A 54131-nucleotide genomic window follows, 5' to 3' on the forward strand; every position below is an offset into this window, starting at 1 on the left:
CGCGCGATGCGGGCCGATGGTCCCCAACCGGACCTGTCGCCGGAGTGGCTGATCGGCGACGGCCTCGCGCTGACCATGATCGACACGGCGCCCCCGGCCGGCCATCTCGCGGATGCCATGGTCGCACTCAACGACGACGCCGGCTTCGACCTCACGGTCGGCACCGCCGAGTTCGGCAACGGCACCAGCACCGTGCACCGGCAGATCGCGGCGACAACGCTTGCGACCACCGTCGACCGGATTCGCCTGCGCCAGTCCGACACCGCCCACGGTGGCCACGATACCGGCGCCTATGGCAGCGCCGGCATGTTCGTCGCCGGCAAGGCGACGCATGCGGCAGCCATGCAGCTTGCGACCGAGCTGAAGACGGCCGCCGCCGGCGCATGGCTCTGCGACGTCGGGAGCTGTACGCTCGAAAGCGAGGCCGTTGTCAGTGGCGTGCGGCGCATGGCCTTTGTGGAATTGGCAAAGCTCGCGCGCGAACGCGGCCAGCCTTTCGCCGGCACCGGCAATTCCAGCGGCACGCCGCGTTCGGTCGGCTTCAACGTGCAGGGCTTTCGCGTCGCCGTGAACAAGGGCACCGGCGAGCTCAAAATTCTCAGGAGCGTGCATGCGGCTGATGCCGGTGTCGTCGCCAATCCCATGCAGTGCCGCGGTCAGGTCGAAGGCGGGGTCGCGCAGGCGCTCGGTGCCGCGCTCTACGAGGAGATGGTGATCGACGCGGACGGCCGCGTCACCAACCCGAAATTCCGCGACTACCACCTGCCCTCCTTTGCCGACGTGCCGCGCACCGAGGTTTTCTTCGCCGAAACATCCGACATGGTCGGACCGTTGGGGGCGAAGTCGATGAGCGAGAGCCCGTACAATCCGGTCGCCGCCGCGCTCGGCAACGCGATTGCCGATGCCACCGGCATCCGCTTCACCGCGCCGCCCTTCAAGCCGGACCGGCTGTTTCCGGCGCTGCGCGAGAAGTTCGGTAATTAGCTGCCGCGATAGGTCGAATAGCTCCACGGCGTGACCAATAGCGGCACGTGATAGTGCCCCTCCGGCTCGCTGATCGCGAAGCGCAGCGGGATCTCGTCGAGGAACGGCGGATCGGCGAGCTGCACGTTGCGCTCGGCGTAATATTTGGCCACGCTGCATCGGAGTTCATAGCGGCCGATCGGCAACGGACGACCGCCGATCAGCGGCTGCTCGGTGCGGCCGTCCGCATTGGTGACGGTGCGCGCGATCACGCGGCTCTCGCCGAGCGCGGAGAGTTCAACGAGCTCCACCGGGATGCCCGGCGCGGGCTTGCCGACGTGATTGTCCAACACATGGGTCGACAGCAGGCCATGGACCCTGAGCTTGTCATTGGCTGCGACGAGTTGATCGAGCCGCAACGCCGAGATACGGCCAATCTCCTCGATCGCACGTCGCGTCTCGGTCTTGGCGATATTGCGCAACCGCGTCTCGAAGTCGGCCAGCACGGAATCTTTGGTGTGACGACGCACGCAGACGATATAGGGAATGCCGAACTTGTCACGATAGGCGTTGTTGACACGCTTGAACGCTGTGTATTCGGCCTCTGACAGCCGGTCGAGCCCGGCGCTGTTCTGCTCGTCGGTCGATTCCTCCGTGAGCCCCGCCGCGCGCTGGGTCTTGTTGGCGAGGTCCGGATGCGCCCGGATCAGCGCCAATTGCACGTCGGGCTCGGCACTCTGGATCGCCGCCATCAGCGCGGCGTGCAATTGGTTGATGCCGGCGAACGGCCGCTTCGCGGCGAGTTGCCCGGCGATCCACGGCGAATATTCGACGACGTTGGCAAGCGCGGCAACGAAACTGGCTTCATCGGCCGCATTGAGATCAGACAGCGAGATCTGCGACATCGCCCCCCTCACCCGATCTCAAATGCGTCGGCCGCAAGATGCGCGTGCTTGTCGTGCCAATGCTGTGCGATCTGCAACCGCGTCGGCACCCAGACGCGCTCGTGCCTGCCGATGTAGTCGAGGAAGCGGATCAGCCCCGCGGCGCGGCCGGGTCGGCCGGCGAGTCGACAGTGCAGGCCGACCGACATCATCTTCGGCGCGCTCTCGCCTTCGGCATAAAGTACGTCGAAGGCATCCTTCAGATAGGTGAAGAACTGCTCGGCTTCGGCAAAGCCCTGCGGGTTGATGAACCGCATATCGTTGGCGTCAAGCGTATAGGGGATGACGAGCTGCTTGCCGCTCGCGCCCTTGACCCAATAGGGCAGATCGTCGGCGTAGGAGTCGCAGAGATAGAGGAAGCCGCCCTCCTCCATCAACAGACGGTTGGTGTTGTTCGAGGAGCGCCCGGTGTACCAGCCGAGCGGCCGCGATCCAGTCGCCTCGGTGTGGACGCGGATCGCTTCCGCAATCTCCGCGCGCTCCTGCGCCTCGGTCATGTCCTTGTGCTCGATCCATTTCAGGCTGTGGCTGGCGATGTCCCAGCCCGCCTCCTTCATGGCAGCCACGATTTCCGGATTGCGCTTCAGCGCGGTAGCGACACCGAACACGGTGGTCGGCCATTTGCGCTCATTGAACATTCGCCACAGCCGCCAGAAGCCGGCGCGCGAGCCATACTCGAACATCGATTCGATATTGGCGTGGCGCTGGCCGGGCCAAGGCTGCGCGCCGAGCACGTCGGACAAAAACGCTTCCGAGGCGCGATCGCCGTGCAGAATGCTGTTCTCGCCGCCCTCCTCGAAATTGACGACGAACTGCACCGCGACCCGCGCATCACCGGGCCATTGCGGGTGCGGCGGGTTGCGGCCGTAACCGCGGAGATCGCGCGGGTAGCGGGCGTCAGTCACTCAGACTTCCTCGAAGCGGATCGGCAGAGCGCCCTTCCACAGCACGCTCTTGCCGAGCGTTGCCAGGTTCTCCAGGCCAGAGGTCAGCGTGATGAAATGATTGCCGGCGAGCTGGCCCATCTTGCTTGCGAAGCTCACGCCGCCATAGGCCATCAGGATCTCGGTCTCGCTGATGCCGCCGGGATAGAGGATGATCTGGCCGGGCGCGGGATAGCTGGTGTGGTTCTCGTAGCCGACCCCGAAATCGAGGTCGCCGAGCGGCATCCACACGCCCTCGCCGCTCCAGCGCACATGGATGATGTGGCTTTCGAACGGCAGCGCCTTGCGGAACGCGGCGACAGTTTTGGGCGCCAGCTGCTCCTCGAAACGGGCATCGAAGGTGAAGTCGCCGGCGCGGATAACGAGTTTGCTCATCTCATCTCTCTGGATCGGGGCGGTGGCCTCCCGGGATACTCTCACCGGAAACTCTTGGGCAAAAAGCATTCCATCGAGCTTCGCGCAAGGGGCGAGGCCGCATCACCTGCGGTCGTAGGACCAGCCGAAAACGCCGCTCCGCCGCGCCCCCAGCTCCGGCTCGGCGGCAGGCTGCGGCGCCTCCCTCAGTTCCGCCTGCGGTGGCGGGGGCGGCACCGGCAGATTCTCGCATTTCATCGAGTAGACCAGTTTGCCGTCCGCGGTACGCCCGATCGGCACGCAGGGGTCCGGATGCGCCGCCGAGGTTTTTGGGGTCAGCTTGACCTGCGCCACGGCCGGCGAGGCGAACAGGAGAAGGACCAGCAGATATCTCGACATCATTGTCGCCTAAAAACCCAATTGGCCGCATTGAACCGGATTGCTGCGGGCAAGTCCATCGGCGCCGCGAGCACGATTGCCGAATATTTAGCCGGGACCCGGTGCTCACTCTCATGTCCCGGACAAGCTGCAACGCCCGTTAGCGTTGCGGCGCGGAGCCGGGACCCAGAAGCTGCGAATTCTCTGCAGCATGGGCCCCGGCTCTGCAGCGCACCGCAAGGCGCTGCGCTGCGTCCGGGGCACGAGAGCGAAGTGTGGTGCACACTCTCTCAAGTCGTCTTTGCGAGCGCAGCGAAGCAATCCAGAGTCCCTCCGCGGTAAGACTCTGGATTGCTTCGCTGCGCTCGCAATGACGAAGTATGAGGCGGCAGCGCCACTCTTCCAGCTCGCATCCACTTCAATTGCAGACACACCTTCGCATCCTCGCGGCGCATTTCGCCCGAGCTTTGCTTGGTCGATCCACCCTCTTGTCCAGGAGGGCGCAGGGAAGGCCGGGTGCCGGCTGGCACCCGCGGTCCGCTGCGCGAAAGTGTAGCGCAAGGAAACCGCACAGCAGCATACAGGTGTAGCCAAATCACTCGGCCTTCCCTGCGCAGTGGCTTTACGGCGTATGCCGTGCTCTCCCGGGAGCCGAGTTCCTGTTGGCCTCCCTCGCCTTCACGAAAGTCGCGGACACCGCGCCGGTTGACGCAAGTGCCGCATCCGCAAAGGCTTGACCGTAGCAACGACGGCCAGGACCACACGGTTTTGCCGTACGCACGGCTCGCCATTTCGCCACAGGGTCCGACGGCGTTGTGCACGTTGCCATCGAAATACTGGCGAGACGAACCTGACAGCGCCGCTCGTCGACACGAAGCCTCGGGCTCACGGAGAGCAATCCGCCCTGCCCACGCCTCTCGCACCCGACGCTGTCGCGTCCACCGCAAGCCCGGCTCTACGACCACCACGACACATGGTCGCCCCTCAAGGGTGAGTCGGGATGGGCGACACATACGTCAAAACCGAATTTCGGTAAAGCGGAATCTTTTTCCCGGAGAGGATTGACGCCCCCGCGACACAGGTCGCGCAATGAGAGGCCTCGCGCAGAAGCAACAAGGGGCGGTGCAAAACACCGCCCCTTGGCGCGATAGAGATTGCGGCGAGGACAGGCGCCTAATACGGCTGATAATAGCCGCGCGGACCATAGTAGGGACCGCCGCCGTAATAGCCCTGGCCTCCGTAGTAAGGACCGGGGCCGTAATTATAGCGGTCCTCGTAGTACTCCTGGCGCCTGCTCTCTGCGATCGCGCCGCCGATCAGACCTGCCGCCACGCCCATGAAGGCGAGGCCTGCAGCGTTCGGGCCTCGACGATAATAGCGGTGGCGGCGAGCAGCGCTGAAATCGGTGGCAGCCGGAGCGGCCGGGCCCGCTGCAGCGGCCTTGGGCGCGGGCGAGGTGGCAGCCGAAGGCGTGATAGAGGCTGTAATCAGAACAAGACTTGCGAAAGCTGCCAACACAAGGTTGCGGCCGGCTGCAGAAATCATCGGTCCCTTATTCATCTTGACCTTCCTCTGTTCTCGCTCAAAGCGACATAATCAAACGAGATATAATGCGCAAACCACTGAAATGGTTTCCTGATCGCGGCAATCTGTCACGCTTTGAACGATTGTAAACCGACGACCAAATCCAGCTTGAACCATCCAACATGAGCGGATAATGAACAGCCGCGCCGTTTTTTTCGGTCGCCGTAAGCGTTTTACGTGAACCAACGCATCAACCGACGTCGTCGGGATCGATGCCATTTTCAGGTTCACCGTGACTGACCCGTCCTATTCCAAAGAGAAATCAGATGATTGCGGTTCGCAAACTGCCGGCGCGCTATGCGCCGATCGTGATGCCATTCGTGCTGTCCATCCTCATGACAGCCGTGGTGTCGGTCATTTCCACGCTTCGGAGCCTCGGCGCAACGGCGGCGTTCCACGCGACGTGGCCGGGCGCCTGGGGGCTGTCATGGCTCGTCGCCTTTCCGACGCTGCTGATGGTGCTGCCACTGGTCCGCCGGATCGTGGCTAGCGTCGTCGCGGCTCCCTCCCAACCGGGCCGATAGAAGGCGCGGACGGCGGCGCATGACGCACGCCGTCCCGCTTTCGCGTGTCCTTACGATAGCGCGCCGAGCACGCCGCGCGTCGCCTTGTCGATCTCCTCGACATAGCGGCGTCGGACGAACGTCTCGGTGAGGAAGCCGACCACCTTGCGGCTGTCGGTGGAATCGACCACCGCGAGCATCTCGGCTTCCGCTTCGTCGAACACCGCCATCGCCGACTTCACGTTCATTTCCGGGATCAGCACGATCTCGGTCAGGCGGGCGAGCTCGATCACCTGGATCTCGTCGGCGATGGTGTCGAGGTCGCCGGAGAACAAATCGGGCAGCAGGACGAGCCCGACATATTCGTCCGCATTGTTGACGATGACGATACCCGGACGCGATCCCAGCGGGAATTCGCCGCGGACCGCCGCGATGGTCGTAGTCGACGGCACCTTGCCGACGTCGGAGCGCATCAGCCGCTCGACGGTGAGGTTGCGCAGCCAGCCGACATCGTTGGCGCTGCGGATGGTCTCGCCACGCAGATGCAGGCGCCAGGTCGAGAAGGAGTGTCCGAACATGAAGCGGACGCAGATCGAGGTGACGATGCAGCCGGCGAGCACTACGGCGGTGACGTCGACGTTGCGGGTCATCTCGAGCACGAGGAACGACATGGTCAAGGGACCGCCGACGATGGCGACGCCGAGCGTCGCCATGCCCGTCAGCATCGCGACCAGCGGGTCGATCACGAAGTTCGGGCTGATCAGCAACAGCACCGCGGAAAAGAACTTTCCGATCAGGCTGCCGACAAACAGCGAGGCAAAGAACAGCCCACCGCGGAAGCCCGAGGCGAGCGAGATCAGGCAGGCCGTCACCTTCAAGGCGATGATCAGCGCGATCAGGCCGATCGTCATGTCGTGAAAGAGATCGAGCACCATGGCGCCGTGGCCGGCCGCCAGCACCTGCGGTGTTACGATCGCAAAGCCGCCGACGATGAGGCCGCCGATCACCGGGCGCAGCCAGATCGGCATCCATTTGAACAGGCGCTCGAACATCGAGGACGAGCGCATCACGGCGATGCCGACGCCGCTGGTGACGAGTGCAAGCCCGATCAACGCGATATATTGCTCGACGCCGACAGCGCTGACCTTCGGTATTTCGAGCGAGTACGGTGCGCCGCCGAGCCATTGCGCGGTCAAGGCGCCGGCGAGCGAGGCCGCCAGGATCGGGGCGGCGCTGCCGACCGAATAGACGCCGACAATCAGCTCGCAGGCGTAGAAGGCCCCGGTGATCGGTGCACCGAACGCCGCCGCGATCGCAGCGGCAGCGCCGCACCCGACGATCAGGCGCAGATCGTTGCGGCGCAGATTAAAGAACTTGCCGAACAGCGAGGCGATACCCGAGCCGATCTGGGTATAGCCGGCCTCGAGACCGACGGATGCGCCGCAGCCGTTCGAGATCAGCGTCTGGCTCGACACCACCAGGCTGTCGCGCATCGACAGATTGCCGCCGCGTAGCGCGTTCGCCTCGATCGGGTCGACCGCGTTGGAGATCTTCCACCGCCGCCGCCACCACTCCATGATACCGAGCGCCAGCCCGCCCAGCGCAGGCGCGATCAGCGCGGCCCAGGGGCTGACGCGCGCGTTGGCGGAAAGGCGGACGTCGATGGGAATGCCGTAGATCACCATATGAGCAATCTGCGCAATCTCGGCCATCAGCGTCACGACGGCGCCGGCAAGCGTGCCGATCACGAGGGCGAGCGGGATCAGATAGAATTCGTTGCTGCGCAGCAGCGCCCGCAGCCGAACCATGACGCGGTTCGTCCCCTTGCGATCGGTGAGATGTCTGATCCGAAGGAACACTCTCTCCCGCCCTACTCTTCCGACATGCCGTAACCGGACATGCGCTGGCGGACCCGCTCGATCTCGGCGCTCGAAAGCAGCGGCGGCTCTCCGATCTGGAGGCAGCCGTGATATTGCCGCGCCAGTGTCTCGACCTCGACCGCGAGCCACATCGCCTTGTCCAGCGACTTGCCGACCGCGATCATGCCGTGATGGTCGAGCAGGCAGGCGAGCCGGTCCTCCAGCGCCCGCACCGCATGTTCCGACAGCTCGACCGTTCCGAAGGTGGCATAGGGCGCGCAGCGGATGCTGTCTCCGCCGGCGGCTGCGATCATGTAGTGCACGGGCGGGATCTCCATGCCCATGATCGCGAGGATGGTGCAATAGGTCGGATGAGCGTGGACGATGGCGTTGACGTCCTGCCGGGCCTTCAGGATGTCGAGGTGGAAGCGCCACTCGCTGGACGGCTTCTGACTGGGCGCATGTGAGCCGTCCATCCCCATGAAGACGATCTGGTCCGGCGTCATGGCGTCATAGGGCACGCTGGTCGGTGTGATCAGAAGCCCGTCCACATGTCGGACGCTGATATTGCCCGAGGTGCCCTGGTTGATGCCGAGCGCATTCATGCGGCGGCAGGCGCCGATGATGGCCTGTCTCTTGTCGAGCTCGTCCGCTGTCATCGAGATATCGAATTCCTGACGATGGGCGCTTGTTAGACGGGGAGTACGTCAAAGCAATGTGGCAGCGCAAGAGAAAGCAGACCGGATCGCCCGCGATCGCGCCGGCGCTCTCGCCGCATCGTGAAATAATCATGAAAATCAACGCATTAACAGATTGTCGCAGCCCTACGGCAAGCTCGCCCGGACGGCGGCGATCCCGTTGATCACGAACTGCACCGAATAGGCCGCGAGCAGCATGCCGAGCACCCGCGAAAGCACGGCGTTGCCGGTGCGCCCAAGGGTGCGCGCGATCATGTTCGCGGAGGCAAAGCAGAGCATGCAGATGAGGCAGACGCAGAGCACGACCGCGATGATGATCGCGAGCCTCGCCCCGTAGCCGGCATCGCCCGAAAGCAGCAGCGTGGTCGCGATCGCGCCCGGACCGGCCATCATCGGGATCGCCAGCGGGAATACCGCGACGTCGAAGGCATGCTCTGACGTCGCCTTGTCGGCCTCGCGGGCCTCGCGATGCGGACGGTCGCCGAAGATCATCTGGTAGGACACGCCGAACAGCAGCAGCCCGCCGGCGATCTGGAAGGCGGGGATGCCGATCCCGAGCTGGCGCAGGAGCCAGTTTCCGATCAGCGCGATCACCACCAGGATCGACGCCGCAATCAGCGGCGCGCGCAGCGCGATGGTGCGTTTGGTCTTGTCGGGCATGCCTCCGGTCGCGGCGAGGAAAGCCGGCGCAAGGCCCACGGGATCGACCACGAGCAACAGCGTCACGAAGGCCGACAGGGTGAAGTCGATCATGTCTCGGTGGGCTCCCTGGACGCAGGAACGATGGCTGGCGGACTGACTTAGCCCGGCAGAACAGCTTTGAAAATCACCGGAGATGCACAATGAGTGACAGTGGAATTGGAATGTTGCTGGGCCACCTCTCGGCCAATTTGCTCTGGCTCTGGTTCATCGGAGCCTTCCTGCTCGGTGCGGTTCTCGTCTATGGCGTGTCGAAATCGGGACGCCTGCGGCGCAGCGAGCGCGCACAGCTCGACCGCAACACCGAGACGCGGCAGCGGCAGGAAGATCCTCATAAGCGCCCGACCTGAACGATCGCCGTGAGCGCAGGTTGCAGTTTGGAACTTTCGTTCTCGCAAAGGTTTTGATCGCCTGAGGATCGAGGAAGGCGATGCCTTCCCGTGTCACCTCAAGAGGAGGATCTATGGCCAAACGAGCAAAGAAACGTACAACCAAGAAGACCGCGGCGCGGCGCCCGCGTCAGGCACCGAAGATGTTGAGCGATCTGTTTCTGGAGACGCTGAAGGACATCTATTTCGCCGAGAACAAGATCATCAAGACCTTGCCCAAGATGGCCAAGGCCGCAAACTCGAAGCAGCTCGCGGCGGCCTTCAACAAGCATCTGCGCGAGACGCAGGGCCAGGTCAAACGTCTGGACCAGATCTTCAAGATGCTGGGCAAGCCGGCCCGCGGCAAGCCTTGCGAAGCGATCAACGGCATTACCGACGAAGGCGCCGAGATCATGAAGGAGTTCAAGAACGCACCTGCGCTCGACGCCGGCCTGCTCGCAGCGGCGCAGGCGGTCGAGCACTATGAAATCTCCCGCTACGGCACCTTGCGCACCTGGGCCGAGGAGCTCGGCATGCAGGACGCAGCAAGATTGCTGCAGGCGACGCTGGAGGAGGAAGAGGCGACCGACCACGCCTTGACCGAGCTCGCCACTTCCGTGATCAACCTCGAAGCGGAAGAGGAATACCGCAAAGCGGCCTGAGCCGCTCACGCCTGACAACGCAACGCCGCGGCCCGGAAGGCCGCGGCGCTTGTCTTTTCGGATCGCACGATCCGCATGGCACGTCCGCGCCGCCGGGCTGGAATTCCCGGGAACCAGCCCCATATGCAGCATTCCCCACCGCCGAGCCTGCATCATGCAACCCAAAAATCCCCTCGACTGGATGCTGTCCGAAGCCCTGGACCAGCTGACCCGCGCCGAACGGCTGCGTCAGCAGTTCGGCCGCCAGGAGGCCTGCTGGGAGCCGCCGATCGACGTGCTCGAAACCGAGCATGAGCTGCTGATCCTGGTCGCGCTTCCCGGCGTCAATCCCGACAATGTCGAGACTGTCATCCATGACGGCGTGCTCGTCATCTCCGGCCAGCGCACCCTTCCGCCGGAGCTTCGCAACGCCCGCATCCACCGGCTCGAGCTGCCGCAGGGCCGCTTCGAGCGGCGCATCGTGCTTCCCGTTGGCCGCTACGCCATCAGCCGCTTCGTGATGGACGGCTGCGTCGCATTGCGCCTCGCCAAATCCTGAGGTCGATCATGGCCACCGAGCAAATGAATACCGCACAGACCAATCCGCAAAACACTTCCGACGTGAAGATTCCCGAAGACGCGCTGATCATCATCGCCGTGCGCGACATGGTGCTGTTTCCCGGCGCCATCGGGCCGATCGCGATCGCGCGGCCGAAGTCGATCGCCGCCGCACAGCAGGCGCTGCGCGAGCAGCGGCCGATCGGCATCGTCCTGCAGCGCAGCCCCGAGACCGACGAGCCCGGGCCGGACGACCTCTACCGGGTCGCGACCATCGCCAACATCGTGCGCTACATCACCGCGCCCGACGGCACCCATCACATCGTCTGCCAGGGCGTGCAGCGCGCGCGCATCCTCGACTTCCTGCCGGGGACGCCGTTCCCGGCCGCGCGGATCCAGCAGATTCCGGAGCCGACTGCGAACTCGCCCGAGATCGAGGCGCGCGCGCTGAACCTGCAGCGCCTGGCCATCGAGGCCATCGAACTGCTGCCGCAGGCGCCGCCGGAGCTGGTCGCGATGTTCCAGAGCACCACCGCGCCCGGCGCGCTGGCCGACCTGGCGACCTCGTTCATGGACATCAAGGCGCAGGACAAGCAGGAGGTTTTGGAGACCATCGACCTCGCTTTGCGTGTCGAGAAGGTGTCAAAGCATCTGGCCGAACGGCTGGAGGTGCTACGCATCAGCAATGAAATCGGCCAGCAGACCCGCGCCAGCTTCGACGAACGGCAGCGCGAGGCGATCCTGCGCGAGCAGATGGCGACCATCCAGCGCCAGCTCGGCGAAGGCGACGGCAAGGCGGCCGAGGTCGCCGAGCTGACCGCTGCCATCGCCAAGGCCAACATGCCGCCCGAAGCGGATGCTCATGCGAAGAAGGAGCTGCGGCGCTACGAGCGCATGCCGGAGGCCGCCGGCGAAGCCGGCATGATCCGTACCTATTTGGACTGGCTGATCGAGCTGCCCTGGGCGCTGCCCGCGGAGAAGCCGATCGACATCAAGGAAGCGCGCCGCATCCTCGACGCTGATCACTTTGGCCTGGAGAAGATCAAGACCCGGATCATCGAATATCTGGCGGTGCGCAAGCTCGCGCCGCAAGGCAAGGCGCCGATCCTGTGCTTCGTCGGGCCGCCCGGCGTCGGCAAGACCTCGCTCGGCCAATCCATCGCACGCGCGATGGATCGCCCCTTCGTGCGCGTCAGCCTCGGCGGCGTGCATGACGAGGCCGAGATCCGCGGCCACCGGCGCACCTATATCGGCGCGCTGCCCGGCAACATCATCCAGGGCATCAAGAAGGCCGGCACGCGGAACTGCGTCATGATGCTGGACGAGATCGACAAGATGGGCCGCGGCGTGCAGGGCGATCCTTCGGCTGCGATGCTGGAGGTGCTCGACCCCGAGCAGAACGGGACGTTCCGGGACAATTACCTGGGCGTGCCCTTCGACCTGTCGCGCGTGGTCTTCATCGCGACCGCCAACATGCTGGACCAGATCCCGAGTCCGCTGCTGGACCGCATGGAGCTGATCAGCCTCGCCGGCTACACCCAGGAAGAGAAGCTGGAAATCGCACGGCGCTATCTGGTGCGGCGGCAGCTCGAGGCGAACGGCCTGACCGCCGCGCAGGCCGAGATCGAGCCGGAGGCGCTGAAGCTGGTGGTCAAGGGCTACACCCGCGAGGCCGGCGTGCGTAATCTCGAGCGCGAGATCGGCAAACTGTTTCGGCACGCCGCGGTGCAGGTCGCCGAGGGCACGGCTGTAAAGGTCGTCGTGACGCCGAAGGACATCGGCACCGTGCTCGGCCAGCCGCGCTTCGAGGGCGAGATCGCGCAGCGCACCAGCATTCCAGGTGTGGCCACCGGCCTTGCCTGGACGCCAGTCGGCGGCGACATCCTGTTCATCGAGGCCTCGCGTGTATCGGGCCGGGGCGGGATGATCCTGACCGGCCAGCTCGGCGAGGTCATGCGCGAGAGCGTGCAGGCCGCGATGACGCTGGTGAAGAGCAAAGCCTCGCAGCTCGGCATCGATCCGCAGCTGTTCGAGAAGAGCGATATCCACGTTCACGTGCCCGCAGGCGCGACCCCGAAGGACGGGCCGAGCGCGGGCGTTGCGATGTTCACGGCGCTGACGTCACTGCTCACCAATCGCACGGTGCGCAGCGACACCGCCATGACCGGCGAAATCTCGCTGCGCGGCCTGGTGCTGCCGGTCGGCGGCATCAAGGAGAAAGTGGTGGCAGCCGCGGCTGCGGGTCTGAAGCGGGTGATGCTGCCGGCGCGCAATAAGCGGGACTACGACGACATCCCGCAGAGCGCGCGGGACAACCTCGAATTCATCTGGCTGGAGCGCGTCGACGAGGCCATCGCCGCGGCGCTCGAACCCGCGGACGCCAAGGTCGAAGCGGCGGAGTGAATGCGATGAAGAAACTGCTGGAACGAGCAAAGCGATCGCGGAAGACGCAGCGGCTGCGCCAGTTGCTCGATCGCGCCATCGACGGGGTTCGCGATGCGCTGGCGACGCCAGGACCGCGGCTTCAGCCGGTCCCGGTCCGGGTGAAGCGCCGCAAGGGTTGAGCCCTCCGTCTCAAGTCCTCGCGGCAGCCCCAAACAAAAGGCCCCCTCGCTCAAGGGGGCCTTTGCGCTATTAGCCCACGGCGTCCTTGGCCGCCTTGACCGGGCGGGCGCGAACGATCTTCCGGGCCGGCTTGGCCTTGAACATCATCTCTTCACCCGTGAACGGGTTGGTGCCCTTGCGCGCCTTGGTGGCGGGCTTCTTGATGACCACGAATTTGGCGAAGCCCGGCACCAGGAACAGGCCGTTCTTCTTGAGCTCCTTGTGGCCGACTTCCGTCAGCGTCTCCATGACGCTCTTGACGTCGCGCTTGGAAAGCTCGGTGGTGGTCGCAATCTTTTCGATCAGCTGCGATTTGGACATTTGGGTTGGCATCGTGTCTCCTCTGATTCGTTGGCGGCTGCATATTAGACCAACCGGCGAAGGCCTATAGCCTTCTGCACAGTTTTGTCGCGGTTTTACGGGCTTTTTTGGCCCTCTGTGGCAAAAAACCCTGCATTTTAGCCACTTCCAGTGCGGAAGGAGCCTCGGGCAGCGGATTCTACCTTGTTTCAAAGGCCCGCACGCAGCCTTGCTAAAGCTGATTCGATGCTTTCGACAAGCGACGACCGGCCTCTTTGTGGAAGGCCGGTCGCGATTCACCCTAGAAAATAAGGCTAGACGCGCTCGATGATGACGGCCGGGGCCATGCCGCCGGCCGCGCACATGGTGACGAGACCGCGCTTGAGGCCGCGCCGTTCGAGTTCGTCCAGCACGGTGCCGATCAGGATCGAGCCCGTGGCGCCGATGGGATGGCCGAGTGCGATCGAGCCGCCATTGACGTTCACTTTGGCACGGTCGAGCTTGAGGTCACGGATGTATTTTTCCGCAACCACGGCAAAGGCCTCGTTGATCTCGAACAGGTCGATGTCGTCGATGGTCAGTCCCGCCTTCGCCAGCACCTTGCGCGTCGCCGGCACCGGCGCGTTCAGCATCAGGGTCGGCGAGTCCCCCATGTTGGCCATCGCAACCACACGGGCGCGCGGCTTGAGCCCATGCGCCTTCGCGTAAGCAGGCGACGCGAGAAGGATTGCGGCCGCGCCATCGACGACGCCGGACGAGTTGCCGGCATGGTGCATGAAGTCGATCTCGAGGTCGGGGTACTTCTGCAGGATGAGACCGCGATACGTCATGCCCTTGTCGTCGATCGCATAGTCAGCAATGGCGGGGAATGCCGGCTTGAGCGCGCTCAACCCTTCCATCGTGGTCTGCGGCCGCGGATATTCTTCATGGTCGAGCGCGAGGCTGCCGTCCTCACGATGCACCGGAACGAGGCTCTTCCTGAAGTGGCCGTTCGCCATCGCATGTGCTGCGCGCTTCTGGCTTTCGAGCCCGAGTGCGTCGACGTCCCTCCGCGTGATGCCTTCCATGGTCGCGATCGCGTCGGCGCAGACGCCCTGATGCGACTGCGGATGCCGCGCACGCAGGCGCAGATTGCCGCTATCCATCATCATCGGACCGCCGCCGCGACGTCCTTCCATCGACATCATCTCGCAACCGCCGGCAATGACGAGGTCTTCCGCACCCGCCATGATCGAGCTTGCGGCCATGTTGACGCTGGTGATGCCGGAGCCGCAGAAGCGGTCGAGCGTCACGGCGCTCGCGCGCACGTCGTAGCCGGCATCCAGCGCCGACATGCGGCCGAGATCGCCGCCTTGCGTTGCGACCTGCGCGCTGCAGCCCCAGATGATGTCGTCGACATCGGCGGTGTCGATCCCGGTGCGCTCGGCGAGCGCGCGCAGCACAGTTGCACCCAGCTGCTGCGGATGGATGCCCGAGAGCGCCCCCTTGCCGGCCTTGCCGACGCCGCGCGGGGTCCGGCAGGCATCGATGATGAGTGCGTCGGTCATTGGCGTTATCCTCTTTTTGAATGGTTAGAGGCGTTTTGAATCAGGGGGCGAAGCGAGTCAATGCGCGCTGGCGGAACCCCTCACCCGCCCCCCGTCAGCGCCAGCCAGGCTCGTCGCGCCCCCGCAAGAACCGGGCAAGGGAGAGCAATCACGCCCCCGCCGCGTTCTTCGCGATAACGTTGCGATAGAAACTGGCGCTGAGTTTCGGCGTACGGACCTGCGTGTCGAAATTGACGTGGTAGAGCCCAAAGCGCTTGTTGAGCCCGAACACCCATTCAAAGTTGTCCATCAGGCTCCAGAGGAAGTAGCCGCGCACCGGTACGCCTTCTGCGGTGGCGCGCTGAAGCTGGGCGAGATAGTTGCGCAAAAACATGATGCGGTCGGTGTCGTAGATCTTGCCGTCGGGCGTCACGACGTCTTCGCCGGAGGTGCCGTTCTCGCTGATATAGATCGCATCGGTCTTCCAGATTTTTGCAGCGAGCTTCGGCACCCAGTAGAGCGTCTCCGGGCCGACGCGCAGCCAGTCCGAATTCATGTGCGGGAACGATTTCGGGATCGGCAGTGGCATGAAGCCCGCGCCCTGGTCGGAGGCCACCACATAGTTCTGCGGCGCGTAGATGTTGAGGCCGAGGAAATCGACCGGCGAAGAGATGATCTTCAGCTCGGCATCGGTGTATTTCGGCGCGTCGCGCCCGGCGAACTTCAGGAAGGCGTCGGTGTACTGGCCCGTCATGATGACGTTGAGATAGCCGGCGTTCATCTCGCGCAGCGCGATCTCGGCGGCGCGGACGTTCTCGGGCGTGTCGATCGCAGGCGCGCAGGCATCGATGTTCTCGGCCGGCCCGACCCGGGTGCCGCGGCGGCCATAGGCGCGTACCGCCTGCACCGCGAGCCCATGCGCGAGCGCACTGTTGTGCCTGATCTGGTTGACCTCGGCTTGCGGCAGCGTCAGGCCCGGCGCATCGATGCCGATGCCGTATCCGAAATAGACGAAGCGGCCGCTCTCGTTCAGCGTGAACACGTTCTTGACGCGATCGGTGAGATGCTCGGCGACATAGGCCGCGTAATCACCGAAGATCTTGCAGGTCTCCGTCGAGCGCCAGCCGCCGAAACGATCCTGAAGCGATTGCGGCAGGTCCCAATGATAGAGCGTCAGCCACGGCTCGATGCCGTTTTTGAGAAGCTCATCGACCAGGCGATTGTAGAAGTCGAGCCCCTTCGGATTCGGCTGGCCGTCGCCGTCCGGAAACACCCGCGGCCAGGCCACCGAGAAGCGATAGGCCTTGCAGCCAAGCTCCTTGATGAGCGCGATGTCCTCCTTGTACCGGTGATAATGCTCGTTGGCGCGGTCGCCGGTAGAGCCGTCCTCGATCTTGCCGGGGATGCGGACGAACTTGTCCCAGATCGAGGGACCCCGCCCGTCCTCGTTGACCGCACCCTCGACCTGGTAGGACGAGGTCGCCGTGCCCCAGAGGAAGCCCGCGGGAAAGCCGTCCATGCCTCGCGGCGCCGGTGCCCGCTTGATCTCGGCGGCCTCCAGGGGATTTGCCAGCCCGGCTGCGGACAATCCCGCGATTTTCGCGAACTGGCGACGCGAGACCTTGTCCGACATTGATGTTGCTCCGGGGTGATGCTCTTGCCGCAGCACCATGGCGAATCGCGGGTCGTTCGAGAAGCGGGCGGGCCGAGGGCTGAGGATGCAGAATTGCCGGATGCGACAACGCGGTCTGAAAGACCACCGCGATCGTCGGCCGACCTACTGAGGCCTGACGAGCGCCCCCAAGTCCATCCACTCCTCATCCGTGTACCGGAACGGGTAGGAGATGGCTGACGCCGAAACAGGGAAAACGGGCCAGGCGGTCGAGGTCAATTCGACCTCGGACAAACTTTCGACGACCAGGCTGTCTGTACTGCCCGTGAAGTTGGCCGTGGCGACAGAATTGCCGAAAACATCCTGTGCCCATGTTAATTCGCCAAGCGGCGTGAGGTGAATGACATTGGAAAGAAGCCTGAGATCGCGACTTTCGCGAGGGCGCAGCAAAAATCGATGGTGGTTCAGGCTGACTTGGCCTCCAAACCGGTACACGGTCTTGTGTGCCTTATGCCCAGAACCATCAAACCGCTCCCGCGCCGCCCATGTACGAACCCAGATGCCTGGACTGGCCTGCGGGTTAGCTCAGAGTTCCCAGCCCAATCCGGAAAGGAAGGGTCAGTTCCCTGTCAGGCGCGGGCCGTATGCTTGCAGAATGCCATAACCCCCTCAGAATTTACGACCAAAGTTGCCAAATGTGATGTATGGTGGAGCCATCGCCGCTCCGCTCCAGGCAATTGGCGGCGACTGAGAGTGCTTGCACTCCCGCCTTTTTGGGGAGGGCTGCTGTGGACCAGCTAGTGGGTGAGTCAGTTCGCAGTTTGAGGCCGCAGCGTCGGAGCAAACCAATCTAGAGAGCCTGATCAACTGCCTGCACGAGTCAAAGAGGAGAACGACCGGCTCACGGCGCGGATAAACGCTGGAGACTGTGGTAACCCCTTCCGCTTGACTAAGCGCCTGTCCTGACAGGACACGACGACTGCCCCCACGTGAGAGCAACTGTGAATTCCGAGGTAGATATATGTCGTATGCCTACAAGCTAAATGAAGACGTTCGCCATCAGCCCCAAGGTCCACAAGGACGTGCCGCAACTGATGAGCCGATGATTTACACCATCGTCCAGCATATGCCCATCGAGGCCGATGGACGTCTCCGATACCGCATCAAGTGCAAGTCGGAGAAAATTGAGCGAGTCGTTACGGAAGATCAGCTTTCATATTCGCAGTGATCTGCCGATGACGGAGTGCGTCGGACAAAATCGCAGGACTGGCCCTGAGTATCGGGAACGCGTCAGACAGCCTGCTGAGTGACCTGCTCTTGCAGTCGCCGAGCATGGTGGAGGGCGATCGTGTCTTCCGGAAAGTCGATCAAGAAAGCGGAGAGTTGAAACGAGGCGCTTTCGATAGCTTTCTGCTCTATTGATCGAAAAACGTCTTCCCAGCGCCGGCACATCGCGATCTCCTCCGGAAGAGTGTCCGGAAGTTCCGCGCGAAGTTCGCTGATGTCTACGGCGTCCGCGAAGCCTTTCGGGCTAATACGGTCGACGCTGCGAAACAGGAAGCGATCGGCGACACGCGCGCGGACGGCGGAGCTCACCAGGATTTGCGTGCCATAGTTCTTGTTGAGACCTTCCAGCCGCGAGCCAAGATTCACGGTCGCGCCGAGCGCGGTATAGTTCATTCGATCGTTGGAGCCGATATTTCCTACCACGGCGTCGCCGACGTGAAGGCCAAAGCGGGTATGGTAGGGCGGCCACCCCTCTGCTGCGAACGCCCTGTTCAGCTCCTGATTGGCCTGGATGCAGGCCAACACGGCGCGGCAGGCGCCTGCCGTATGATCCGGATCCTCTGCCGGCGCGTTCCAGAATCCCATCAGGCCGTCACCGATGAACTTGTCGATGGTGCCGCGGTGACGCATGATCTCCTCGGAAAGGGCGGCGAAATAGCGCGACGTGTAAATCATCACTTGAGACGGGTCGGCCATCTCGGTTTTGGCCGTGAAGTCGGCCACGTCAGTGAACAGCACCGTAATTTCGCGCCGCGATCCGCCTAGTTCGAGCGAGGCCTCGGTCTCGACCAGTTGTCGCACGATCTGCTTCGGGACGTAGCTCGAAAAGCTCCGGACGACGCTGCGCATGGTGAAAACCGAGCGGCCGAGCTCGTCGATCTCAACGATGCTGGAGCGAACGCGCGGACGATCGGCGATCTTGAATCGCTGGATCTCGTCGGTCTGGTCGGCGAGCTTGCGCAAGGGGCGCGCGATCAGAGAGCCGAGCCAGAACGCAAACGGCAAGGTCGCACCGACGAAAGCGAGCGCCAGCGCAAACAGAGAGCGTCGCTCGGAGAGAATCTGGCCGTAGAACTCGTCGGGAGGCGCGACCTCCGCCAGCCTGACGTCGGCGTCTCCCGTCGACTGCACGCGATGGAAACCGGCCAGGTAGGTTCGCCCGGCCTTGTCGACGAAGATCTGCTGTGAGGGACCTCCTCGACGCCAGGCCTCGATTGCGGGCATCAGGCCGGGCACGTCCAGCGCTGCAAAAGTCGGAAGCTCCTGGCTCGCGCCCATCAGGCGCCTCATCTCCGGATGTCCGACGACCCGATTGGAATCATCGAACAGGAACGCAAGACCGGACTTGCCCAGCTTCTGTTGCGCCAGCATGTCCTCGAACGTGTTGAGAAGAATGTCGCCGGCGACGGCTCCGGAACGCCCTGCCCCGAGAGGCACCCGCAGCGTGTAACCGGGCTCGCCGGTCGCAAAGAACACGTAGGGGCCGGTCAGAAGCGTCTTGTCCACCTTGAACGCCTCGACGTACCACGGGCGCTGTCTGGGGTCGTAGTCGGTTGGCTCAGTCCTGGTGCTCACCGCATCCAGCGTCTCGGACAAATAGATCGTCGAAAAATTGATCCGACCGCTGCGCTGTATCACCACCAGGCGGAAGGCGGCCTCGTCCGCGACTTTCAAGCCCGCCCTGAAGGCCGGCGAGGCGCGATCGATGACGTCCATTTCGAGGAACGATCCGTCATCATAGCCGACATAGAGATTGAATAGCTGCGGATTGTTGCGCAGCATGGAGGCCAGCACGGCATAAAGGCGCGGGTTGTCGACGATGTCCGCCGAACGGATCGACGGAAGTCCAGTGAGTATCCTCAGATTGTCACGCACGTTGGTGAACTGCTCGTCGACGTGATCGGCGCCGAGCTGGGCGACCTTCTCGATGAAGCCAGTCGCGGCGTTGTAAGTGATCCTCGTCACCCGTTCGAAGCTGAGCCAGACAAGAGATAGTCCGACTGCGAGCACGACTCCGACGAATACGGCAATAATCGAGGTCCGGAAGCCGACCCGGAAGCGACGGGCGTTAGGCGGTTTTTCGCCTGCCATCGGAGCTACCTTCGCTCTCAATATTGAGGGCCAGAGGCTTCGCCGAAGCGGAGGGTGCCTCCGGAGCGATCGAGAAGGTCGCCCAGATGCTCCACCCTTGCGGGCGATTCTCGGTCTCGATATCCTCGTAAGCCTTGAGATCGCGCCGCTTCCATTTTCTGCCCGCTTCTATTTCTCGTTGTATTTCAACGATAAGGTAAAATCGCCCTCCTGTGACGTCCAGTTTGTGCCAAATGTTCGAAAAGCAGCGATTGCTGGAAAACGCGGAAAATTTTTGGCGATGTTGATCCAAATCAAACTGCGGCGCGACGCATCGCCGCGCCGTTCGAAACATGCCCGAGTTGCAAAGCGTGCCTCAATAGCGACGCCGGATAATGCAATATAGTCGCCGACGGCGCGGTTTGAATCGAGCGGAATCTGACAATGGCAGGATTTGCCTTGCTGCAGACGCATGAGATCAAAGGGTTCGAGGAATTCAGAGAAGTCGTTGCTGGCGCGCCTCGCGAGGTGGTCCAGATTCAAAAAGGAATGCTCTCCGGCCGCCTCTCGCACGCATTGATCGACGGTCTGTGCATTGACACCGCCAGCTTCAATCTTGGTCTCAGAACGAAGGGTGTTTCCGGCGCGGATGGCGTCGTCATCGGCATGCTCGCGGACAGCACCGATCGCGTGACGCGCTTCTCTTACGAATCCTGCCCGGGAGACGTTTTGGTCACGCCGCCCGGTACTGAGCATGAGAACCGTTATTATGGCGGCAGCAAAGTCATCATTGCCTCGATACGATCCGAAGACATCAGTTCGTCGTTTGCCTGCGAAGGTGAGCTGAGCGATCCCGCGGCGTGGCGAAGAAGCCATTACAAGGGAAATGCCCACACGGTTCAGAGTGTTGTCCCTCGCCTGCAGTCCCTGGTGGCAAGGCTCGGCAACGCGTCACTGACGGCCGAATCCGCCGATTTCTGGAAGCGCGCGGTCATCGAAGCGATGAGTGCCAACATCGTCCAAGGCCGGTCGTCGGAACGTGACGGTCCGCGGCCGTCTGCGTTGAAGATCGTACGGCAGGTCGAGGAGTATCTCGACGAGGCCGGCCCGGGGCCGGTTCATATCTCCAAAATTTGCAGCTACATGCATCTGCCGCGGCGTACGCTGCATCGCGCCTTTCAGGAGGCACTCGGTATCGGCCCGATCGCCTTTCTCAAGCACCGGCGGCTTTGTTCGGCCCACACGGCTCTCCGCCTGCCAAAGGATAGCAGGACGATCTCGGACATTGCCCTGCACTATGGCTTCCAGAGTCTCGGCCGATTTTCCGGCTACTATTATCGAATGTTCGGCGAATATCCCTCCGAGACGAGGCGTGCGCGTCGAACCCCACATCAAAACGGCAGCCCCCGAATAGAAAGCCCGCAGCCTTAGCGGGCTGGGGCTCCCTGCGATCAGCGCGAACGCTTCGGCAACTTCGGGAGCTTGTCGGGATTGAACGCCGGTGCTTGCCCGGTTCGTTCACGTGCGGGCGGCTGCTGTTCCGTAAGAATGAGCGTGCCCTGGAGGATCATTCCCGGCACCTGTGCTGCCGTCGCCGTGTAGGTCCCGACCTTGCCGGGGCAGTTTCCTTCGATGTCCAGCGTGAGCTCATCGTCGACGCCGAAGACCGTTGCACGTCCGTCGGTATGGCGCTTCGTCGACACCGTGGCGGTGAAGCGATCTCCATCGACCTTGCAGGAGCCGTGATATGTCATCAGGCTGTCGCAGCCCCAGATTTGTCCGTCTGCGACATGAACGATCCCCGTCCCCTGGTCGAGCGGCGTCTTGTACCACGCCGAATAGGTGCCGTCCTTCAGCATGGGAGCAGTCTCCCTTGGCAGTTTCCCTTGGCAGTCCCTCCTGAATAATCCGCATGATTAGCGCTAACAAAGCGTTAATCGCGCGGCCCGTGCCAATCCGGGGTGTCCCTGCGCAGCTCTGCTTCCAGATCTTCGATGATGCTGTGAAGCAGGCAGGCGGCAAGCGGATCGGTCACTTCGCGCTCCAAACGCCTGTAACGCGCGATCTGGAATTCCAGCTCTCTCAACTGGTACTCTGTCATCGGACGGGCCCTCCGACAAATCGACTCAGAGACAGCCGAACAGTTTCGTTAAAGTTTTCCGATCATTTGCCATGGTTTCCGAGCGGTTAAGGGCGAGGCCGCGCCGACTTTGGCTTGGAAAAGTGGAGTTGGCCGCCGTCTCAGACGTCACGGCACGTCGCCGCTGCGACTTCCACCGATGCTGTGTGGCTTGTTGAGGAAGAACTCCCGGTTACCGAGAGCGGCTTCCGCATACTGATCGATCGCGACCTGGATGGCCTCGATGTGCATGCGGCACCAGCCTTCGAAGCAAGACAGGCGGCGCGCCTGATCGAGAGCCTTCAGGAACTCCGGCGGCTCCTGCATGTCGGAGAAGTAGCTCGGCCTCTGTCCTTTCATGCCCGTGCCGCCTCGCGCGGCGGACCGAGACGACGCCTCTCAAGACGAAGGCGCAGCGCCATCGGCCGTCGGCGGGGAATGAAGAGGCTGGCGACGACGATCGGGTCGGTGTCACCGAGAGCGGCCCGCTCCTGGACCAGCTCGCTCATCACCGTGCGCATCTTCATGACTTCTCCGGCGACGAAGGCGCAATCTTCGTCCCTGTTGATTTGCTCGTGCATGATGGCTTCAGCCTCACGCATGCTGACACGTAATGCCCTGATTATTCTGCGGATTTCATTGATGCGGTTGTCCATGGCTCGCTCCCTTGGCTGGACGACCAGCATAAGAACAAAACATGAACATTGAGTCAATCGGCCTGAGGTAGAACAGAACCGGGGTGACACGCGCTCGGGGCGGCAAAAACCCCGGCCTCCTCGTCACCCATAAGCCCCTGGGCGTCCTGCCAGGATCAGAACGTCACCCGCATCCCCGCATAGAACGCACGCGGCCGTGCCGGGCTGAGCGAGCGCGGGTCAGTGAACTCGGCGCCGCCATTGGTGAAGTTGGGCAGCGCTTCCCTGTCGAAGAAGGTGCCGAGCGTCGAGTAGCGATTGTCGAAAATGTTGGCTACGCGACCATAGATCTGGAGGTTCTTGGTAACTTGGTAGGAGGTGTTGAGATTGAACACGGCGTAAGACGGCAGCTTCGGAAACTGGTTGGACTCGTCGCCGACGAAATACTGGCTCGAGACGAAGAGCGCGTCACCCCCGACCTTCCAGACATCGGTCACGGAATATTCGACGCTGGCCTTAAGGAGATGGCGCGGCAAGCGCGGAATCTGGTTACCCGGCAGGACCTGGATGTTGCCGTCGCCGTCGGCAAACGGGCTCTCCGAGCCAAGCTGCAGCGCATCGAGAAAGCGTGCATCGAGGAACGCATAGCTCGCCTGGAACTGAAGCACGTTCGACTTCAGGCTCACCTCGGCTTCGATACCCTGCCTGCGTGTCCGGCCGACGTTCTGGAAGAAGCCAAAGCCCGTCAACCCCGGAACTGGGGTCGCAAGGATGTCGTCGTAGTTGGTCGCGCGGTAGGCACCGATTTTCCAACCGAGCGATCCGATGTTCAATTCCTTTGTGCCGCGGAAACCCGCTTCGAACGTCTTGGATACGACTTGCTGAAGTGGGGGATCAGCGATCAGGAACTGCCCGATGATGCACGGCCTTGCCGGATCGGCGCAGCCGAGTTCGAGTGGCGTCGGCACCCGGTTGGCTTCGGAATAGCCTGCATAGGCGGTCAATTCGGACGTGATCTTGTAGGTGCCGCCGATGATCGGATTGAACCGATCATAGTTGTGATCGCCATTGAGCGCGGTGCCAAGCTGGTCCATCAGCGAGATATGGGCCGCATTGAACCGACCGCCTGCCGTGACCGCAAACCGATCGTCCACATTGAAGGTGTCGAGCGCATAGAGCCCCTGGTATTGGTTGACGGTGCGAAGCGACACGGGGCCGACCGATGTCGGGGCGCCGGACGGACCCAGGAATATCCCGCTGCCGGTGACGACATAGTTCGTGCCTGTCGTTCCCAAGTCGGCGCTACCGGTGAAGCGCGTGCTGCTGACATCATAACTTGCGCCGATCACGAGGCGGTTCTCATGACCGAACAGCTGATCGCTGTTAGTCGCCTGCCCGGATACGCCAAATGTGGTCGATCTCGTGCTGGTGCGATCGACCTCGCTGAGTACGGCGCCCGGCGCAAAGGGATTGGCGAGCTGAACGCCATTCAGGCCAAAAGCCGGGACCGTATCATCGCCAAAGCACAGGAGGGTTGGATCAGCACAAGGCTGGGCGTCGGTGGGGTTTCCGTCCACAGTGTTCTGTTTGAAGCCCCGCAAATGCGCCGTGCCCTCAAAGGTCCAGGTCGGCGTCGCCTCCACCTTGGCGGTCAGGTTGAGATAGCCGACCTTGTTGGAAATGGTCTGCGGCGTTGTATAGGTCGCGCCCCAATATTGCTGGAGCAATTCGGCCGGAACGGTGCTGGGTCCCGCCAGGGAATTGTTGGCGACGCCCATGTTGAGGTGAAATTCGTTGCCTTCAAAGCGATAGCCGACATCGCCATAGAAGCGCCGGACGTCCGATGACGAGAAATTGCGAAAGCCGGTGTCATGGATGCCTTCGAGTGCTCCGTAGACTGCCCAGTTGTTGTCGACCTGCTTGCCCCATTGTGCAGAGCCCTGGATGCGGCCGAACGAGCCGCCCATGACGTCGATCTCGGCACCTTGATAGTTGAAGCCGTTCTTCATCTGCAGATCGATGGCGCCGCCGAGCGCATTGAGGCCGAACGCGGGGTTGTTGGTCACGACCAGCGCCGATCGGATCGCAACCGTCGGGATCAGATCCCAATTGACCGTATCGGAAAACGCCTCGTTGATGCGCACGCCGTTCTGGTAGACGGCGAGGCCCTGCGGCGTGCCGGCCAGAGGTGAAGCGACGAAGCCGCGAAACTGCACATCGGGCTGGAATGGATTACCGGTCACTTCGTTGATGCTGACGCCAGGCACATACTGCTGCAGGGCGTCGGCGATATTCGGCGAGCGGGTGCGCCTGATCTGGTTTGCATCGACCGCGTTGATGCTGGCTGGAATCTTGTCGACTTCGATGCTGCCGCCGGCTCCGGGCGACGTCGGGTAGACGTAAATGCGGGTCCTGGGGCTGGCGGATGACGGCGCTCCGATGCGCGCGACCGGGCGTGGTGGCGCGGTGCGCCTCACAGTCGGCGGCGGTGGCGCCGTGATCTCGACCGCGGGCAGGTTCTGGACGTTGGTCTCCTCGTCCTGCGCGGCACCCGCAGGGATCGCGAAAACCAGCCCCGACATCAGCCCCGTCGACACCGAGGCCATCCACAAACGACGCTTGCTACTCAGCTTGCCCATCCCTGCCGTCCCATCCGTGACCACCGGCTGTTTTGATTTTCGCCGTTTGGTTGAGACGAGTGTAATCGGCGGCCGTTGGCGCGCCAGCCACAAAAGGTCGGGCGATATTCGCACCCGTTTTCCCGACAAGATCGGGAATTTTTCCCGATTGTATCAGGCGCGATCACGCCGCCGTCGGAACCAGCGCCTCCACGGTCAGACCGCCCTCGCCGGAGACGACGTTGAGCGTGCCGCCCAGCGCCAGTATCCGCTCGCGCATCCCGACCAGGCCGAAGCCGAGCTTATGGCCCGGCTCCATGCCGCGGCCATTGTCGCTGACCCGCACCCGGGCGCAGCCGCGGCCATCGGCCGCCGCCTGCTCCACCGGCTCGATGAGGACATTGACCGAGGTCGCGCCGGCGTGGCGGAACACGTTGGTGAGCGCCTCCTGCACGATGCGGTAGATCGTGAGGTCGGCGGTCTCCCCCGTGACGCCAAGCGCCGGCGAGATCACGGTCTCGATGGCGACATCGGGATGCGACTCCCGCCACAGCCGCGAGAGCGATTCCAGCGCCTGGCGCAGGCCGAGCTCGGCAAGGCCGACGGGCCGGAGCCGCTCCAGCACGCGGCGATTGAACTGCTGAAGCGCGTTGATCTGCTCCATCATCGCGCTGCCGTGTTTTCGCACGGCCTCCGCACTCGGCGCGCGCCCGTCCGCCTGCTTCGCCAGCGCGCTCGCATGTGCGCGCAGCGAGAACAGATACGGCCCGAACTCGTCATGGAGCTCGCGCGCGATCTCCTTGCGCTCGACGTCCTGGAGCGACACCGCTCGCTCGGCGAGGCGCCGCTTGTCCTCGACGGCCTCGCTGAGCGTTGCCGCAAGATGATTGAGCTTGGTGCAGATCGCGGCGAGCTCCGGTGCGCCGCCCGGCGTGACGCGCGCCTGATAGCGCCCGTCTTCGAGCTCGGCCATCACATCCGCCAGGGACTGCAGCGGCGCCAGGGCGCGGCCGACCACATTCATCATCACCAGGAACAGCGCGAGCGCGATCGCCGAGCCGACCTCGAGCTGGGTCACGATGGCGTCCCATATCTCGGCGATCTCGTCGTCGGGATGCGAGATGATCAGCAGCGAGCCCGGCTTGCCGTGGATCGAGACGGGCACGCTCACCGCGGTCTGCTCGGGATGAACCAGGCCGACGAACCAGGCCGGCGGCCCGCGCGTGTCGTCATCGGCGTCGGCCCGGGGCTGCGTCAGCGGATTGCCGCCGGCGTCTCGAAGCGCGATGCTGACATGGCGCAGGCGGCTGAGGTCGCGCGCGATCTGATTCAGCCTGGTGTCCGGATCGGGCGCCTCGTTGAGATCGGCAACGATCATCCCGATGAATTCGCGCGCGAGCCGGATCACGCTCTGGTCCTCGGCCTGCACGCGCGGCCCGGCTTCCGCGACCTGCCGACCGATATTGACGGCGAGCCCCAGCGCCAGCAACAGCGCCAGCAGCAGGTTGATGCGCCCGCGCAAGGATAGATTTTGCCACATTGTGTGTCGCCCGTGCCCCCGCGGAGGATTGCTCGCGCCTGTCCGATGACGTTGACAGAGGCGAAGCGCCCGATATCTAATCGAAAGCGTACAGCAATCCCGGCCGGGCGCGAAACAGGCCAAGACGCTGTCGCGAGGAACGCCCTATGCGCATTTTGATCGTCGACGATCATCCCATCGTCGCCTCCGGCTGCCGTGCCGTGCTGGCCGACGAGGGCGAGATCGAGATTTTGGAGGCCGCCGACGCCGAAGACGGCGAGTGCGTCTTCATCGTCGAGCGCCCCGACCTCTCCATCATCGACATCAACCTGCCGACCGTGTCCGGCTTCGAGCTCGCGCGCCGCATCCTCGAGCGCGCGCCCGAGGCCCGAATCATCATGTTCAGCATGAACGACGACCCTGCCTTTGCCGCGCGCGCGATCGAGTGCGGCGCCAAGGGCTACGTCTCCAAGACCGGCGACCCCGACGATCTCGTCGAGGCGATCCGCACCGTCGGCAGCGGCGGCACCTATCTGCCGACCGCGATCGCGCGCAGCATCGCCTTTGCGGGACCCGCGCTGGCGCAAAGCCCGCTGTCGAAGCTCAACGCGCGCGAGATGGAGATTTTGCGGCTGCTCAGCACCGGAAAGAGCCTGTCCGAGATCGCCTGGCTGGTGCAGTCGTCCTACAAGACTGTTGCCAACACCTCGTCCATCATGCGCCAGAAGCTTGGGGTGAAGACCTCGGTCGAGCTGGTGCGGCTGGCGATCGACAGCGGCGTGGCCTGACGGCCGCCACGAATTCGGTCACACAAGCGTTGCAATCCTGATGTGGTTTGACGCCACGGAGCTAACGGCATGACGATTCAGACTGTCTCGACCAATACTTCCTATGGCGGCGTGCAAGGCGTGTACCGCCATGCGAGTCAGGCGACCGGAACCGATATGACGTTCTCGGTCTATGTTCCCCCGCATGCGGCCGGCGCCAAGCTGCCCGTGGTTTGGTATCTCTCCGGCCTCACCTGCACGCATGCCAACGTCACCGAGAAGGGTGAATTCCGCAAAGCTTGCGCCGAGCTCGGCCTGATCTTCGTCGCGCCCGACACCAGCCCGCGCGGGCCGGACGTGCCGGGCGATGCCAACAATGCCTATGATTTCGGCCTGGGCGCCGGCTTCTATGTCGACGCGACGGAAGCGCCGTTTTCACGCAACTATCGCATGTGGAGCTACGTCACCGACGAACTGCCAAAACTCGTGGCGGAGAATTTTCCGGTCGATGCCAAGCGCCAATCGGTGATGGGCCATTCAATGGGTGGCCACGGTGCGCTGACGGTCGCGCTGCGCAACCCGCACCGTTTTCGCGCGGCCAGCGCCTTCGCCCCGATCGTGGCGCCGTCGCTTGTGCCCTGGGGCATCAAGGCGCTGACCGGCTATCTCGGTCCCAACAAGGACGCCTGGCGCAGCCACGACACGGTGGCGCTGATCGAGGACGGCGCGAAGTTTTCGGGCTTTCTGGTCGACGTCGGCGAGGCCGATAACTTTTTGAAAGAGCAGCTTCGTCCCGAATTGCTGCAGGCGGCCTGTGCCAAGGCCAACATCCCGCTGACGCTGCGGCGGCAGGCGGGCTACGACCACAGCTATTATTTCATCTCGACCTTCATGGGCGATCATCTGCACTGGCATGCGGAGAGATTGAAGGGGTGATGGCTTCTTCCGTCCTCCCCTTCTTGTGGGAGAAGGTGGCGCGAAGCGCCGGATGAGGGGTTGTGTTCGCGTGTTCAATGAGAATTGGACTCGCGGAGAGAGGTTCCCTACTCCGGCTTGCCGTAATTCGGTGCCAGCAAGCGGTTGCGGATCAAGTAGCTCATCGTGCGCGTCCAGGATTCATCCGTGTTGCCACGCATGTCGGCGCTGGCGGCGGTGATCATGGTGCCGGTCTTCACGTCGCGCAGGTAGATGTTCAGATTGATGATCAGGTTCGAGACCTTCTGCACCATGCCGGTGATCTCCAGGTCAGCACCGAGCTGCCCGGCAAGCTTGAGGTCGCAGCCGCCGCAGGCCTGCAGATTGGCATGACGGGCGGCGTCCCTGATCGGCGCGATATCGAGCATCTGGAACCTGCCTGACTCCGTCAGTTCCTTGCGCAACTGCTCGCCGATGAGCAGGAGCCGCGCCTCCTCCGGCTTGGAGCCGTAGAACTCGCCGGGCAGGCTGGTGTCGATCAACTCGAAGTCGAACACCGCGAGTTTTGGCGGATCGGCAAACGCGACCGACGTCGTCAACAGCAAGGCAGCGAAACATATCAGTGCTCGCATGATCGTGATTTCGGTCCTCGTGCACGCGGGGCGAAATGCGGGGTTGCATGCCCTGACAAATCGGTCATGCTTTAGCAGAGACAATTCTCCACCGGCGGTCAAGCCAGGGAGAACATCTGGAGGAAACATGATCCGATGGTTGGTCGGCCTGATCGGCCTGGGTCTTGCTGCGACGAGCGCGTTCGCCGCCGACCCTGTCATGATCGGCGTCGGCTATCTCGGCGTCGCCGGCACCAGATCGACGCTGTCGCTGGTCGAGCAGCCCGCGGAGAATGACGGCGTCGCGGGCGCGCGCCTCGCCATCGAGGACAACAACACCACCGGTAAATTCCTCAACCAGCGATTTGTGCTGGAGGAGCGCCGGATCAAGGAGGGCGAGGATGCCGTGCAGGCCGCGACCGATCTCGCCGCACGCAACGGCTTCATCATCGCCGACCTGCCGGCGGATGCGCTGCTGAAAGTCTCAGACGCCTTGCGCGACCGCGGCACGCTGCTGTTCAATGCCGGGGCGATCGACGAGCGTCTGCGCGAGGCCGATTGCCGTGCCAACGTCATCCACACCGCGCCGACGCGCGCGATGCTGGCCGATGCGCTCGGCCAGTATCTGGTGTGGAAGCAGTGGAAGCGCTGGCTGCTCGTGGTCGGCTCGCATGACGAAGACAAGCTGTTCGCCGATGCGCTGAGGCGCACGGCCACGCGGTTCGGCGCCAAGATCGTGCAGGAGCGCAGCTTCGAAGACAAAGGCGGCGCGCGCCGCACGGATTCGGGCGTGACGCTGATCCAGCGCCAGATGCCGGTGTTCACGCAGCAAGCGCCGGCTTACGACGTGTTGGTCGCCGCCGACGAGAGCGAAGTGTTCGGCGCCTACCTGCCCTATCGCACCTGGGATCCCCGCCCGGTCGCAGGCTCGGCCGGCCTCGTGCCGCGGAGCTGGGACGCATCGCAGGACCAGTGGGGCGCGATCCAGATGCAGAACCGCTTCGTCAAGCTGAACGCGCGGAGGATGACTGCGCTCGACATGCAGGTCTGGACCGCGGTGCGCATGATCGGCGAGGCCACCTCGCGCACCAATTCCGGCGACGTCAAGAAGGTCACCGACTTCATCAAGGGCCCGGACTTTTCGGTTGCTGCCTTCAAGGGCACAAAGCTGACCCTGCGCGACTGGAACCTGCAGCTGCGCCAGCCGATCCTGCTGGTCGACGGCCGCATGGTGGTGTCGGTGTCGCCGCAGGAAGGTTTTCTGCACCAGGTCTCCGAGCTCGACACGCTCGGTTATGACCGCCCGGAGAGCAAATGCAAATTGAAGTGAGCATTGTGAGATGAGTTCGAGCTGCGACTACAACGACGCTGCGCTCCCTCCCCCGCTTGCGGGGGAGGGTTGGGGAGAGGGTGTCTCCGCGAGCGATAACCTCCTAGAGGAGAGAACCCTCACCCGCATCGCATCTATCGATGCGATGCGACCTCCCCCGCAAGCCGGGGAGGTGAAACCAACCCGCAGCGGAATACTGCGCTTGTGGCGTGTGGGATTGCTGTCCGGGCTGGCGCTGGCGGCAGCGCCGGCGCATGCGTTCATCGCCTATGTCTCGAACGAGAAGAGCAACACGGTGTCGGTGATCGACACCGACAGCTGGACGGTCACCAAGACCATCAAGGTCGGCCAGCGCCCGCGCGGCATCGACTTCACGCGCGACGGCAAGTTCGTGATGGTCGCGGTCGGCGACGACGACACCATCCAGATGATCGACGCGAAGACGCAAGCCGTGGTGGACAGCCTGCCCTCCGGACCCGACCCCGAATTGTTCGCCCAGGATGCCGCCGGCAAGATCCTCTATGTCGCCAACGAGAACGACAACACGGTGACCGTGATCGACCTCGAGAAGCGCGCCCGCCTTGGCGACATCCAGGTTGGCGTCGAGCCCGAGGGCATGACCATCAGCCCGGACGGCAAGACGCTGATCAACACGTCCGAGACGACCAACATGGCGCACTTCATCGACACCTCATCGCGCCAGATCGTCGCCAATGTATTGGTGGACGCGCGGCCGCGCTTTGCCGAATTCAAGCACGACGCTTCCGAATTGTGGGTGTCCTCGGAGATCGGCGGCACCGTGTCGATCATCGACCCCAGAAAGCACGAGGTGACCGGCAAGGTCGATTTCGAGATCCCGGGGTTGAGGAAGGAGGCCATCCAGCCCGTCGGCATCGGCATGACCAAGGACGACAAGACCGCCTTCATCGCGCTCGGTCCCGCCAACCGCGTCGCCGTGGTCGATACCGCCACGCGCAAGGTGACGAAGTATCTGCTGGTCGGACAGCGGGTCTGGCATATGGCGTTCACGCCGGACGAGAAATATCTGCTCACCACCAACGGCGTGTCAAACGACGTCTCCGTCATCGACGTCGCCGCGCAAAAGGTGATCAAGACCATTCAGGTGGGCGAACTGCCCTGGGGCATTACGATCGCGCCATGACCAGCCCTGCTCCCATCGCCGAACAACGCGAGGTGCCGAAGCCCAATCCCGCTGCGGTGCCGGCGCTGTCGATCGACGGCGTCAGCCACGCCTATGGCCCGCGCCGGGCGCTGATGGACGTGTCGTTCAACGTGCAGCCGGCGAGCTTCACGGCGCTGCTTGGCCTCAACGGCGCTGGCAAGAGCACGCTGTTCTCGCTGATCACGCGGCTGTTCGGCATCCAGACCGGCCGCGTCGGCATTTTCGGTCATGACGTCAGCAAAAGTCCCGGCGAGGCGCTGCGGTTGCTCGGCGTCGTGTTCCAGCCGCGTACGCTCGATCTCGATCTGTCGCTGACACAGAACCTGCTCTATCACGCCGCGCTGCACGGCATCAGCCGCCGCGAGGCCGCAGTGCGCAGCGCCGAGTTGCTCGGCCGCATCGGGCTGACCGAGCGCGCCGGCAGCAAGGTGCGCGATCTCTCGGGCGGGCAGATGCGGCGGCTGGAGATCGCACGCGCGCTGCTGCACCGTCCGCGCCTGCTATTGCTGGACGAGCCGACCGTCGGCCTCGACGTCAAGGCGCGCGCAGACATCATCAGCCATGTGCGTCAGCTCGTGACCGAGCAAGGCATCGGCGTGCTCTGGGCCACGCATCTGTTCGACGAGATCATGGCCGGCGACGATCTCGTGGTGCTGCACCAGGGCAAGGTGCTGGCGCAGGGACCAATGAGTCGTGTCGTTGCGGAAGCCGGCGCGCAGGACGTCAACACCGCCTTCATGCGCCTGACCGGCGCGCAGACCCTGCCGGGCGGCGGCGCATGAGCAGCATCACGACACGCGACACGCCGCGCGGCTTCTCAGCCGCCGAGTATATGACTTGCCTCACCGGCATCGTCTGGCGCGAGGGTCTGCGCTTCCTGCATCAGCGCGAGCGTTTCGTCTCGGCGCTGGTACGGCCGCTGGTCTGGCTGTTCATCTTCGCCGCCGGATTCCGCCAGGTGCTCGGCATCTCTATTATCCCTCCGTACGAGACCTACATCCTCTATGAGGTCTTTATCGCGCCCGGGCTGATGGCGATGATCCAGCTCTTCAACGGCATGCAGTCCTCGCTCTCGATGGTCTATGACCGCGAGATGGGCAACATGCGCACGCTGCTGGTAAGCCCCTTGCCGCGTGGGTTCCTCTTGTTCTGCAAGCTGCTCGCGGGCACCGCGGTGTCGCTGCTCCAGGTCTATGCGTTCCTGCTGATCGCCTGGTTCTGGGACATCACACCTCCCCCGATCGGCTATCTCACCGTACTACCGGCGCTGATCCTGTCCGGACTGATGCTGGGCTCGCTCGGCATGCTGATCTCGTCCGGCATCAAGCAGCTTGAAAGCTTTGCCGGCGTCATGAACTTCGTGATCTTCCCGATGTTCTTCGCATCCTCGGCGCTCTACCCGCTCTGGCGAGTGCAGGAGGGCAGTCCCTATCTCTATTATCTCTGCGAGGCCAATCCGTTCACCCATGCGGTCGAGTTGATCCGTTTTGCGCTGTACGGACAGATCAACTGGGTCTCGCTGGCGGTGGTCGCGACCTGCACAATCGTCTTCATGATCGGAGCGATCTATGCCTATGATCCCTCGCGCGGGCTGGCGCGACGGGGCCCTGCGGGAGGTGAAGGATGAAGGTTCGGGTTCTGGCCATGGCCGCTCTGATGCTCGCAGTCGCGAGCACGACGGCACGCGCGGCCGATCCGCGCTATCCGGATTGGCCCTGTACGCAAGCCAAAGTGCCGGAAATTTCGCTCGCCGCCGTGTGGGCTGGTCCTTCGCTCGATGACGTGCAGAACAAGTGGAAGGACGACGCCAGGGTCAGCGCGCTGGTCTCGAAACTGGCGGCCCGCAAGACGCCGCTGGACGAGGCCGAGAAGTCGGTGAAGGAGTTTTTAGCGGGCTCCGCGGCCGACAAGACCGCGAATGCAAAACTTCTGTTCGCCGGCCTTTTCGACACGCTCAACGCCCAGCGCTCGCAGGTCATCGGCGGGCTGGAACGCGTCAGCCGCAAGCAGCGCGAGGCCGCCGACAAAATTCGCGAGGAGTCGATCCAGCTCCAGGCGCTCCAGGGCGCAACGCCGCGCGACGAGGCCAAGGTCGATGCGCTCAGCAACGAGCTGATCTGGAAGACTCGCATTTTCGAGGACCGCCACAAAGTGGTGCGGTTCGTCTGCGAGGTTCCGACCACGATCGATCAGCGCCTGTTTGCGCTGGGACGCGTCATTCAGCAGGAAATGGAATAGCGTCACCCCACTGACAGCTTTGCAAGTTCCGGCGATCTCAACGCTATCGTTAACCTTTGCCGCGCAATCTGCCGGAACTAAATCGATCCAGGATAGCTTGTCGAAGAGAGTCCAAGACGTCGGGAGGCCTTGATGGGAACCACGAAATTCATCCTCGCAGGCGCTGCGGCCATCAGCATGCTCGCAAGCAGCGCATTCGCTGACGACATGACCGGAATGGTCACGCGGATAGATCGGCTCAACAGCACGATTTCGATCCAGCAGATGCAGAAAGGCACGGTCGGCGGCAGCGCAGGCGGCGCCGGCGCGCTCCAGGAGTACAAGGCCAAGGACGCCGCGATGCTGGATGCCGTGCACGCCGGCGACAGGGTGAGCTACTCTGCGACCGTCAATAACGGCACGGGCACGCTGACCAAGCTGCAGAAGCAGTAGGGGAAACTCTCTGTCCCATTGCCGCCATCCTTCGAGACGCCCGCCTTCGGCGGGCGCCTCACAGGATCTGATTTCGCTGCGGGATGTAGACGCTCATGGTGAGGAGACCGCGAAGCGGTCGTCTCGAACCACGAGGCCACCGATGACAGAACTCGCTCAATTCTTTATTGCTCCGGCCGCAGCTCCGGCTGTGCCTCGTCGGTTGGGAGTTTGGCGCGCTCCCAGCCGTCGGTGCCTTCGGGATACCAGGCGACGTTGGAGTAGCCATACGCGAGCGCGCGCTTGGCGGCGTTCCAGGACATCCAGCAGTCGGCCAGGCAATAGATCACCAGCAGCGCGGCCTTGTCGCCGCGCGACGCACGCGCGAGCCCGCGCTGAAAATAATCGTCCATGGCCGGCGGCAGCGCACCATAGCCAGTATCAGGCAGCCAGATGCTGCCCGGAATGTTTTTGCGCGGCGCCTCGCGCCAGACGGTACCCGCGGGAAGGTTCTTCGGCTTCGGCGCGCGCGGCAGCACGTCGATGAACACGCCGCTCTTCGCGTGCCAGACCGCCTCGGCTTCTGAAGTCGACAGCACGCGCGCGCCGCCGAGCGTCGCCGGCACAGGCGCGCGGTAATTGTCGGCGCGATAACCCTCGGGCTCGAACGGCTCCTGCTGCTGCGCGACTACCGGCGCCACCAGAGTGGCAGCGACCAGCGCAGCGGCAATCTGCCGCCTCATGGCGTCTTGGCCGTCTCCGCGCCGAGCGGCCGGTCGCTCTCGTCCAGCAGCGGCACGCCGAATTCGAGCAGGATCTTGTTGATCTCGCCCTGGTTCTCCTGGATCAGCTTGTTGAGTTGCCGCTTCCAGTTCTGGTCGGCGGCACGCACGCCCATACCGATGCGATAGGCCAGTTTTGGTCCGGTGGTTTCCTTTACCAGCGGCGTGACATGAAGCGAGCCCGCCTGCTTCGCGTAAAATCCCGCCATGGGTCCCCACAGCACGCCGGCGTCAATCTTGCCTGCCGCGAGATCATTGATCATTGCCTGCGCCGAATTATCGTAGCGCGTGTCGATCATCAGCGGATAGGGCTTTGCATCGCCCATCAGTCCCGCGATGGCCATGTTGGTCGCAGGCGGCGTTCCGGCGACGATGCCGACATGCTTGCCCTTCAGCCTGGTATCCTCGAGCGTGTCGACCTCCTCAAGCCCGCTGCCGGCTTTCGCGACCAGCGCATAGCTCGTGCGGTAGTAGGGATTGGTGCCCTGGACGAGGTCATCGCCTTGGGGGAAGCCCATGATGACGTCGCAGCGATGCGAGCCGAGCGTCATGCGCACGAAGCCGGTAGCCTGCGGAAAAAAGACATAGTCGAGCTTCTTCTGGAGCTTGTCTGCAAACAACTCGGCAAGCTTGTTCTCGAACCCCTCGCCCTTTTCATTCGAGAACGGCAGATTGCGCGGGTCGGCACAAACGCGCAGCACCTTGGGATCGACCAGCTCGAAGGAGAGGTCGCCGGCGTCGTTGGTCTGCGCGACGGCGACGTCGCCGAACGCGCAAGACGCAACCAGGATACTCAGTGAAACCAACCAGCGACGATGTCGTCCGGCCTCCGTCATCGCGCTTCCTCCTAGGATTGTTTGAATGCTAGCCATGCAACGCATGACGCACCATTTCTGCCAGACTTTGTGCTGGCTTTTCTTTGTTGCAGTGCAACGCGCAACCCTTTGAACTGAGGCGGAAAAGTGTCTCGCATCGCTTTCGTGATTGCAGCCTTGTCCCTGCTGGTAACGGCGACACTAGCATGCGCAGGAGCGGCCGAATTGCCTGTAAGCGAAGTCGCGCCGGGAATCTTCGTACACTCCGGGACCATCGCCCTCATGACCCGAGAGAACCAGGGCGACATCGCCAATGTCGGCTTCATCGTCGGCGCGGATGCGGTCGCCGTCATCGACACCGGTGGTAGCCTTCGCGAGGGCGAGGCGCTGCTGGCGGCGGTGCGGGCCCGCACCAGCAAGCCGATCCGCTACGTCATCAACACCCACGGCCATCCCGATCATGTCTTCGGCAATGCAGCCTTCGTCGCCGGGGACACGCGCTTCGTCGGCCATAGCCGGCTGCCGCAGGCGTTGGCGACGCGCGGGCCGTATTATCTCGACAATTTCAGACGCATCATGGGCGACGAATTGATCTCTCCCGTGAAGATCGTGCCGCCAACAATATCTGTCACGGACACCCTGACGCTCGATCTCGGCTCGCGCCACCTGACCTTGCGGGCCTGGCCGGCCGGACACAGCGACACTGATCTCACCGTGTTCGATGAGACGAGCAAAACACTTTTCGCGGGCGATCTCGTCTTCCTCCGCCATATTCCGGTGATGGACGGCAGCATTCGCGGCTGGCTCGGCATCCTCGGGGAACTCGAGAGCATTCCAGCGCTGCGCGTCGTTCCGGGTCACGGACCCGTGAGCGAATGGCCTACAGCGCTGACCGATGAACGGCGTTATCTCACGGCGCTGCTGGCGGACGTCCGGGCGTCGAACAAGAAGGGCGAACCGATCCGAACCGCCGCAGACAAGGCGGCCGCCTCGGAGCGGTCGCAATGGCAGTTATTCGACGACTACAACGCTCGCAACGCAACCGCAGCATTTTCGGAAATTGAATGGGAGTAGCGGACGCGCTACGCTAGGCCCGACAACTGCTTCTGCTTCGTCCGCGGGACCATGACCATGATGGGATGCACACGCCGCCTGCCCCTGATCGCCCTGCTCTTCGGCATGGTATTCGCCGTGCCGGTGCAGGCAGAAGAAGCTTACGATCCCTGGCCGGGCCTCGTGCAGGACATCTTCAGCAACCGTCCGATGCACGACGGCGGCGATGTCATTGGCATCGATATGCCGTATCGCGCCGAGGATGCGGCGATCGTGCCGGTGACCCTGCGCAGCAAGCTTTCGCCGGGCGATGCCCGCCGCATCCGTTCGATCACGCTGGTGATCGACCGCAATCCGGCGCCGATGGCGGCGAAGTTCGAGCTCGGCCCCGATGCCAACGTCACCGAAATCTCGACGCGGGTACGCATCAACAACTACACCGACGTCCATGCGGTTGCCGAGCTCAGCGACGGCCAGCTCTATGTCTCCAAAGTCTATGTGAAGGCCTCGGGCGGCTGCTCTGCCCCGGCGGGGAAGAATGCCGAGGAAGCCCAGAACCGGCTCGGCCAGATGCGCTACCGGCAATTCGCGCGGCAAGAGAGCCCCGCGAGCCGCATGCGCGAGGCGCAGATCATGATCGGCCATCCCAACAATTCCGGCCTGCAGATGGACCAGGTCACGCAGCTCTATATTCCCGCCTTCTTCGTCAACCAGCTCAAGTTGACGCAGGACGACAGCCCCGTGCTCTCGATGGAAGGCGGCATCTCGATCTCGGAAGATCCCAATCTGCGGTTCACGTATGTGTCCAACGGCGCCAAGCGTTTTCGCGCGGAGGCCAAGGATACGGATGGACACGTGTTCCGCAACGAGTGGGATGTGGAGAAGCCGGGGACGTGAGCCCCTCACCCGTCATGTCCGGGGACAAGCCCGGACATGACGACTACGGGATGCACGCCGCCAAGCGGTTAAAAACACCTCACCTCGGCTTCGGCCTGCGCGCGCCTCAGATCGTTCACAGCCGAGTTCGCCTGCTCCGAGGTGCGGAACTGGACGCCGAGATTGCCGCGGACCTGGGACATGCTGAGCGCGGTTTCCGCGGTGACGTAGCGCTCATAGGATACGATCGAGGCCACCACGTCGATCGAGCAGGAACATTGCTCGATCGCCTGCCGGCTCTCGCCATTGGCCTTCATGCAGCCATAGACGTACTCCGCACGCGCCGCCGTCGGATAATCATTCGCCTCCTCGGCGCGCACTGCGAGCGCGGTCGCAGCCCACACCGCCAATGCGGCGACAATCGGTCGTAGCTGTCCGGCCAGATTCATGCGCGTCCTCCCGCTGGTTGCGACGAAAGCTATGCTATGCGTATTGTCCTGAAAAGCACTCTGTCACAGGAAACGGCTCACAAGGTGATGAGAGCACTTGGTTTGATAAGAGCACTTGGTCGACCATTGGCGCTCGCGGTGACGCTGGCGCTGACACTCGCCGGACCCGGCCGCGCCGCGGATACCATCCGCCTTGCGGTGCAGAAGACCGGAACATTCTCCTGGGAGCTGGCCGCGATCCGCGCCGATGGCCTCGACAAGGAGGCCGACCTGTCGCTCGACGTCACCGAGCTTGCGAGCCCCGAGGCCGGCAAGATCGCGCTGCGCGCCGGCAATGCCGACATCATCCTGTCCGACTGGCTGTGGGTGTCGCGCGAGCGCGCGCTCGGCGCCAAGCTCACCTTCTATCCCTATTCCAGCGCGCTCGGCGCGGTGATGGTGCCGGCTTCCTCGCCGATCAAGTCGCTCGCCGATTTGAAGGGCCGCAAGCTCGCCGTCGGCGGCGGCCCGATCGACAAGAGCTGGCTCTTGCTCCAGGCTCGGTTGAAACAGGACGGCATCGACCTGAAGTCGGAGGCGACCATCGTCTATGGTGCCCCGCCCCTCATCGCCGCCAAGACGCTCGACGGCGAGATGGATGCGAGCCTCAACTTCTGGAATTTCTCCGCCCAACTGGAGGCCAAGGGTTTTAGGCGCCTCACCGGCATTGAGGACATTTTGCCGAAGCTGGGCGCCAAGGGCGCGGTCTCCGCCGTCGGCTATGTCTTCGACGAAAACTGGGCGGCAAGTCATCGCGAGGCCGTGGCGCGCTTCATCGCGATGACCCGCAAGGCCAAACAGCTGCTGGTGACCTCGGATGCCGCCTGGGACAAGATCGCGCCGCTCACCGGCACTAGCGATGCTATCCTGCTGAAGACCTATCGCGAGCGATATCGCGACGGCATTCCGCGCCGGAGCATCGATGACGAAGAAAAGGACGCGCGCGTGCTCTACCGTGTGCTCGCCGAGACGGGCGGCCGCGACCTAGTCGGCCCGGCCGCTGAACTCGAGCCGGGCACGTTCTATCACGCAGTTCCCGGAGACTGAGGTGCTGCGTCTTCTGTCGTTTGCCCTGTTGCTCGCGATCTGGTGGATCGCCGCGCTGTTCGTCGGCGCCGCGAAGCTGCCCTCCCCGCCCGCCGTGCTCGACGTCGTTGTCGCGGAAGCTTCGAGCGGCGCGCTGTTCCTGCATCTCGGCGCCACGCTCGCTCGCGTAAGCCTCGCCTTTGTGCTGGCGATGTCACTCGGCAGCGCCATCGGCTATCTGATGGGACGGGTGAAGCTTGCCGACCGGCTCGGCGATCCCTGGCTGATCCTGCTCCTGAACCTGCCCGCGCTGGTCGTGATCGTGCTGGCCTATATCTGGGCCGGGCTCACTGAAGCCGCAGCGATCGCGGCGATCGCCATCAACAAGTTGCCGACCGCCATCGTCACCCTGCGCGAGGGTGCGCGCGCGCTCGACCGCTCGCTCGACGAGATGGCGAGCGTGTTCGCGATGCCGCGCTGGCGCGCGTTCCGCCACGTCGTGCTGCCGCAACTGGCGCCCTATATCGCAGCCTCAGCCCGCTCCGGATTGTCGCTGGTCTGGAAGATCGTGCTGGTCGCCGAACTGTTGGGGCGGCCAAACGGCGTCGGCTTCGAGATCGGCGTCGCCTTCCAGCTGTTCGACACGCCGCGGCTGCTGGCCTATTCGCTGACCTTCGCCGCCGTCGTGCTCGTGATCGAGACCGCGCTGGTGCAACCGTTCGAAGCCCGCGCAACCCGGTGGCGACCCCGTGCGGCTTGAGGTCGATATCACAGGCAAGACGTTCAGGAGTGCCGCGGGCGGAACGCAGGGGGTGCTCGCGCCGGTCAGCTTCGCGCTTCAATCCGGCGAGGTCGGCGTGCTGATCGGTCCGTCCGGCTGCGGCAAGAGCACGATGCTGCGCATCATCCTCGGGCTCGACCGCGATTTCGGGGGGCACGTCTCGCGTCCGCCGGAAGCGCGGATCGGGATGGTGTTTCAGGAGCCGCGGCTGTTGCCGTGGCGCTCTGTCGAGCAGAATGTGCGGCTTGCGGCCCCCGATGTCACCGATGCGAAGCTCGCCGAGCTGTTCAGGATCCTGGAGCTGGATGCGCATCGCAGCCATTTTCCCGGCGAGCTGTCGCTCGGCCTCGCCCGGCGCGTCGCGCTCGCCCGCGCCTTTGCCGTCGAGCCCGATCTGCTCGTGCTCGACGAGCCGCTCGCCTCGCTCGACGACGCACTCGCCGGCCGGTTGCGCGACGAGATCGCCACGCTGGTGGCGCGCCGTCCGGTGATGACGTTGCTCGTCACCCACAGCCTGGATGACGCGATCCGCCTCGGCGATCGCCTGTTCTTGCTGTCGCCGCGGCCGGCGCGCATTGTGCGGGAGGTGCCGATTGCCATCCCACGTGCGCAGCGCAGCGAGGCCGAGCTCGGCAGGATCAGGGCCGAGCTCGCGGCGCTGCAGCTTGAATCGAAATGAGAACTCATGGTCAACTGGACCAACGAAATCTTCGCGGGAGGTTCACCATGCGGCGTCAATTGATTGCGATCGGCATCCTGTTGGTTGCGATGCCGGGCGCGGCGCTCGCGCAGGCCAAGGGCAAGGGCATCCGACTCTGGAATCTGACGACGGAGACGATCTCCGGCTTCCAGCTCTCGCCGGCCGGCAAGACCGAGTGGGGACCGAACCAGTGCTTGAACGACAAGGACAAGGAGGTCGACCACGACGAGCGGCTGCGCATCACCGGTATCGAGCCCGGCCGCTACGACGCCAAGGTCAGCTATCCCAGTGCACGGCAGTGCATCGTCCGCGACATCGAGATCAAGCCGGATGCGGTGTTCTCGATCGCCGACAAGGATCTGAAGGACTGCAACAAGTAACGTGGCTGCGTTACTGGCGTTTTCCCCTCATCGTGAGGAGCGCGAAGCGCGTCTCGAACCATGCAGGGCCGCCTGTCCGCCTGTCCCTTGTGGCCATCCTTCGAGACGCTTGCTTCGCAAGCTCCTCAGGATGAGGACCTAAGCCAATCTCGACCAGTAAGGCAGCGCAACGCTTCACGCCTTGTCGTGCGGGTGCGGATATTCGCAGCGCCATCGCACCGCCTGCCACTTCGGATGGTCGCCGATCCATTGCGCGATATAGGGCGGCGCGGCCATCGCGCACTGCGTCGGCGAGCCGGCGTAGTTGAATACCAGATGCTGCTCCTCGCAGGTCGCAGGCGAGAGCAACGCACATACAGTCACTACCAGGTCGATCGGGTTCATGCCGGGATCCTCGCAGAGGCGATCAAGATTAGCACAAAAGGTTACGTTCCGAGGAGCGGGAAGTTTCAATCCGGCCGTGAGAGAGGCCGCGGGGAACTCGCCTTCCTAGAAGTTAACCCCAAACACCAGCCTCGCCTGGTGGCGCTCGAAATTGACGAGGTCGAGATTGGCACCTGATCCGGCCGGACGGCCCCAGGCCTGCATGCTCCAGCTCACGGTCAGGCGCGAGCGCTCGGAAAGCTGGAAACAGGCGGTCGGACCGACGAACAGGGCTTGGCCGGCAAGCTCGCCGAGGCCGATGCCTTCGTACTGCCGGAAGTAGCGCATCTCGCCGCCGAGCAGCACATTGGGCCGCACACGCACCATGCCGGCGAAGGCCGCGCCGATGGTCGAGCTCTTTTCGGACAGTCCCGCCACCTCGAAGCGCGCCCATTCCGGCTGATAGATCAAATTGAGCGCGCCGATGGCGAAGTTCGGGATCAGTTCGCGATCGAAGGCGAGTGTGAAATCGGTGCCGTACATCCGGCCTTTTGCGCCAGAGGTCTCATCGATGCGGTCACCATGAAGCTCGGCGGCAACCGTTAAGCCGAACGGCGCGTGCTCGCGGTCGAGCAGGCGATAACGCAGGTCGAGCGAGGCGCCCTGAAAATTGAACTGGCGGCGATCATCGATATCGGGGACGCCGGTGATGTCGTGCAAGCTAGCGATGCCGCCGACCTCGATGCGGAAGTTCGGCAGCGGCACGATCTCGATCTCGACTTCCTGCGAGAGGGCGCGATAGGTCCCTCCGCCTTTGCCGAATCGCCCCGTCGTTTCGGTCTGGAATTCGCGCTCGCCGGGATTGCCGACATCGGTGCCGATCAAAAAGCCGAAGATGTGCTCGGTATCGAAGCCCTCTTCGGCGCTGACGCACGCCGGTACGAGCGCGACTGTGCAGGCGGCTATGGTCCAGAATATATGGGCTCTCGCGCGCATTCCTGACACTACCACGGCTTCGACGGCGTTTGCCATCGAAGCCGCGACAGGTCGTCAGTCTTACTTGCGCAAAGCGCAGGCGTACATGTTGATTTCCATGCCGACCGGCACTTCCACAATCTTCGGAGCTTTCCAGGCCATTCGGGGGTCTCCCAAGGGATGAGCGCGACATCGCGCGGGGCAAAACCTAGGGCTGCGTCAGCGACAGCGCAAGTCCGGAATCAGACGACGAATACCGCGAACTGCCGCATCGCGCTCGCGAATTTCCCTCTCGGGCAAAACGCCTTCGCTCCCAGGCAAGCGCGGCTTCTCTCAGCGCAACAATCGCAGCAACGCGCGGCCGGCGCGCGAGTTCAGCTCCTTCGCATCCAGCGTTCCATCCTTGTCGGGATTTGCCGCGTTGAAACGCTGCTCCACCACCGAGAGATATTCGTCGAGCGTGAGGGTCCCGTCACGATCGGGATCGGCGGCGGCGAGTTCTTTCGCCGTTAACCGTCCGCGCAATTCGCGGGCGTCGAGCGTGCCGTCGTGATCGGGATCGAGCTTGGCGAACAATGCGGCCGCCGCCTTCTTCACCTCGGCAAGATCGAGCGTACCGTCATTGTCGGTATCGAGCATTTTTACGGCGCCGCCGGATGCCGACCAGGCCGGACTGGACAGCAGTGCAATCGTGAGCGCAAGCGCAACAGAGCGACGCGATATCATCAAAATCTCCCTGACCGAGAGCTCCGATTGGGAGCCGGATCGTAATGACATAAGTCCACAAGCGAGCTTCCGTTCAAGCCCCGAATTGCAACATGCGCACTGCACACCCGCAGAACCCGACGGCCCGGGCGCGGCGGCCCCGCATGGGCTCTGCTTCGTGCCGCGGAATTTCTTCAGCGCCTGCGCACAAGTTGAGAGTCGTTTGTAAGGTTTCCGTCAGGTGACCGGCGTCTGGCATCCAACATATCGGCAGCGCGCCTTCGACTTTCGTATTGACGCGTTTTGCATTCGGGCGGAGTGTTGCTGTCGCAGCGTCAACAGGCGCGCATATTGGGAGGAACGGATGAAACGCTTTGCGATGGCCGCGAGCCTCGTCATGCTTGCATCGACTTGTGCAAATGCACAAACCAGCGAGCAGCTGGTCAAGGGCGCGACCGATACATCGAACGTTCTCAACTACGGGATGGGCTACAATCTCCAGCGCTTCTCGACGCTGAACCAGATCAACAAGGACAGCGTCAAGAACCTTGTCCCGGTCTGGAACTACTCCTTCAACGACGATCGCAGCGAGGAATCGCAGCCGCTGGTGTATCAGGGCGTGATCTACGTGACCTCCCATAACGCGACCATGGCGGTCGACGCCAAGACCGGCAAGCAGATCTGGAAGAGCAAGATCGAGTATCCGGCCGAGACGCCGCGCATCGTCTGCTGCGGCATCATCAATCGCGGCGCCGCGCTCTACGACGGCAAGGTATTCCGCACCACGCTCGACGCCAACGTGATCGCGCTCGACGCCAAGGACGGCAAGGAATTGTGGCGGCAGAAGGCGGCCGACATCAAGGAAGGCTATTCGATGACGGTGGCGCCGCTGGTTGCCGACGGCGTCGTGATCACCGGCATCTCCGGCGCCGAGTTCGGCACCCGCGGCTTCATCGACGGCTGGGATCCGGCGACGGGCAAGCACCTGTGGCGTACCCATTCGATCCCCTCCCCCGACGAGCCCGGCGGCGACACCTGGAAGGGCGATACCTGGAAGCTCGGCGGTGGCTCGACCTGGATCACAGGCTCCTACGATCCCGAGCTGAACACGGTCTATTGGGGCATCGGCAATCCCGGACCGTTCAATTCGGCGGTGCGCCCCGGCGATAACCTCTACACCTGCTCCGTGCTGGCGATGGACCCCAAGACCGGCAAGATCAAGTGGCACTACCAGTTCTCGCCGAACAATCCGTTCGACTATGACAGCGTGGCCGAGATGGTCCTCGCCGACATCAACGTCGAGGGCAAGCCGACCAAAGTGTTGATGGACGCCAACCGCAACGGCTTCTTCTACGTGCTCGACCGCACCAACGGAAAGCTGCTCGCGGCCAATCCTTACGTGAAGGTCAACTGGGCGACCGGAATCGACATGAAGACCGGCAAGCCGATGGAGACCGACGTCACGACAGGTGCTCGGGAAGGCAAGAAGGTGACAGTCTATCCGTCGATCCTCGGCGGCAAGAACTGGGAACCGATGTCGTTCAATCCGCAGACCGGATTGGCCTACGCCAACACGCTCGCCTTCGGTGGCCGGTACAAGACCGAACCCGTCACCTTCAAGCAGGGTGAATGGTATCTCGGCATGGACCTCACCGATCTCTGGGAGTGGGGTGACGGCCCGCGCGGTCATCTGAAGGCGATCGATCCGATGACCGGCAAGGCGAAGTGGGAGGCGCCGAGCGACATCCCGCGCTTCTCGGGCGTGCTGTCGACCGCGGGCGGCGTCGTGTTCTCGGGCGCGCTGACCGGCGAGTTCGAGGCCTTCGACGCCGACACCGGCAAGAAGCTCTGGCAGTTCCAGACCGGCTCCGGCATCGAGGGACAACCGGTGACATGGCAGCAGGACGGCGTGCAGTATGTCGCCGTCACCAGCGGCTATGGCGGTGTCTACTCGCTGTTCTCCGGCGACGAGCGGCTTGCCAAGGTGCCGCCCGGCGGCTCGCTGTGGGTCTTTGCGGTCAAGCAGTAACCACGGCGCGATGCTGAAAGACGGATCTCACAAGACGGCGGCGATCCTCGCCGCCGTCGCGGTGCTCACGGTCGCGCTTGCGGCGACCATTCGTGCCGCGGATGACGCAACCGGCAATCCCGTGCAGGCACAGATCGACCACGGCGAGTCGACCTATGCCGAAAAATGCTCGCACTGCCACGGCCCCAACATGATGAACCCCGGCACCATCACGCCGGATCTGCGCGCCTTCCCCGACGACAAGACGCGCTTCGTCACCACGGTGAAGAACGGCAAGAACAACAAGATGCCGCCCTGGGCCGACATCCTCAACGACGACGAGATCGGGGCTCTCTGGGCCTTCATCTCGAGCCGGAGGAAGCCATGAAAACCTGGCTCGTCGCGTGGAGCGTTGCCGCGATGCTCGCGGCGACGGCCACGGCTGCGCATGCAGCCGACGATCCACTCAAGATCTGTCTCGACGAGGACCGGCCGCCGCTCTCGGTGCATCACAAGGGCAAGCCGGACTCCGGCTTCGACGTGCGGCTGGCGCAGGCGCTCGCCGACCGGCTCGGACGGCCTCTGACGATCCAGTGGTTCGAGAGCAAGCTGGATGAGGATTCGAGCCCGCAGCTCGAGGCCAATGCGCTGCTGTCCGACGGGCGCTGCTCGCTGGTCGGCGGCTACGCGCTGACGACGGATTCGCTCGTCAAGCCCGGCATGAAGACGGCACGCTTGCCGGATTTTGCCGGCGCCACCCGTGACGACCGGCGCCGCCGCGTCGCGCTCGGCGTGCTCGCACCGAGCCAGCCCTATGTTTACTCGCCGATGACGGTTGTGCTCGGGCCGAAGGCGCAGGGCCGCAAGATCGGCGATATCGGCGACCTCTCAGGCCTTCGCCTCGTCATCGAGAGTGGCTCGCTGGGCGATGCCGTCCTGATGACATTCGACAAGGGGCGCCTGATCGACAACATCACCCATCTCGTCCCCGGTCGCGACGATCTCCTCGGCGCGCTCGCTCGTGGCGACTACGACGCGACGCTGATCGACCTCGGCCGTTTCGATGCCCATCGCGCCGCGCATCCCGACACGGCGATCACGGCATCCGGCTATTACTATCCGATCGGCGCCAACCGCGGCTATGTCGGGCTCGCCGGCGATCCCGCACTGATCGACGCCGTCAACACGGCGCTGAGCGGGCTTGCTGCCGAGGGCAAGATCGCCGAATTCGGCAGGCAGGCAGGGCTGACCTATCTGCCGCCGCGAGAGCCTGCGATCCTCGGCGACGTCTGGATGAAGATCATTCAGCGGTGAGATGGCCTGACATGCGACCACACTGGATCGCCCGCCTTCGCGGGCGGCCTGGAGCCGGCCTGAACCTCGAGGCGAGGTGCCTTCGCCGACATCCGACCAAAGCCTAGTGTCGGAAACGCATCTTCGCGCTATGATTGTGTCACGCTGGCGGAAGATCTCCCCGGCGCCGACGAGAAAGGCCGATCCCATGACACCGGATGGCGTCACACCGGATGGCGTCGCCATAGCCGTCATGATCATTCTGCTCTTTCCGATGGGCTATTTCACGCTGGCTTCGCCCGCCTTCCTGCTGGTGAAGCTGGATATCCAACCCGTCGCCCAGCTTTTGCGCGGAATGTTCAATGCCCATTTTCTGGTGATGCGCGTTGCCGGAATCATCGGAACGGTCGCTTTCCTGCTCGACGGTCGTTTGCTCGCTGCGATGGGCGTTGGCTTGGTTACAGCCCTGGCGATCTACGGACGTCGCGGCTTCATGCGGCGGATCGACGACCAGCTCAGCGCGCGAGACGCCGGCGATACCGAAGCCCCACGCCGATTACGCCGGTTACATTGGAGCGGGATGCTGGGCAACGCGGTGCTGCTCGCCGCTCTCGTGGCCGGTATTCCCTACGTCGCCCTATCGGCGTGAGAGACATCGCGGACGTGTGACGGTCATTTGCTGTCGGCGACCGCCGAGCTTGGCGTTCGCCTAATGCTCGTCCGCGGCAACGGCGCCCTGTTGCGCCTTGTGGATCGAGGACGGCACTACGCCGAAATATTTCCGGAACACGCGGCTGAAATGCGATGAGCTGGAGAAGCCCCAGGAGAACGCGACATCGGTGATGGTCTTGCCGGCATGGGTCTCGAGTTCCTGGCGGCAATTCTGAAGACGCGCCTGCCAGATGTAGTCGCTCACCGTGGTGCCGCGCTCGGAGAACAACATGTGCAGATAGCGTTTGGAGCAGCCGAGCTCGGCGGAGATCTGGTCGATGCACAGATCCGGATCGCGCAAATGCTCGCGAATGAAGAACTGCGCGCGCACATACGTCGCTTCGGGCCCGACGCGATCGAGCATCGTGTCCGCCTCGCGCAGCGGCAGCAGCAAAAGGTCGATCAGTGAATCGGCGACGCCGACCGCACTGTTCGCCGACAGCTTGGCCGCCTCGTCGAAGGTCGCATGGACGAAATCATGGGCGATCCGCCCCGTCCCCGTGCGTGACGTCAATTTGCAGGCGGGCATTCGCTGCGACGGGAATCCGCGGTCGCGCAGCAGCGCCTTCGGCACGATCACCACGTCGTGGCGCGTGAAAGCGGGGCTGATGATCGAATGCGGGCAGGAGACGTCATAGGCGATGATGTCGCCCGGGTTCAGCTCGATGTGGCGGCCATCCTGCTCGAAATAGGACACACCGTAAGTCTGGAAGTGGATCTTGATGTACGGGTGCTCATTGGCCTTGGCGCGCGCCAGCGTGTGCGCGATGCGGTGCTGGCTGACCTCGATCTGGCAGAGCTTCAAGCGCGAGACGGAGGTGTAGTCGATGCGGCCTTCGAGCGAGGACGCCTCCAGCGGATCCACGTCGAAATGCCCACACAGGCTCGTCAGCCCATCGATCCAGCTCTGGATCTGCCGCTTCGGCGTCATTCCCGTCGTCGAGAGCGTGTGTATTGTGTCGGACATTAATCCAGCCACTGGTTTGATCCGGAGATTCGATACGAATCGCAACCAGCGCTGCCGGAGCCCTCAGCCATGATTGCGTGACGTTTACCTCGATTTGAGCGATCTTCTAGAACGAGCGCCATCGTTCCATTGTCACCCTTGAAAGTTAATCCTCCGCCTTAGTCGCAGCGCCGTCAAGGGGAACCTGAGCGTTGAAGACGGCCCCAAAGCAATGCGGAAGCTGCTGAATTCGCTACTGCAAAATCAAAATCTTCGTGTCCGTGCGCTGTCAAGCAAACCAGCTTCTCTCTTGGGCAAGTTTCCCGATTACGAAGTCGTTACGAATTGCGGCAGGAACAACAAGAACGGGCCGCTCTGCACGTGGACCCGTGACTCTCATCAGGAGGAGGTAACACCACCGCATCGTTTCTGGTCCCAATCGTGACCGCCCTGCACGAGCAGACGCCGGACGAAAAAGCCCGGTGATTAAGCAATGCTTCGGAAACAATAAACGAGACCAATGGAGGAATGACTATGCGCAAGGTACTACTGGCGGCCTATCTTGGCTCCGCGGCGGCTCTCGCCGTCGGCAGCGCGTCGGCCAACGATGAAGTGCTCAAGATGTCGCAGAACCCGAAAGACTGGGTGATGCCGACGGGCGACTACGCCAATACCCGCTATTCCAAACTGAACCAGATCAACGCACAAAACGTAGGCAAGCTCCAGGTCGCTTGGACCTTCTCGACCGGCGTGCTGCGCGGCCACGAAGGCGGCCCGTTGATCATCGGCAACATGATGTACGTCCACACGCCGTTCCCGAACAAGGTCTACGCTATTGACCTTTCCAACGAGAACAAGATCGTCTGGAAGTACGAGCCGAAGCAGGACCCGAATGTCATCCCGGTGATGTGCTGCGATACGGTCAACCGCGGCTTGGCCTTTGGCGACGGCAAGATCTTCCTGCATCAGGCCGACACCACGCTCGTCGCACTCGACGCCAAGAGCGGTCAGGTGGCATGGACCGCGAAGAATGGCGACGCCAGCAAGGGCGAGACCGGCACTTCGGCTCCAATGGTCGTCAAGGACAAGGTGCTGATCGGTATCTCTGGCGGCGAGTTCGGCGTTCAGGCCCACATGTCCGCCTACGACATCAAGACCGGCAAGCTGGCATGGCGTGGATACTCGGAAGGACCGGATGATCAGCTTCTGGTCGACCCCGAGAAGACCACAGCACTCGGCAAGCCGATCGGCAAGGACTCCAGCCTCAAGACCTGGCAAGGTGATCAGTGGAAGATCGGTGGCGGCGCGACCTGGGGCTGGATCTCCTACGATCCCGCGCTGAACCTCGTCTATTACGGCTCCGGCAATCCCTCGACCTGGAATCCGAAGCAGCGTCCCGGCGACAACAAATGGTCGATGACGATCTGGGCGCGCAACCCGGATACGGGCGTTGCCAAGTGGGTCTATCAGATGACGCCCCACGACGAGTGGGACTATGACGGCGTCAACGAGATGATCCTCTCGGACCAGACGATCAACGGAGCGCCGCGCAAGCTGCTGACGCACTTCGATCGTAACGGCCTCGGCTACACGCTCGATCGTGTCAACGGTGAGCTTCTGGTCGCCGAAAAGTACGATCCGAAGGTCAACTGGACCTCCGGCGTCGACATGGACAAGAACTCGCCGACCTATGGCCGTCCGAAGGTGCTCGACACAGCTTCGACCGACAAGGCGGGCGAGGACCACAACGTGAAGGGCATCTGCCCGGCCGCGCTCGGCACCAAGGACGAGCAGCCGGCAGCCTACTCGCCGGACACGCAGCTGTTCTACGTTCCGACCAACCACGTCTGCATGGACTACGAACCGTTCAAGGTGAGCTACACCGCGGGCCAGCCCTATGTGGGTGCGACGCTCTCGATGTATCCGCCGCAGGGTGAAACCCATATGGGTAACTTCATCGCCTGGGACGGCAAGACCGGCAAGATCGTCTGGTCGAACAAGGAGCAGTTCTCGGTCTGGTCGGGTGCACTCGCAACCGCGGGCAACGTGGTGTTCTACGGAACGCTCGAAGGCTACCTGAAGGCAGTCGATGCCAAGACCGGCAAGGAGCTCTACAAGTTCAAGACTCCCTCCGGTATCATCGGCAACGTCACCACCTACGAGAACGGCGGCAAACAGTATATCGCAGTCCTCTCCGGCGTGGGTGGCTGGGCCGGTATCGGTCTGGCGGCGGGTCTGACCGATCCGACCGCAGGTCTCGGCGCAGTAGGTGGCTACGCGGCGCTCAGCAGCTACACGGCACTCGGCGGTACGCTGACCGTGTTCTCGCTGCCCAACTAGGCCTCTCAGCATCGCTCCGGCGCGTGGATCTACTCCACGCGCCGGCTCGTCTCACAGAATGCCTTCCGAGGAAAATCTCTTGCGTAAAATCTGCTCTGCCATCGCTGCGATGTTTTTGATTGCGTCCGGGGGAATTGCCGTCGCGGACGGCTCAGGTGATCCGACCGCCGTCAAGCAGAACGAAACCGGCGAATGGTCCGACAAGGAAGGCAACCCAACCTACAGGATCACGGAGGGCTCTGTGGACTGGTACACCTATTCCGGGTACCGCCGCTATCACTCGGACTGCCACGTGTGTCACGGCCCGGATGGAATGGGCTCGACCTACGCCCCGGCGCTGAAGGATTCGCTGAAGACGATGAGCTACGCGGATTTTCTCGGCGTCGTCGCCTCCGGCCGCAAGAACATCTCGACTGCCCAGGAGAACGTGATGCCGGCCTTCGGCGATAACCCGAACGTCGCCTGCTACATGGACGATCTCTACGTCTATCTGCGCGCCCGCTCCAACGAGGCCTGGGGCCGCACCCGACCTGGCAAGCACGAGGACAAGAACGACGCCTATACCAAGAACGAAGATTCGTGCATGGGCAACAAGAAGTGAACGTGCGGAGCCCGACCAGGACCTGGTTCCTGGCGCCCTGCTAGAATTTGAGGAGTTTACGATGAAGACACGCGCCGCCGTCGCTTTCGAAGCCAAGAAGCCGCTCGAGATCGTGGAGGTCGATCTGGAAGGACCGAAGGTCGGCGAAGTCCTGGTCGAGATCAAGGCGACGGGCATCTGCCACACCGACGCCTACACGCTCGACGGCTTCGACAGCGAAGGAATCTTCCCGTCGATCCTGGGCCATGAGGGCGCCGGCATCATTCGCGAGATCGGTCCTGGCGTGACCTCGGTGAAGCCGGGCGACCACGTCATCCCGCTCTACACGCCGGAATGCCGGCAGTGCAAAAGCTGCCTCAGCCAGAAGACCAATCTCTGCACCGCAATCCGCGCGACTCAGGGCAAGGGCGTGATGCCGGACGGCACCAGCCGCTTCTCCTACAAGGGCAAGCCGATCTACCACTACATGGGCTGCTCCACCTTCTCGAACTTCACCGTGCTGCCGGAGATCGCGGTCGCCAAGATCCGCGAGGACGCGCCGTTCGACAAGAGCTGCTACATCGGCTGCGGCGTCACCACCGGCGTCGGCGCCGTCGTCAATACCGCCAAGGTCGAGCCGGGCTCCAACGTCGTGGTGTTCGGCCTCGGCGGCATCGGCCTCAACGTGATCCAGGGCGCCAAGATGGCCGGCGCCGACAAGATCATCGGCGTCGACATCAACGACTCCAAGGAAGAATGGGGCCGGCGGTTCGGCATGACCGATTTCGTCAATCCCAAGAAGATCACCGGCGACATCGTCCCGCATCTCGTGACCCTGACCGACGGCGGCGCCGACTATACCTTCGACTGCACCGGCAACACCACGGTGATGCGCCAGGCGCTGGAAGCCTGCCATCGCGGCTGGGGCACCTCGATCATCATCGGCGTTGCCGAATCCGGCAAGGAGATCGCCACTCGCCCGTTCCAGCTCGTCACCGGGCGCAACTGGCGGGGCACCGCCTTCGGCGGCGCGCGCGGCCGCACCGACGTGCCGAAGATCGTCGACTGGTACATGAACGGAAAGATCCAGATCGACCCGATGATCACCCACACGCTCAAGCTCGAAGACATCAATAAAGGCTTCGAGCTGATGCATGAGGGCAAATCCATCCGTTCAGTCGTCGTGTTCTAGTTCGAAAAGCGTCACCCCCAAGGAGGATCGACCCATGACTGTTGCACTCCATCCCTCGATCGATAACGGCCTCAAACAGGGCAGCGGCAGCTTTGCCGGCGGCACGCTCGTATGCAAATGCAAGGACCATCAGGTCAAGGTCGCCGTCAAGGGCGACGTCGCGCACAACCACGCCTGTGGCTGCACCAAGTGCTGGAAGCCGCAGGGCGCGAATTTCTCCGTCGTCGCCGTGGTGCCGCGCCAGAACGTCAGCGTGATCGAGAACGGCGACAAGCTCCAGATCGTCGACCCCTCTGCGGTGATCCAGCGCCATGCCTGCAAGGCCTGCGGCACCCACATGTACGGCCGCATCGAGAACAAGGGCCACCCGTTCTACGGCCTCGACTTCATTCACCCCGAACTGTTCCAGGAACAGGGTTCGCAGGCGCCGCAATTCGCCGCCTTCGTCTCCTCGGTGATCGAATCGGGCGTGAAGCCGGAGGAAATGCCCGGTATTCGTTCGCGGCTGAAGGAAATCGGCCTCGAGCCCTATGACTGCCTGTCGCCGGCTCTGATGGACGCGATCGCGACCCACGTGGCGAAGGCCAAAGCCGCCTGAGCCAAGCCGCCTGACGTTTGCCCGTCCGCTCGCTGGTTCTCGCCAGCGAGCGGACGGGTCCGGCCCCGGGACCAATCACGGCGATGCCCCGCTTCTCCACTCTGCGTATACGAGGGCCATCAGGTCCCTCAGTCCTGGTCTCTGAATGACTGCGCAGGGCCGCCGGCTTCCTGCTTGAAGTCCGCAGCGCTTGCGTTTCTCCCTCCCTCGACTGAGGCATCCTGCTTCGTCCGCACAGTTCTTCTGGCGGACGAAGCTTTTTTCATTGTGCCCGTTTCGGGAGGCGCGCTGCGTGATGCAGCGCCCTGCTTTTGACAAACCTTCGTTGCAATCTTTTCCCGTCGATACAGCTGACTAGAGAACACTTGGCTGTGAACGCCGGACCGAGGCGATCTCTGCTACGATTGCGTCGTCACGATGCCGCGCGAAATTCAATAATCAAGAACAAGACGGAGGTATCGAGCACATCCGGACATGACACTCGCATTCCTGCTTCCTGCCGGGATCTGCCCGCGCCGGATGACGGCCGGAACGCGACGACACGACGCAGCAGGCATTGCGCCGACCGACGTCGAGACAATTTGAAATCGGCAAGCTTATGAAGAGCGAGGGACGATCATGATCAAGGTGAAGATCAACGGCCAGGAACAGAGCTGGGACGGCGACCCGGATCTTCCGCTACTCTGGTTCCTGCGCGACGAGGCCGGGCTGACCGGCACCAAGTTCGGCTGTGGCCAGGCCCTTTGCGGCGCCTGCACCGTCATCGTCGACAAGGAAGCCGTGCGCTCCTGCATCACGTCGATCAACGACGTCGCCGGCCGCGAGGTCACGACGATCGAGGGACTGCATCCGAACGGCGATCACGCGGTGCAGAAGGCCTGGCGCCAGGTCAACGTACCCCAATGCGGCTTCTGCCAGGCGGGCCAGATCATGCAGGCGGCGGCGCTACTGATGGACAACCCAAAGCCGTCGCACGATCAGATCCGCGAAGCGATGGCCGGCAACATCTGTCGCTGCGGCTGCTACCAGCGCATTGAGAACGCGGTCCATCTCGCATCGACGGGAGTGTGACATGAATTTCATCGACAATCCGGGGAAGCTTCGTGGCTTCGAAAAGAACATCAAGGTCGAGAAAGTCTCGCGCCGCAGCATCCTGAAAGGGCTCGGCATCACCGGCGGCTTCGTGCTCGCTGCCCCCGTGATGTCGCGCCAGGCGTTCGCCTATGAGACCGGCGCCGGCAAGATGCCGCATGGCGTCGTGGTGGACCCGCGCGTGTTCGT

Annotated in this window: 62 protein-coding genes (2 of these 62 only partly in view); 34 read left to right on the forward strand and 28 right to left on the reverse strand. The window is 63.3% G+C overall.

Going from position 1 to position 54131, the window contains the following annotated elements; genetic code table 11:
• On the forward strand, nucleotides 1-984 hold the 3' portion of the coding sequence (locus IVB27_RS12460) for a molybdopterin-dependent oxidoreductase (RefSeq protein ID WP_247443873.1). It extends 1743 nt beyond the left edge of the window; 984 of the gene's 2727 nt are visible here — the last part of the coding sequence; the start codon falls outside the window, past its left edge; the stop codon is at nucleotides 982-984.
• On the opposite strand, the gene uraD is transcribed toward IVB27_RS12460, so the two are convergent.
• The 5 genes from uraD to IVB27_RS12485 all read right to left on the reverse strand — a co-directional run bounded on the left by uraD (nucleotide 981) and on the right by IVB27_RS12485 (nucleotide 5143).
• Nucleotides 981-1868, reverse strand: a complete 888-nt coding sequence (uraD, locus tag IVB27_RS12465; protein WP_247443874.1) for a 2-oxo-4-hydroxy-4-carboxy-5-ureidoimidazoline decarboxylase — start codon at nucleotides 1866-1868, stop codon at nucleotides 981-983. The two genes, IVB27_RS12460 and uraD, sit on opposite strands and share 4 nt — an antisense overlap.
• 8 nt (nucleotides 1869-1876) lie before the next feature.
• Nucleotides 1877-2812, reverse strand: coding sequence for an allantoinase PuuE (gene puuE, locus IVB27_RS12470; protein ID WP_247443875.1), 936 nt, complete (start codon nucleotides 2810-2812; stop codon nucleotides 1877-1879).
• Nucleotides 2813-3226 carry a DUF3830 family protein gene (locus IVB27_RS12475; RefSeq protein WP_247348369.1) on the reverse strand — a complete coding sequence of 138 codons (414 nt, stop codon included), beginning with the start codon at nucleotides 3224-3226 and terminating at the stop codon, nucleotides 2813-2815. It lies immediately after the preceding gene.
• 102 nt (nucleotides 3227-3328) lie between these two features.
• Nucleotides 3329-3607 (reverse strand): hypothetical protein, encoded by a 279-nt coding sequence (locus IVB27_RS12480; protein WP_247443876.1) that lies wholly within the window; start codon nucleotides 3605-3607, stop codon nucleotides 3329-3331.
• Between the two features lie 1149 nt (nucleotides 3608-4756).
• Nucleotides 4757-5143 (reverse strand): hypothetical protein, encoded by a 387-nt coding sequence (locus IVB27_RS12485; protein ID WP_247443877.1) that lies wholly within the window; start codon nucleotides 5141-5143, stop codon nucleotides 4757-4759.
• A gap of 290 nt (nucleotides 5144-5433) precedes the next feature.
• On the opposite strand from IVB27_RS12485, the gene IVB27_RS12490 reads away from it, so the two are divergent.
• Nucleotides 5434-5691, forward strand: a complete 258-nt coding sequence (locus IVB27_RS12490) for a DUF2798 domain-containing protein (RefSeq protein WP_247443878.1) — start codon at nucleotides 5434-5436, stop codon at nucleotides 5689-5691.
• Between the two features lie 50 nt (nucleotides 5692-5741).
• Here the strand turns inward: IVB27_RS12490 and IVB27_RS12495 are convergent, their stop codons facing one another.
• The 3 genes from IVB27_RS12495 to IVB27_RS12505 all read right to left on the reverse strand — a co-directional run bounded on the left by IVB27_RS12495 (nucleotide 5742) and on the right by IVB27_RS12505 (nucleotide 8980).
• A complete protein-coding gene (locus tag IVB27_RS12495; RefSeq protein ID WP_247443879.1) occupies nucleotides 5742-7529 on the reverse strand; it encodes a chloride channel protein in 1788 nt (595 codons plus the stop codon).
• Nucleotides 7530-7540: 11 nt separating this feature from the next.
• Nucleotides 7541-8188, reverse strand: a complete 648-nt coding sequence (locus IVB27_RS12500) for an L-fuculose-phosphate aldolase (protein ID WP_247443880.1) — start codon at nucleotides 8186-8188, stop codon at nucleotides 7541-7543.
• 165 nt (nucleotides 8189-8353) lie between these two features.
• Nucleotides 8354-8980 carry a MarC family protein gene (locus IVB27_RS12505; RefSeq protein ID WP_247443881.1) on the reverse strand — a complete coding sequence of 209 codons (627 nt, stop codon included), beginning with the start codon at nucleotides 8978-8980 and terminating at the stop codon, nucleotides 8354-8356.
• A gap of 89 nt (nucleotides 8981-9069) precedes the next feature.
• Here IVB27_RS12505 and IVB27_RS12510 point away from each other — a divergent pair, with 89 nt between their 5' ends.
• From IVB27_RS12510 to IVB27_RS12530, 5 genes are all read left to right on the forward strand, one after another.
• A complete protein-coding gene (locus IVB27_RS12510) occupies nucleotides 9070-9276 on the forward strand; it encodes a hypothetical protein (RefSeq protein ID WP_247443882.1) in 207 nt (68 codons plus the stop codon).
• A gap of 113 nt (nucleotides 9277-9389) precedes the next feature.
• The gene (locus tag IVB27_RS12515) at nucleotides 9390-9956 is read left to right on the forward strand and encodes a YciE/YciF ferroxidase family protein (RefSeq protein WP_247443883.1); all 567 of its coding nucleotides are present in this window, start codon (nucleotides 9390-9392) and stop codon (nucleotides 9954-9956) included.
• Between the two features lie 154 nt (nucleotides 9957-10110).
• The gene (locus IVB27_RS12520) at nucleotides 10111-10494 is read left to right on the forward strand and encodes an Hsp20/alpha crystallin family protein (RefSeq protein ID WP_247443884.1); all 384 of its coding nucleotides are present in this window, start codon (nucleotides 10111-10113) and stop codon (nucleotides 10492-10494) included.
• Nucleotides 10495-10502: 8 nt separating this feature from the next.
• A complete protein-coding gene (gene lon, locus IVB27_RS12525; RefSeq protein ID WP_247443885.1) occupies nucleotides 10503-12896 on the forward strand; it encodes an endopeptidase La in 2394 nt (797 codons plus the stop codon).
• Nucleotides 12897-12901: 5 nt separating this feature from the next.
• Entirely contained in the window at nucleotides 12902-13057 is a 156-nt protein-coding gene (locus tag IVB27_RS12530) for a hypothetical protein (RefSeq protein ID WP_247443886.1), read from the forward strand.
• Between the two features lie 70 nt (nucleotides 13058-13127).
• On the opposite strand, the gene IVB27_RS12535 is transcribed toward IVB27_RS12530, so the two are convergent.
• The 4 genes from IVB27_RS12535 to IVB27_RS12550 all read right to left on the reverse strand — a co-directional run bounded on the left by IVB27_RS12535 (nucleotide 13128) and on the right by IVB27_RS12550 (nucleotide 17030).
• A complete protein-coding gene (locus IVB27_RS12535; protein WP_247349545.1) occupies nucleotides 13128-13430 on the reverse strand; it encodes an HU family DNA-binding protein in 303 nt (100 codons plus the stop codon).
• Nucleotides 13431-13711: 281 nt separating this feature from the next.
• Nucleotides 13712-14944: an acetyl-CoA C-acetyltransferase gene (locus IVB27_RS12540; RefSeq protein ID WP_247443887.1), complete on the reverse strand. Its 1233-nt coding sequence runs from the start codon at nucleotides 14942-14944 to the stop codon at nucleotides 13712-13714.
• Between the two features lie 148 nt (nucleotides 14945-15092).
• On the reverse strand, nucleotides 15093-16556 hold the full coding sequence (locus IVB27_RS12545; RefSeq protein WP_247349547.1) for a GH1 family beta-glucosidase: 1464 nt from the start codon (nucleotides 16554-16556) through the stop codon (nucleotides 15093-15095).
• Nucleotides 16557-16700: 144 nt separating this feature from the next.
• Complete coding sequence (locus tag IVB27_RS12550; protein WP_247443888.1) at nucleotides 16701-17030, reverse strand: transglutaminase N-terminal domain-containing protein; 330 nt, start codon at nucleotides 17028-17030, stop codon at nucleotides 16701-16703.
• Between the two features lie 526 nt (nucleotides 17031-17556).
• Here IVB27_RS12550 and IVB27_RS12555 point away from each other — a divergent pair.
• Complete coding sequence (locus IVB27_RS12555; RefSeq protein WP_247443889.1) at nucleotides 17557-17763, forward strand: hypothetical protein; 207 nt, start codon at nucleotides 17557-17559, stop codon at nucleotides 17761-17763.
• Between the two features lie 62 nt (nucleotides 17764-17825).
• Here IVB27_RS12555 and IVB27_RS12560 read toward each other — a convergent pair whose 3' ends face one another.
• Nucleotides 17826-19913, reverse strand: coding sequence for an adenylate/guanylate cyclase domain-containing protein (locus IVB27_RS12560; protein ID WP_247443890.1), 2088 nt, complete (start codon nucleotides 19911-19913; stop codon nucleotides 17826-17828).
• Nucleotides 19914-20010: 97 nt separating this feature from the next.
• Here IVB27_RS12560 and IVB27_RS12565 point away from each other — a divergent pair, with 97 nt between their 5' ends.
• Together IVB27_RS12565 and IVB27_RS12570 are read left to right on the forward strand one after the other, a co-directional pair.
• Complete coding sequence (locus IVB27_RS12565; RefSeq protein WP_247443891.1) at nucleotides 20011-20298, forward strand: hypothetical protein; 288 nt, start codon at nucleotides 20011-20013, stop codon at nucleotides 20296-20298.
• A gap of 38 nt (nucleotides 20299-20336) precedes the next feature.
• The gene (locus tag IVB27_RS12570; protein WP_247443892.1) at nucleotides 20337-21323 is read left to right on the forward strand and encodes an AraC family transcriptional regulator; all 987 of its coding nucleotides are present in this window, start codon (nucleotides 20337-20339) and stop codon (nucleotides 21321-21323) included.
• Nucleotides 21324-21343: 20 nt separating this feature from the next.
• On the opposite strand, the gene IVB27_RS12575 is transcribed toward IVB27_RS12570, so the two are convergent.
• The 6 genes from IVB27_RS12575 to IVB27_RS12600 form a co-directional block, all read right to left on the reverse strand.
• On the reverse strand, nucleotides 21344-21751 hold the full coding sequence (locus IVB27_RS12575) for a hypothetical protein (RefSeq protein WP_247349553.1): 408 nt from the start codon (nucleotides 21749-21751) through the stop codon (nucleotides 21344-21346).
• A 74-nt stretch (nucleotides 21752-21825) separates the two neighbouring features.
• Nucleotides 21826-21993: a hypothetical protein gene (locus IVB27_RS12580; RefSeq protein ID WP_247443893.1), complete on the reverse strand. Its 168-nt coding sequence runs from the start codon at nucleotides 21991-21993 to the stop codon at nucleotides 21826-21828.
• Between the two features lie 147 nt (nucleotides 21994-22140).
• Nucleotides 22141-22371: a hypothetical protein gene (locus IVB27_RS12585; RefSeq protein WP_247349555.1), complete on the reverse strand. Its 231-nt coding sequence runs from the start codon at nucleotides 22369-22371 to the stop codon at nucleotides 22141-22143.
• Nucleotides 22368-22667 (reverse strand): hypothetical protein, encoded by a 300-nt coding sequence (locus tag IVB27_RS12590; RefSeq protein ID WP_247443894.1) that lies wholly within the window; start codon nucleotides 22665-22667, stop codon nucleotides 22368-22370. Before IVB27_RS12590 ends, IVB27_RS12585 begins: the two co-directional genes overlap by 4 nt.
• Nucleotides 22668-22822: 155 nt before the next feature.
• Nucleotides 22823-25285, reverse strand: a complete 2463-nt coding sequence (locus tag IVB27_RS12595; protein ID WP_247443895.1) for a TonB-dependent receptor — start codon at nucleotides 25283-25285, stop codon at nucleotides 22823-22825.
• A gap of 163 nt (nucleotides 25286-25448) precedes the next feature.
• Complete coding sequence (locus IVB27_RS12600) at nucleotides 25449-26804, reverse strand: histidine kinase (RefSeq protein ID WP_247443896.1); 1356 nt, start codon at nucleotides 26802-26804, stop codon at nucleotides 25449-25451.
• A gap of 146 nt (nucleotides 26805-26950) precedes the next feature.
• On the opposite strand from IVB27_RS12600, the gene IVB27_RS12605 reads away from it, so the two are divergent.
• Complete coding sequence (locus IVB27_RS12605; protein ID WP_247443897.1) at nucleotides 26951-27571, forward strand: response regulator; 621 nt, start codon at nucleotides 26951-26953, stop codon at nucleotides 27569-27571.
• 69 nt (nucleotides 27572-27640) lie between these two features.
• Nucleotides 27641-28486 (forward strand): S-formylglutathione hydrolase, encoded by an 846-nt coding sequence (fghA, locus tag IVB27_RS12610; protein WP_247349560.1) that lies wholly within the window; start codon nucleotides 27641-27643, stop codon nucleotides 28484-28486.
• 107 nt (nucleotides 28487-28593) lie between these two features.
• On the opposite strand, the gene IVB27_RS12615 is transcribed toward fghA, so the two are convergent.
• Nucleotides 28594-29097 carry a DUF3280 domain-containing protein gene (locus tag IVB27_RS12615; protein ID WP_247443898.1) on the reverse strand — a complete coding sequence of 168 codons (504 nt, stop codon included), beginning with the start codon at nucleotides 29095-29097 and terminating at the stop codon, nucleotides 28594-28596.
• 127 nt (nucleotides 29098-29224) lie between these two features.
• On the opposite strand from IVB27_RS12615, the gene pedA1 reads away from it, so the two are divergent.
• The 6 genes from pedA1 to IVB27_RS12645 all read left to right on the forward strand — a co-directional run bounded on the left by pedA1 (nucleotide 29225) and on the right by IVB27_RS12645 (nucleotide 34259).
• On the forward strand, nucleotides 29225-30406 hold the full coding sequence (gene pedA1 / locus IVB27_RS12620) for a lanthanide ABC transporter ABC transporter substrate-binding protein PedA1 (RefSeq protein ID WP_247443899.1): 1182 nt from the start codon (nucleotides 29225-29227) through the stop codon (nucleotides 30404-30406).
• 145 nt (nucleotides 30407-30551) lie between these two features.
• Nucleotides 30552-31568 (forward strand): YVTN family beta-propeller repeat protein, encoded by a 1017-nt coding sequence (locus IVB27_RS12625; protein ID WP_249811452.1) that lies wholly within the window; start codon nucleotides 30552-30554, stop codon nucleotides 31566-31568.
• Complete coding sequence (pedB, locus tag IVB27_RS12630; RefSeq protein WP_247443900.1) at nucleotides 31565-32371, forward strand: lanthanide ABC transporter ATP-binding protein PedB/LutE; 807 nt, start codon at nucleotides 31565-31567, stop codon at nucleotides 32369-32371. Before IVB27_RS12625 ends, pedB begins: the two co-directional genes overlap by 4 nt.
• Complete coding sequence (gene pedC, locus IVB27_RS12635) at nucleotides 32368-33216, forward strand: lanthanide ABC transporter permease protein PedC (RefSeq protein WP_247349564.1); 849 nt, start codon at nucleotides 32368-32370, stop codon at nucleotides 33214-33216. The genes pedB and pedC overlap by 4 nt, the downstream gene beginning before the upstream one ends.
• Nucleotides 33213-33827 carry a hypothetical protein gene (locus IVB27_RS12640; protein ID WP_247443901.1) on the forward strand — a complete coding sequence of 205 codons (615 nt, stop codon included), beginning with the start codon at nucleotides 33213-33215 and terminating at the stop codon, nucleotides 33825-33827. Before pedC ends, IVB27_RS12640 begins: the two co-directional genes overlap by 4 nt.
• Before the next feature lie 132 nt (nucleotides 33828-33959).
• Nucleotides 33960-34259: a copper-binding protein gene (locus tag IVB27_RS12645; RefSeq protein ID WP_247349566.1), complete on the forward strand. Its 300-nt coding sequence runs from the start codon at nucleotides 33960-33962 to the stop codon at nucleotides 34257-34259.
• Nucleotides 34260-34423: 164 nt separating this feature from the next.
• Here IVB27_RS12645 and IVB27_RS12650 read toward each other — a convergent pair whose 3' ends face one another.
• Both IVB27_RS12650 and IVB27_RS12655 read right to left on the reverse strand, forming a co-directional pair.
• Nucleotides 34424-34981 (reverse strand): PQQ-dependent catabolism-associated CXXCW motif protein, encoded by a 558-nt coding sequence (locus IVB27_RS12650; protein ID WP_247443902.1) that lies wholly within the window; start codon nucleotides 34979-34981, stop codon nucleotides 34424-34426.
• Nucleotides 34978-35856, reverse strand: coding sequence for a substrate-binding domain-containing protein (locus tag IVB27_RS12655; RefSeq protein WP_247443903.1), 879 nt, complete (start codon nucleotides 35854-35856; stop codon nucleotides 34978-34980). The genes IVB27_RS12650 and IVB27_RS12655 overlap by 4 nt, the downstream gene beginning before the upstream one ends.
• Before the next feature lie 126 nt (nucleotides 35857-35982).
• Here IVB27_RS12655 and IVB27_RS12660 point away from each other — a divergent pair, with 126 nt between their 5' ends.
• Both IVB27_RS12660 and IVB27_RS12665 read left to right on the forward strand, forming a co-directional pair.
• On the forward strand, nucleotides 35983-36909 hold the full coding sequence (locus IVB27_RS12660; RefSeq protein WP_247443904.1) for a quinoprotein relay system zinc metallohydrolase 2: 927 nt from the start codon (nucleotides 35983-35985) through the stop codon (nucleotides 36907-36909).
• Between the two features lie 57 nt (nucleotides 36910-36966).
• A complete protein-coding gene (locus IVB27_RS12665; protein ID WP_247443905.1) occupies nucleotides 36967-37785 on the forward strand; it encodes a quinoprotein dehydrogenase-associated SoxYZ-like carrier in 819 nt (272 codons plus the stop codon).
• 68 nt (nucleotides 37786-37853) lie between these two features.
• Here the strand turns inward: IVB27_RS12665 and IVB27_RS12670 are convergent, their stop codons facing one another.
• Nucleotides 37854-38213, reverse strand: a complete 360-nt coding sequence (locus IVB27_RS12670) for a hypothetical protein (RefSeq protein WP_247443906.1) — start codon at nucleotides 38211-38213, stop codon at nucleotides 37854-37856.
• An 87-nt stretch (nucleotides 38214-38300) separates the two neighbouring features.
• On the opposite strand from IVB27_RS12670, the gene IVB27_RS12675 reads away from it, so the two are divergent.
• Genes IVB27_RS12675 through IVB27_RS12690 form a run of 4 tightly spaced genes read left to right on the forward strand, consistent with a single transcriptional unit; the run spans nucleotide 38301 to nucleotide 41139 of the window.
• Nucleotides 38301-39299 carry an ABC transporter substrate-binding protein gene (locus tag IVB27_RS12675; RefSeq protein WP_247444030.1) on the forward strand — a complete coding sequence of 333 codons (999 nt, stop codon included), beginning with the start codon at nucleotides 38301-38303 and terminating at the stop codon, nucleotides 39297-39299.
• Between the two features lies 1 nt (nucleotide 39300).
• Nucleotides 39301-40038 (forward strand): ABC transporter permease, encoded by a 738-nt coding sequence (locus IVB27_RS12680; RefSeq protein ID WP_018460294.1) that lies wholly within the window; start codon nucleotides 39301-39303, stop codon nucleotides 40036-40038.
• Complete coding sequence (locus tag IVB27_RS12685) at nucleotides 40028-40738, forward strand: ABC transporter ATP-binding protein (protein WP_247443907.1); 711 nt, start codon at nucleotides 40028-40030, stop codon at nucleotides 40736-40738. Before IVB27_RS12680 ends, IVB27_RS12685 begins: the two co-directional genes overlap by 11 nt.
• Before the next feature lie 47 nt (nucleotides 40739-40785).
• Nucleotides 40786-41139 (forward strand): hypothetical protein, encoded by a 354-nt coding sequence (locus IVB27_RS12690; RefSeq protein WP_247349577.1) that lies wholly within the window; start codon nucleotides 40786-40788, stop codon nucleotides 41137-41139.
• Nucleotides 41140-41313: 174 nt separating this feature from the next.
• Here IVB27_RS12690 and IVB27_RS12695 read toward each other — a convergent pair whose 3' ends face one another.
• The 4 genes from IVB27_RS12695 to lanM form a co-directional block, all read right to left on the reverse strand.
• On the reverse strand, nucleotides 41314-41523 hold the full coding sequence (locus tag IVB27_RS12695) for a hypothetical protein (protein WP_247349578.1): 210 nt from the start codon (nucleotides 41521-41523) through the stop codon (nucleotides 41314-41316).
• Between the two features lie 105 nt (nucleotides 41524-41628).
• Entirely contained in the window at nucleotides 41629-42534 is a 906-nt protein-coding gene (locus IVB27_RS12700; RefSeq protein ID WP_247443908.1) for a DUF6662 family protein, read from the reverse strand.
• 24 nt (nucleotides 42535-42558) lie between these two features.
• Entirely contained in the window at nucleotides 42559-42639 is an 81-nt protein-coding gene (gene pqqA, locus IVB27_RS12705) for a pyrroloquinoline quinone precursor peptide PqqA (protein WP_018460299.1), read from the reverse strand.
• 171 nt (nucleotides 42640-42810) lie between these two features.
• A complete protein-coding gene (gene lanM / locus IVB27_RS12710) occupies nucleotides 42811-43203 on the reverse strand; it encodes a lanmodulin LanM (RefSeq protein WP_247443909.1) in 393 nt (130 codons plus the stop codon).
• Between the two features lie 343 nt (nucleotides 43204-43546).
• Between lanM and IVB27_RS12715 the strand changes: the two genes are divergently transcribed.
• The 4 genes from IVB27_RS12715 to IVB27_RS12730 all read left to right on the forward strand — a co-directional run bounded on the left by IVB27_RS12715 (nucleotide 43547) and on the right by IVB27_RS12730 (nucleotide 47132).
• On the forward strand, nucleotides 43547-45211 hold the full coding sequence (locus IVB27_RS12715) for a methanol/ethanol family PQQ-dependent dehydrogenase (protein ID WP_247443910.1): 1665 nt from the start codon (nucleotides 43547-43549) through the stop codon (nucleotides 45209-45211).
• Between the two features lie 10 nt (nucleotides 45212-45221).
• The gene (locus IVB27_RS12720; protein ID WP_247443911.1) at nucleotides 45222-45578 is read left to right on the forward strand and encodes a c-type cytochrome; all 357 of its coding nucleotides are present in this window, start codon (nucleotides 45222-45224) and stop codon (nucleotides 45576-45578) included.
• A complete protein-coding gene (locus IVB27_RS12725; RefSeq protein WP_247443912.1) occupies nucleotides 45575-46504 on the forward strand; it encodes a substrate-binding periplasmic protein in 930 nt (309 codons plus the stop codon). Before IVB27_RS12720 ends, IVB27_RS12725 begins: the two co-directional genes overlap by 4 nt.
• 187 nt (nucleotides 46505-46691) lie before the next feature.
• A complete protein-coding gene (locus IVB27_RS12730; RefSeq protein WP_247349588.1) occupies nucleotides 46692-47132 on the forward strand; it encodes a hypothetical protein in 441 nt (146 codons plus the stop codon).
• Between the two features lie 60 nt (nucleotides 47133-47192).
• On the opposite strand, the gene IVB27_RS12735 is transcribed toward IVB27_RS12730, so the two are convergent.
• Entirely contained in the window at nucleotides 47193-48161 is a 969-nt protein-coding gene (locus IVB27_RS12735) for a helix-turn-helix domain-containing protein (RefSeq protein WP_247349589.1), read from the reverse strand.
• Between the two features lie 513 nt (nucleotides 48162-48674).
• On the opposite strand from IVB27_RS12735, the gene xoxF5 reads away from it, so the two are divergent.
• The 6 genes from xoxF5 to IVB27_RS12765 form a co-directional block, all read left to right on the forward strand.
• Complete coding sequence (gene xoxF5, locus IVB27_RS12740; RefSeq protein ID WP_247349590.1) at nucleotides 48675-50480, forward strand: lanthanide-dependent methanol dehydrogenase XoxF5; 1806 nt, start codon at nucleotides 48675-48677, stop codon at nucleotides 50478-50480.
• 109 nt (nucleotides 50481-50589) lie between these two features.
• On the forward strand, nucleotides 50590-51081 hold the full coding sequence (locus tag IVB27_RS12745; protein ID WP_247444031.1) for a c-type cytochrome, methanol metabolism-related: 492 nt from the start codon (nucleotides 50590-50592) through the stop codon (nucleotides 51079-51081).
• 61 nt (nucleotides 51082-51142) lie between these two features.
• Entirely contained in the window at nucleotides 51143-52252 is a 1110-nt protein-coding gene (locus tag IVB27_RS12750; RefSeq protein ID WP_106946409.1) for an S-(hydroxymethyl)glutathione dehydrogenase/class III alcohol dehydrogenase, read from the forward strand.
• Nucleotides 52253-52286: 34 nt separating this feature from the next.
• Nucleotides 52287-52850 (forward strand): S-(hydroxymethyl)glutathione synthase, encoded by a 564-nt coding sequence (gene gfa / locus IVB27_RS12755; protein ID WP_247443913.1) that lies wholly within the window; start codon nucleotides 52287-52289, stop codon nucleotides 52848-52850.
• Nucleotides 52851-53468: 618 nt separating this feature from the next.
• Nucleotides 53469-53921 (forward strand): (2Fe-2S)-binding protein, encoded by a 453-nt coding sequence (locus tag IVB27_RS12760; RefSeq protein ID WP_247443914.1) that lies wholly within the window; start codon nucleotides 53469-53471, stop codon nucleotides 53919-53921.
• 1 nt (nucleotide 53922) lies between these two features.
• Nucleotides 53923-54131: the start of a xanthine dehydrogenase family protein molybdopterin-binding subunit gene (locus tag IVB27_RS12765; RefSeq protein WP_247443915.1), read on the forward strand. The gene runs 2104 nt beyond the window's last position; the window shows 209 of its 2313 coding nt (coding positions 1-209); the start codon lies at nucleotides 53923-53925; its stop codon lies beyond the right edge, outside the window.

Source organism: Bradyrhizobium sp. 197 (assembly GCF_023073375.1).
Taxonomy (GTDB): domain Bacteria; phylum Pseudomonadota; class Alphaproteobacteria; order Rhizobiales; family Xanthobacteraceae; genus Bradyrhizobium.

Bases quoted from the DNA above. Each gene is read 5' to 3' on its own strand.
- IVB27_RS12720 (WP_247443911.1), top strand. From the start codon at position 45,222: ATGCTGAAAGACGGATCTCACAAGACGGCGGCGATCCTCGCCGCCGTC.
- IVB27_RS12500 (WP_247443880.1), bottom strand. From the start codon at position 8,188: ATGACAGCGGACGAGCTCGACAAGAGACAGGCCATCATCGGCGCCTGC.
- IVB27_RS12530 (WP_247443886.1), top strand. From the start codon at position 12,902: ATGAAGAAACTGCTGGAACGAGCAAAGCGATCGCGGAAGACGCAGCGG.
- IVB27_RS12645 (WP_247349566.1), top strand. From the start codon at position 33,960: ATGGGAACCACGAAATTCATCCTCGCAGGCGCTGCGGCCATCAGCATG.
- IVB27_RS12730 (WP_247349588.1), top strand. From the start codon at position 46,692: ATGACACCGGATGGCGTCACACCGGATGGCGTCGCCATAGCCGTCATG.
- IVB27_RS12655 (WP_247443903.1), bottom strand. From the start codon at position 35,856: ATGACGGAGGCCGGACGACATCGTCGCTGGTTGGTTTCACTGAGTATC.
- IVB27_RS12675 (WP_247444030.1), top strand. From the start codon at position 38,301: ATGAGAGCACTTGGTTTGATAAGAGCACTTGGTCGACCATTGGCGCTC.
- IVB27_RS12505 (WP_247443881.1), bottom strand. From the start codon at position 8,980: ATGATCGACTTCACCCTGTCGGCCTTCGTGACGCTGTTGCTCGTGGTC.
- IVB27_RS12735 (WP_247349589.1), bottom strand. From the start codon at position 48,161: ATGTCCGACACAATACACACGCTCTCGACGACGGGAATGACGCCGAAG.
- IVB27_RS12595 (WP_247443895.1), bottom strand. From the start codon at position 25,285: ATGGGCAAGCTGAGTAGCAAGCGTCGTTTGTGGATGGCCTCGGTGTCG.
- IVB27_RS12700 (WP_247443908.1), bottom strand. From the start codon at position 42,534: ATGGCAAACGCCGTCGAAGCCGTGGTAGTGTCAGGAATGCGCGCGAGA.
- IVB27_RS12575 (WP_247349553.1), bottom strand. From the start codon at position 21,751: ATGCTGAAGGACGGCACCTATTCGGCGTGGTACAAGACGCCGCTCGAC.
- IVB27_RS12615 (WP_247443898.1), bottom strand. From the start codon at position 29,097: ATGCGAGCACTGATATGTTTCGCTGCCTTGCTGTTGACGACGTCGGTC.
- IVB27_RS12555 (WP_247443889.1), top strand. From the start codon at position 17,557: ATGTCGTATGCCTACAAGCTAAATGAAGACGTTCGCCATCAGCCCCAA.
- IVB27_RS12690 (WP_247349577.1), top strand. From the start codon at position 40,786: ATGCGGCGTCAATTGATTGCGATCGGCATCCTGTTGGTTGCGATGCCG.
- IVB27_RS12640 (WP_247443901.1), top strand. From the start codon at position 33,213: ATGAAGGTTCGGGTTCTGGCCATGGCCGCTCTGATGCTCGCAGTCGCG.
- IVB27_RS12510 (WP_247443882.1), top strand. From the start codon at position 9,070: ATGAGTGACAGTGGAATTGGAATGTTGCTGGGCCACCTCTCGGCCAAT.
- IVB27_RS12670 (WP_247443906.1), bottom strand. From the start codon at position 38,213: ATGAATCTGGCCGGACAGCTACGACCGATTGTCGCCGCATTGGCGGTG.
- xoxF5 (WP_247349590.1), top strand. From the start codon at position 48,675: ATGCGCAAGGTACTACTGGCGGCCTATCTTGGCTCCGCGGCGGCTCTC.
- IVB27_RS12590 (WP_247443894.1), bottom strand. From the start codon at position 22,667: ATGGACAACCGCATCAATGAAATCCGCAGAATAATCAGGGCATTACGT.
- IVB27_RS12625 (WP_249811452.1), top strand. From the start codon at position 30,552: ATGCGACCTCCCCCGCAAGCCGGGGAGGTGAAACCAACCCGCAGCGGA.
- IVB27_RS12665 (WP_247443905.1), top strand. From the start codon at position 36,967: ATGATGGGATGCACACGCCGCCTGCCCCTGATCGCCCTGCTCTTCGGC.
- IVB27_RS12600 (WP_247443896.1), bottom strand. From the start codon at position 26,804: ATGTGGCAAAATCTATCCTTGCGCGGGCGCATCAACCTGCTGCTGGCG.
- IVB27_RS12535 (WP_247349545.1), bottom strand. From the start codon at position 13,430: ATGCCAACCCAAATGTCCAAATCGCAGCTGATCGAAAAGATTGCGACC.
- IVB27_RS12485 (WP_247443877.1), bottom strand. From the start codon at position 5,143: ATGAATAAGGGACCGATGATTTCTGCAGCCGGCCGCAACCTTGTGTTG.
- IVB27_RS12650 (WP_247443902.1), bottom strand. From the start codon at position 34,981: ATGAGGCGGCAGATTGCCGCTGCGCTGGTCGCTGCCACTCTGGTGGCG.
- IVB27_RS12560 (WP_247443890.1), bottom strand. From the start codon at position 19,913: ATGGCAGGCGAAAAACCGCCTAACGCCCGTCGCTTCCGGGTCGGCTTC.
- pqqA (WP_018460299.1), bottom strand. From the start codon at position 42,639: ATGGCCTGGAAAGCTCCGAAGATTGTGGAAGTGCCGGTCGGCATGGAA.
- IVB27_RS12580 (WP_247443893.1), bottom strand. From the start codon at position 21,993: ATGACAGAGTACCAGTTGAGAGAGCTGGAATTCCAGATCGCGCGTTAC.
- IVB27_RS12515 (WP_247443883.1), top strand. From the start codon at position 9,390: ATGGCCAAACGAGCAAAGAAACGTACAACCAAGAAGACCGCGGCGCGG.
- gfa (WP_247443913.1), top strand. From the start codon at position 52,287: ATGACTGTTGCACTCCATCCCTCGATCGATAACGGCCTCAAACAGGGC.
- IVB27_RS12490 (WP_247443878.1), top strand. From the start codon at position 5,434: ATGATTGCGGTTCGCAAACTGCCGGCGCGCTATGCGCCGATCGTGATG.
- IVB27_RS12605 (WP_247443897.1), top strand. From the start codon at position 26,951: ATGCGCATTTTGATCGTCGACGATCATCCCATCGTCGCCTCCGGCTGC.
- lon (WP_247443885.1), top strand. From the start codon at position 10,503: ATGGCCACCGAGCAAATGAATACCGCACAGACCAATCCGCAAAACACT.
- IVB27_RS12715 (WP_247443910.1), top strand. From the start codon at position 43,547: ATGAAACGCTTTGCGATGGCCGCGAGCCTCGTCATGCTTGCATCGACT.
- IVB27_RS12745 (WP_247444031.1), top strand. From the start codon at position 50,590: ATGTTTTTGATTGCGTCCGGGGGAATTGCCGTCGCGGACGGCTCAGGT.
- IVB27_RS12540 (WP_247443887.1), bottom strand. From the start codon at position 14,944: ATGACCGACGCACTCATCATCGATGCCTGCCGGACCCCGCGCGGCGTC.
- IVB27_RS12570 (WP_247443892.1), top strand. From the start codon at position 20,337: ATGGCAGGATTTGCCTTGCTGCAGACGCATGAGATCAAAGGGTTCGAG.
- IVB27_RS12520 (WP_247443884.1), top strand. From the start codon at position 10,111: ATGCAACCCAAAAATCCCCTCGACTGGATGCTGTCCGAAGCCCTGGAC.
- IVB27_RS12760 (WP_247443914.1), top strand. From the start codon at position 53,469: ATGATCAAGGTGAAGATCAACGGCCAGGAACAGAGCTGGGACGGCGAC.
- IVB27_RS12750 (WP_106946409.1), top strand. From the start codon at position 51,143: ATGAAGACACGCGCCGCCGTCGCTTTCGAAGCCAAGAAGCCGCTCGAG.
- IVB27_RS12545 (WP_247349547.1), bottom strand. From the start codon at position 16,556: ATGTCGGACAAGGTCTCGCGTCGCCAGTTCGCGAAAATCGCGGGATTG.
- pedA1 (WP_247443899.1), top strand. From the start codon at position 29,225: ATGATCCGATGGTTGGTCGGCCTGATCGGCCTGGGTCTTGCTGCGACG.
- lanM (WP_247443909.1), bottom strand. From the start codon at position 43,203: ATGATATCGCGTCGCTCTGTTGCGCTTGCGCTCACGATTGCACTGCTG.
- IVB27_RS12480 (WP_247443876.1), bottom strand. From the start codon at position 3,607: ATGATGTCGAGATATCTGCTGGTCCTTCTCCTGTTCGCCTCGCCGGCC.
- IVB27_RS12725 (WP_247443912.1), top strand. From the start codon at position 45,575: ATGAAAACCTGGCTCGTCGCGTGGAGCGTTGCCGCGATGCTCGCGGCG.
- uraD (WP_247443874.1), bottom strand. From the start codon at position 1,868: ATGTCGCAGATCTCGCTGTCTGATCTCAATGCGGCCGATGAAGCCAGT.
- IVB27_RS12475 (WP_247348369.1), bottom strand. From the start codon at position 3,226: ATGAGCAAACTCGTTATCCGCGCCGGCGACTTCACCTTCGATGCCCGT.
- pedB (WP_247443900.1), top strand. From the start codon at position 31,565: ATGACCAGCCCTGCTCCCATCGCCGAACAACGCGAGGTGCCGAAGCCC.
- IVB27_RS12585 (WP_247349555.1), bottom strand. From the start codon at position 22,371: ATGAAAGGACAGAGGCCGAGCTACTTCTCCGACATGCAGGAGCCGCCG.
- pedC (WP_247349564.1), top strand. From the start codon at position 32,368: ATGAGCAGCATCACGACACGCGACACGCCGCGCGGCTTCTCAGCCGCC.
- IVB27_RS12695 (WP_247349578.1), bottom strand. From the start codon at position 41,523: ATGAACCCGATCGACCTGGTAGTGACTGTATGTGCGTTGCTCTCGCCT.
- fghA (WP_247349560.1), top strand. From the start codon at position 27,641: ATGACGATTCAGACTGTCTCGACCAATACTTCCTATGGCGGCGTGCAA.